This window comes from Bacteroides sp. An322 (genome assembly GCF_002161765.1).
GTDB classification, from domain to species: Bacteria; Bacteroidota; Bacteroidia; order Bacteroidales; family Bacteroidaceae; genus Phocaeicola; species Phocaeicola merdavium.
Genome location: NZ_NFIN01000028.1, coordinates 1 through 40,761 on the forward strand (window position 1 = coordinate 1; position 40,761 = coordinate 40,761).

33 protein-coding genes and 2 pseudogenes are annotated in these 40,761 nt (G+C 44.5%); 22 read left to right on the top strand and 13 right to left on the bottom strand.

What is annotated here, in order from left to right:
• Positions 1–342 precede the first annotated feature (342 nt).
• Entirely contained in the window at positions 343–444 is a 102-nt protein-coding gene (locus tag B5F91_RS15230; RefSeq protein WP_158099889.1) for a smalltalk protein, read from the top strand.
• 9 nt (positions 445–453) lie between these two features.
• Here the strand turns inward: B5F91_RS15230 and B5F91_RS12600 are convergent, their stop codons facing one another.
• The gene (locus B5F91_RS12600) at positions 454–1,038 is read right to left on the bottom strand and encodes a DUF6621 family protein (RefSeq protein ID WP_087429429.1); all 585 of its coding nucleotides are present in this window, start codon (positions 1,036–1,038) and stop codon (positions 454–456) included.
• 202 nt (positions 1,039–1,240) lie between these two features.
• Here B5F91_RS12600 and clpB point away from each other — a divergent pair, with 202 nt between their 5' ends.
• The 5 genes from clpB (at position 1,241) to B5F91_RS12625 (ending at position 9,026) form a co-directional block, all read left to right on the top strand.
• Positions 1,241–3,829: an ATP-dependent chaperone ClpB gene (gene clpB, locus B5F91_RS12605; protein WP_087429430.1), complete on the top strand. Its 2,589-nt coding sequence runs from the start codon at positions 1,241–1,243 to the stop codon at positions 3,827–3,829.
• Between the two features lie 367 nt (positions 3,830–4,196).
• A complete protein-coding gene (mltG, locus tag B5F91_RS12610) occupies positions 4,197–5,222 on the top strand; it encodes an endolytic transglycosylase MltG (RefSeq protein ID WP_087429431.1) in 1,026 nt (341 codons plus the stop codon).
• Between the two features lie 103 nt (positions 5,223–5,325).
• On the top strand, positions 5,326–7,338 hold the full coding sequence (locus tag B5F91_RS12615) for a transketolase (protein WP_087429432.1): 2,013 nt from the start codon (positions 5,326–5,328) through the stop codon (positions 7,336–7,338).
• Between the two features lies 1 nt (position 7,339).
• A complete protein-coding gene (gene rpiB, locus B5F91_RS12620) occupies positions 7,340–7,774 on the top strand; it encodes a ribose 5-phosphate isomerase B (RefSeq protein ID WP_087429433.1) in 435 nt (144 codons plus the stop codon).
• A gap of 202 nt (positions 7,775–7,976) precedes the next feature.
• Entirely contained in the window at positions 7,977–9,026 is a 1,050-nt protein-coding gene (locus tag B5F91_RS12625; RefSeq protein ID WP_087429434.1) for a DUF4468 domain-containing protein, read from the top strand.
• Positions 9,027–9,105: 79 nt separating this feature from the next.
• On the opposite strand, the gene B5F91_RS12630 is transcribed toward B5F91_RS12625, so the two are convergent.
• The 4 genes and pseudogenes from B5F91_RS12630 to B5F91_RS12645 form a co-directional block, all read right to left on the bottom strand.
• Complete coding sequence (locus B5F91_RS12630) at positions 9,106–10,722, bottom strand: ATP-binding cassette domain-containing protein (RefSeq protein ID WP_087429435.1); 1,617 nt, start codon at positions 10,720–10,722, stop codon at positions 9,106–9,108.
• A gap of 279 nt (positions 10,723–11,001) precedes the next feature.
• A pseudogene (locus B5F91_RS12635) lies at positions 11,002–11,319 on the bottom strand (AraC family transcriptional regulator); the annotation flags it as partial.
• Positions 11,320–11,397: 78 nt separating this feature from the next.
• Complete coding sequence (locus B5F91_RS12640; RefSeq protein WP_087429451.1) at positions 11,398–11,832, bottom strand: nucleoside deaminase; 435 nt, start codon at positions 11,830–11,832, stop codon at positions 11,398–11,400.
• An 8-nt stretch (positions 11,833–11,840) separates the two neighbouring features.
• Entirely contained in the window at positions 11,841–12,074 is a 234-nt protein-coding gene (locus B5F91_RS12645; protein ID WP_087429452.1) for a hypothetical protein, read from the bottom strand.
• A gap of 114 nt (positions 12,075–12,188) precedes the next feature.
• On the opposite strand from B5F91_RS12645, the gene B5F91_RS12650 reads away from it, so the two are divergent.
• The 15 genes and pseudogenes from B5F91_RS12650 to B5F91_RS12705 all read left to right on the top strand — a co-directional run bounded on the left by B5F91_RS12650 (position 12,189) and on the right by B5F91_RS12705 (position 32,341).
• Positions 12,189–12,554: a YraN family protein gene (locus tag B5F91_RS12650; RefSeq protein ID WP_087429453.1), complete on the top strand. Its 366-nt coding sequence runs from the start codon at positions 12,189–12,191 to the stop codon at positions 12,552–12,554.
• Between the two features lie 64 nt (positions 12,555–12,618).
• A complete protein-coding gene (locus B5F91_RS12655) occupies positions 12,619–13,356 on the top strand; it encodes a biotin--[acetyl-CoA-carboxylase] ligase (RefSeq protein WP_087429436.1) in 738 nt (245 codons plus the stop codon).
• Between the two features lie 21 nt (positions 13,357–13,377).
• Positions 13,378–14,697, top strand: coding sequence for an MATE family efflux transporter (locus B5F91_RS12660; RefSeq protein ID WP_087429437.1), 1,320 nt, complete (start codon positions 13,378–13,380; stop codon positions 14,695–14,697).
• 153 nt (positions 14,698–14,850) lie between these two features.
• Positions 14,851–15,090 carry an RNA polymerase sigma factor gene (locus tag B5F91_RS15455; RefSeq protein ID WP_239416435.1) on the top strand — a complete coding sequence of 80 codons (240 nt, stop codon included), beginning with the start codon at positions 14,851–14,853 and terminating at the stop codon, positions 15,088–15,090.
• A gap of 32 nt (positions 15,091–15,122) precedes the next feature.
• Positions 15,123–15,422 (top strand): sigma factor-like helix-turn-helix DNA-binding protein, encoded by a 300-nt coding sequence (locus B5F91_RS15460; protein WP_239416436.1) that lies wholly within the window; start codon positions 15,123–15,125, stop codon positions 15,420–15,422.
• Between the two features lies 1 nt (position 15,423).
• Positions 15,424–15,584: pseudogene (locus tag B5F91_RS15465) on the top strand (site-specific integrase); the annotation flags it as partial.
• Positions 15,585–15,620: 36 nt separating this feature from the next.
• Positions 15,621–17,081 carry an ATP-binding protein gene (locus B5F91_RS12670; RefSeq protein WP_087429438.1) on the top strand — a complete coding sequence of 487 codons (1,461 nt, stop codon included), beginning with the start codon at positions 15,621–15,623 and terminating at the stop codon, positions 17,079–17,081.
• 438 nt (positions 17,082–17,519) lie between these two features.
• Entirely contained in the window at positions 17,520–18,512 is a 993-nt protein-coding gene (locus B5F91_RS12675; RefSeq protein ID WP_087429439.1) for a FecR domain-containing protein, read from the top strand.
• Between the two features lie 253 nt (positions 18,513–18,765).
• Positions 18,766–22,131 (top strand): TonB-dependent receptor, encoded by a 3,366-nt coding sequence (locus B5F91_RS12680; protein ID WP_087429454.1) that lies wholly within the window; start codon positions 18,766–18,768, stop codon positions 22,129–22,131.
• Positions 22,132–22,144: 13 nt separating this feature from the next.
• Positions 22,145–23,692, top strand: a complete 1,548-nt coding sequence (locus B5F91_RS12685; RefSeq protein WP_255376673.1) for a RagB/SusD family nutrient uptake outer membrane protein — start codon at positions 22,145–22,147, stop codon at positions 23,690–23,692.
• Positions 23,668–23,910 (top strand): RagB/SusD family nutrient uptake outer membrane protein, encoded by a 243-nt coding sequence (locus B5F91_RS15525; protein ID WP_255376674.1) that lies wholly within the window; start codon positions 23,668–23,670, stop codon positions 23,908–23,910. The genes B5F91_RS12685 and B5F91_RS15525 overlap by 25 nt, the downstream gene beginning before the upstream one ends.
• A gap of 238 nt (positions 23,911–24,148) precedes the next feature.
• Positions 24,149–27,247, top strand: a complete 3,099-nt coding sequence (locus B5F91_RS12690; protein WP_239416437.1) for a glycoside hydrolase family 2 TIM barrel-domain containing protein — start codon at positions 24,149–24,151, stop codon at positions 27,245–27,247.
• A gap of 269 nt (positions 27,248–27,516) precedes the next feature.
• Positions 27,517–30,720 carry a carboxypeptidase regulatory-like domain-containing protein gene (locus tag B5F91_RS12695; protein WP_087429440.1) on the top strand — a complete coding sequence of 1,068 codons (3,204 nt, stop codon included), beginning with the start codon at positions 27,517–27,519 and terminating at the stop codon, positions 30,718–30,720.
• 132 nt (positions 30,721–30,852) lie between these two features.
• Positions 30,853–31,608 carry a glycerophosphodiester phosphodiesterase family protein gene (locus B5F91_RS12700; RefSeq protein WP_087429441.1) on the top strand — a complete coding sequence of 252 codons (756 nt, stop codon included), beginning with the start codon at positions 30,853–30,855 and terminating at the stop codon, positions 31,606–31,608.
• Positions 31,609–31,687: 79 nt separating this feature from the next.
• Entirely contained in the window at positions 31,688–32,341 is a 654-nt protein-coding gene (locus B5F91_RS12705; RefSeq protein ID WP_087429442.1) for a hypothetical protein, read from the top strand.
• A 229-nt stretch (positions 32,342–32,570) separates the two neighbouring features.
• On the opposite strand, the gene B5F91_RS12710 is transcribed toward B5F91_RS12705, so the two are convergent.
• Together B5F91_RS12710 and B5F91_RS12715 are read right to left on the bottom strand one after the other, a co-directional pair.
• Positions 32,571–33,083, bottom strand: a complete 513-nt coding sequence (locus tag B5F91_RS12710) for an RNA polymerase sigma factor (protein ID WP_087429443.1) — start codon at positions 33,081–33,083, stop codon at positions 32,571–32,573.
• A gap of 46 nt (positions 33,084–33,129) precedes the next feature.
• Complete coding sequence (locus B5F91_RS12715) at positions 33,130–33,321, bottom strand: hypothetical protein (RefSeq protein ID WP_087429444.1); 192 nt, start codon at positions 33,319–33,321, stop codon at positions 33,130–33,132.
• 560 nt (positions 33,322–33,881) lie between these two features.
• On the opposite strand from B5F91_RS12715, the gene pyrH reads away from it, so the two are divergent.
• Entirely contained in the window at positions 33,882–34,592 is a 711-nt protein-coding gene (pyrH, locus tag B5F91_RS12720; protein ID WP_087429445.1) for a UMP kinase, read from the top strand.
• 122 nt (positions 34,593–34,714) lie between these two features.
• Here pyrH and B5F91_RS12725 read toward each other — a convergent pair whose 3' ends face one another.
• The 6 genes from B5F91_RS12725 to B5F91_RS12750 form a co-directional block, all read right to left on the bottom strand.
• Positions 34,715–35,227: a histidine phosphatase family protein gene (locus tag B5F91_RS12725; protein ID WP_087429446.1), complete on the bottom strand. Its 513-nt coding sequence runs from the start codon at positions 35,225–35,227 to the stop codon at positions 34,715–34,717.
• A 101-nt stretch (positions 35,228–35,328) separates the two neighbouring features.
• On the bottom strand, positions 35,329–37,017 hold the full coding sequence (gene ettA / locus B5F91_RS12730; protein WP_087429447.1) for an energy-dependent translational throttle protein EttA: 1,689 nt from the start codon (positions 37,015–37,017) through the stop codon (positions 35,329–35,331).
• A gap of 14 nt (positions 37,018–37,031) precedes the next feature.
• A complete protein-coding gene (locus B5F91_RS12735) occupies positions 37,032–38,156 on the bottom strand; it encodes an MFS transporter (protein ID WP_087429448.1) in 1,125 nt (374 codons plus the stop codon).
• Between the two features lie 122 nt (positions 38,157–38,278).
• Positions 38,279–39,100: a 3-methyl-2-oxobutanoate hydroxymethyltransferase gene (panB, locus tag B5F91_RS12740; RefSeq protein ID WP_087429449.1), complete on the bottom strand. Its 822-nt coding sequence runs from the start codon at positions 39,098–39,100 to the stop codon at positions 38,279–38,281.
• Positions 39,101–39,270: 170 nt separating this feature from the next.
• Positions 39,271–39,921, bottom strand: coding sequence for an HAD family phosphatase (locus tag B5F91_RS12745; protein ID WP_087429450.1), 651 nt, complete (start codon positions 39,919–39,921; stop codon positions 39,271–39,273).
• A 670-nt stretch (positions 39,922–40,591) separates the two neighbouring features.
• The coding region (locus B5F91_RS12750; protein WP_144025122.1) for a transposase at positions 40,592–40,761 on the bottom strand (170 nt) is incomplete at its 5' end.

A 40,761-nucleotide genomic window follows, 5' to 3' on the forward strand; every position in this document is an offset into this window, starting at 1 on the left:
TTGTTAGATTTGTTAGATTTGTTAGATTTGTTGTTTTAGTGATTAGTTGATAATTGGTTGTTATAAGCTATTGATTATCAATGTCTATATGCAATTATCTTCCCAATCGCATGTTTATTAACAGATTTTCACGCCTTAGCGATACCCGATTTTTGGCGGACGGAGGAGAATGGCGTACCTTTGCAATATGGAAATTTTCAATTTACCAACCATTGTCATGCTGAACTAACACTGTAGGGGCAGGGTTCGCCTGCCCGGATACGCCCACAGATGCATACGCGGATGTATTCAGGGCGGGCAGACCCCGCCCCTACAGGTTTAACTACTAAACTTTACTGAACTATGGAAAACAAGAAGAAAAACATTTGGGGGATTATTATCCAAACGCTGATTACTATCTTGACCGCCATCGGGACTTCATTAGGAGTCACTTCGTGCTTGTAAGAAATTTTCCTACAATTCGTCAGCACGGATGCCTAACGCCTGAAGGACGGCGAAGCCTAACATCTCGAAAGCGTATTTCCCTTGGTAAACGGGAGGGTTCATGCCGAACACGGTCACGCCTTCTTTGCCCTCCCCTACCTTATTTATATAGGAAGCCAACCGCTCCCCGTATCCGTCTTCATCGGGGACGGCTATCACCCGCCGCACTTCCTTCGACTCGCCTAACAATTGGAACGACTCGAGGAACAAATCTTCGCGCGTGGCGAAACCCGAAGGCTGGAAAGCGTACAGGGAAAATTCGCCTAACTGGCTCTTGAAAGCCGTGGCGTGAAGCTCTTTCTCTAAATCGGAAGGGTCGCAAAACGAGAAACGCTTATCCGCCTCATCGTAGATGAAAATGACTTGAACCTTATTCTCGCCCAAAGGAACTCCGGCATCCAGCGCAAGGCATTCCAAAAGGACAGCCAAATGGGCTTTAGGCAATTCACGCTTGACAAGCGGGGCGAAATGTTCGGTCAAATCTGTTCCTACACGTTCCAAATAGGTTGCGTCGACCAGCATCACGACGGGTTCAAAAGGTATTTTCTTTTCCATATCAATCTATATCTATCTGTTTTCGGGATAAAGATACGAAAACTTTACTGACAATTTGTACATGCATCGGACATTCTTGCAGATTTATTTTCTAACCTACTGACATTTAGGCAGATATACATCCATTTTCTTGCGTGGCAAACTATTTGAAGAAGATTAGGCGTAATCACTTAACCAAGAAATTAAGAAAGGAGAATACGATATGAACTTTAACAACTTTACAATCAAATCGCAAGAGGCTGTGCAGGAAGCGGTCAATCTGGTACAGAGCCGCGGACAGCAAGCCATCGAGCCGGAACATTTGATGACGGGGGTGCTGAAGGTGGGCGAAAATGTAACCAACTTTATTTTCCAGAAACTCGGCGTCAACGGCCAGCAAATCGCTACGGTGCTCGACAGGCAGATAGCTTCCTTGCCCAAGGTATCGGGAGGGGAACCCTACCTGAGCCGTGAAGCGAACGAAGTGTTGCAGAAAGCCGTAGACTACTCGAAGGAAGTGGGTGACGAATACGTGTCGCTGGAAGCCATCCTCTTGGCGTTGCTCAACGTGAAGAGCACTGTCTCGACAATATTGAAAGACGCGGGCATGACCGACAAGGAATTGCGTGCCGCTATCAACGAATTGCGCCAGGGACAGAACGTCACTTCGCAATCGAGCGAAGACACCTACCAGTCGCTCGGCAAGTATGCTATCAACCTGATTGAGGCAGCCCGCAACGGCAAGCTCGACCCCGTAATCGGACGTGACGAGGAAATCCGCCGGGTGCTTCAGATATTGAGCCGGCGTACGAAGAACAACCCGATTCTGATCGGTGAGCCGGGTACGGGTAAGACCGCCATTGTAGAAGGATTGGCACAACGTATCTTGCGCGGCGATGTGCCCGAAAACCTGAAGAACAAGCAACTCTATTCCTTGGATATGGGTGCGCTGATAGCAGGAGCCAAGTACAAAGGCGAGTTCGAGGAACGTCTGAAATCGGTCATCAACGAGGTGAAGAAGTCGGAAGGCAACATCATCCTCTTCATCGATGAAATCCATACGTTGGTAGGCGCAGGCAAGGGCGAAGGCGCGATGGATGCAGCCAATATCCTGAAACCGGCATTGGCGCGGGGAGAGCTTCGGAGCATCGGCGCCACCACCCTCGACGAATACCAGAAGTATTTCGAGAAGGACAAGGCACTGGAACGCCGGTTCCAGACCGTCATGGTGGACGAACCGGACACGGCAAGCTCTATCTCCATTCTGCGTGGCCTGAAGGAGCGTTACGAGAACCATCACCAAGTGCGTATCAAAGACGAAGCCATCATCGCCGCCGTGGAATTGAGCAACCGGTACATCACCGACCGTTTCTTGCCCGATAAAGCCATCGACCTGATGGATGAAGCCGCGGCTAAGTTGAGAATGGAACGCGACTCGCTTCCCGAAGAACTGGACGAAATAGAACGCCGGTTGAAACAATTGGAAATCGAGCGTGAAGCCATCAAGCGGGAAAAAGACGAAGCCAAACTCGCCCAGCTAAACAAGGAGATAGCCGAACTGAAGGAACAGGAGACTTCGTACAAAGCCAAATGGCAGAGCGAAAAGGAACTGGTGAACAAGATTCAGCAGAACAAGAAGGAAATCGAGCAACTGAAGTTCGAAGCCGACCGAGCCGAACGCGAGGGCGACTATGGCAAGGTAGCCGAAATCCGATACGGGAAATTGCAGGCGTTGGAAAACGAAATCAAGAGCATCCAAGAAGACCTGAAGAGAAAGCAGGGCGATAATGCGATGATTAAGGAAGAAGTGACCGCCGAAGACATCGCCGATGTGGTATCGCGCTGGACGGGCATACCCGTAAGCAAGATGCTGCAAAGCGAGCGCGACAAGCTGCTTCACTTGGAAGACGAACTGCACAAGCGGGTGATCGGACAAGACGAAGCCATCGAAGCCGTAGCGGATGCCGTGCGCCGGAGCCGTGCGGGATTGCAAGACCCGAAACGCCCTATCGGTTCGTTCATCTTCCTCGGTACGACGGGTGTAGGTAAGACCGAGCTGGCGAAAGCTTTGGCGGAATACCTGTTTGATGATGAATCCTTGATGACGCGTATCGACATGAGCGAGTATCAGGAAAAGCATACCGTCTCCCGTCTGATTGGAGCGCCTCCGGGCTACGTAGGCTATGATGAAGGCGGACAATTGACCGAAGCCGTGCGGCGGAAACCGTATTCGGTGGTGCTCTTCGATGAAATCGAGAAGGCACACCCCGACGTGTTCAACATCCTGCTTCAGGTATTGGACGACGGACGGCTGACCGATAACAAGGGACGTACGGTGAACTTCAAGAACACCATCATCATCATGACCTCCAACTTGGGAAGCTCGTACATACAGAGCCAGTTTGAAAAGATTGACGAGCGGAACCATGACCAAATCGTAGAGGAAACCAAGAAGGAAGTGATGGAGATGCTGAAGAAGACCATCCGTCCGGAGTTCTTGAACCGTATCGATGAAATCATCATGTTCCAGCCGTTGGATAAAGACCAAATCAAGCAGATTGTGCGCTTGCAAATCAACGGCATCCAGAAGATGTTGGCGGATAACGGCGTAACGCTTCAGATGACCGATGAAGCCATCGAGTTCCTTGCCACGGCAGGATTCGACCCTGAGTTCGGCGCGCGTCCGGTAAAACGTGCTATCCAGCGTTACCTGCTCAATGACTTGTCGAAGAAACTCTTGGCTCAGGAAGTGGACCGCACGAAACCGATTGTGGTAGAACGCAGTGCCGACGGGCTGAAGTTCCGAAACTAAGCTAATCGCACAATAGCACACATAAATGTCATCCTGAACATCGTGAAGGATCTCGAAAGCACAAGCTGATGCACACGAGATTCTTCACTTCGTTCAGAATGACATTACTTTTTGAGACTAATGTCCGAACCGATAAAGACTACATCCTAAATAAAACAAATAAATCCCTGCTACGAGCACCATTCCGACTACCACCAGCCATGGTTTGGGTTTTCCTATAAAAATGCCTGTTTCCATATCTCCACTTTCTTTTTTGCAAAAATAAACACGGGATATATCAAATTCATTTCAAACAGATGACAATCCTGCACTTGCATAATGAAAAGAAATACACTATCTTTGTCCCAAACTTGGACTGAAACACAACATGAAAAAGAAAACCCTGCTTATCACTTTCGGCATCCTGCTCGTTCTTGCGGCATCGGGTGCAGTTATTGCATACACTTGCATCCTCAACCGCCCGCTTCAGATAGAAAACAACACCTTCATATACATAGACAACGATGACAATATAGACTCGGTATACTATAAGCTGGAAAAAGAACTGCAAGCTTCCAGCACAACCGGATTCCGCCTGCTTGCCTCATACAGCCATTATGCCGACCATATCCATACGGGAGCTTATCGTTTCGGTCCTCAAGAGCGAACTTGGCATATATTCAAACGCTTGCAAGCAGGAGTCCAAACGCCTGTAAAGCTTACGATACCCAGTGTACGGACTATCGGAAAACTATGCAAGACCGTATCCCGGCAAATTATGGCAGACTCAGCCGATATAGCCCGGCTATTGAACGACAGTACGTATTGTGCCACGTTAGGCTATAATGCCTATACACTTCCAGCATTGTTTATTCCCAACACATACGAAGTATATTGGAACATGGATGCCAACGGATTCATAACCCGTATGCAAAAAGAACATAAACGGTTTTGGAATGAAAAACGCATGAATCAAGCCAAAGCCATCGGACTTACCCCTACAGAAGTCAGCACATTGGCATCCATTGTGGAAGAAGAGACTGCCAACAACGCAGAAAAACCCGTTGTAGCAGGGCTTTATATCAACCGCCTGCACCGGAATATGTTGCTTCAAGCCGACCCGACCGTAAAATTCGGACTTCAAGCATTTGATTTACGCCGAATCCTCAACAAACATCTGGAAAGCGACAGTCCATACAACACCTATAAACATGCCGGACTTCCTCCCGGCCCCATCCGCATCCCCAGCATCCAGGGGCTGGAAAGCGTATTAAATTACACGCACCATGATTATTTGTACATGTGCGCAAAAGAAGATTTCTCAGGCACTCACAACTTTGCCCGCACCTTAAACCAACACCTTGCCAATGCCCGCCGCTATCAGCAAGCTTTAAACCAGAAAAATATCCGATAAAGACAAGATAAAAAAATTTTTAATATAAACGCATGAAAATTGCGTCTGAATATTTATTCTTCCAAGATTTTCTTTATCTTTGCAAAAACTAATATATCCAATAATGAAAAACAGTAAAGAACTTATGAACCGTGCAGCCGATAACATCCGTATCTTGGCTGCTTCAATGGTAGAAAAAGCAAAATCCGGACACCCGGGTGGTGCAATGGGTGGTGCAGACTTTGTAAATGTACTTTTCTCGGAATTTTTAGTTTATGACCCCGAAAATCCTCGTTGGGAAGGTAGAGACCGTTTCTTCCTTGATCCGGGACACATGTCGCCAATGCTGTATTCAATACTGTCATTGACCGGCAAATTTACAATGGATGAACTGCAACAATTCCGTCAATGGGGAAGCCCGACTCCGGGACACCCAGAAGTAGACGTAATGAGAGGCATCGAAAACACTTCGGGCCCGTTAGGTCAAGGACATACCTTTGCCGTAGGTGCCGCCATTGCCGCTAAATTCTTGAAAGCTCGCTTGGGCGATGTAATGAGCCAAACCATTTATGCATACATCTCAGACGGCGGTGTACAAGAAGAAATCTCACAAGGTGCCGGACGTATTGCCGGACACTTGGGACTGGACAACCTGATTATGTTCTACGATTCAAACGACATCCAATTGTCTACTGAATGTAAAGACGTAACCGATGAAGACGTTGCCAAGAAATACGAAGCTTGGGGCTGGAAAGTCATCACTATCAACGGAAACGATGCCGATGAAATCCGTGCCGCTCTGACCGAAGCAAAAGCTGTTACAGGCCAGCCGACTTTGATTATCGGTAAGACCATCATGGGTAAAGGCGCACGCAAGGCGGACAATAGCAGCTATGAGCACAACTGCGCTACACACGGTGCTCCTCTTGGCGGTGACGCATATACCAATACGATTAAGAATTTGGGAGGTGACCCTGAAAACCCGTTCCAAATCTTCCCGGATGTAGCAGAACTCTACGCAAAACGCCGCGAAGAATTGAAAGCTATCGTAAGCGAACGCTATGCGGCTAAAGCTGAATGGGCGAAAGCCAACCCCGAATTAGCGGCTAAAATGGAATGCTGGTTCTCTGGCAAGGCACCGCAAGTAAATTGGGAAGCTATCCAGCAAAAAGCAGGTTCGGCAACACGTGCCGCTTCGGCTACCGTACTCGGCGCATTGGCAGAACAAGTGGAAAACATGATTTGCGCATCTGCCGACTTGTCTAATTCAGACAAGACTGACGGATTCTTGAAAAAGACTCATGCATTCACGAAAGATGATTTCAGCGGTGCATTCTTCCAAGCTGGTGTAGCCGAATTGACCATGGCATGCTGCTGCATCGGTATGGCATTGCACGGTGGCGTTATCCCCGCATGCGGTACTTTCTTCGTATTCTCTGATTACATGAAACCAGCCGTACGTATGGCAGCCCTGATGGAAATGCCCGTGAAGTTCATTTGGACACATGACGCATTCCGCGTAGGCGAAGACGGCCCTACTCACGAACCGGTAGAACAAGAAGCACAAATCCGCTTGATGGAAAAACTGAAAAACCACAAGGGACACAACTCGATGTTGGTTCTCCGTCCGGCAGATTGCGAAGAGACCACTCAAGCATGGAAATTGGCAATGGAAAACACCACCACTCCTACCGCTTTGATTCTCTCTCGCCAGAACATCGCCAACCTGCCCGAAGGCAATGACTATACTCAAACCGCTAAAGGTGCTTACATCGTAGCCGGTTCAGACGAAAATCCGGATGTAATCCTCTTGGCATCAGGTTCGGAAGTATCTACTTTGGTAGCCGGTACAGAATTGTTACGTAAAGACGGAATCAAAGTACGCATCGTTTCTGTTCCGTCGGAAGGCTTGTTCCGTAGCCAAAGCAAAGAATATCAAGAAAGCGTGCTTCCTGCCGGAGTAAAGAAATTCGGTCTGACCGCCGGACTTCCTGTAAACTTGCTCGGATTGGTAGGAACAGAAGGAAAGATCTGGGGATTGGAGTCATTCGGTTTCTCTGCTCCATACAAAGTATTGGACGAAAAATTAGGCTTCACCGCAGAAAACGTGTACAACCAAGTAAAAGCCATGCTCTGATATGAAACCGATAGGATTGGCTTCCGACCATGCAGGCTTCGAATTGAAGCAATATGTAAAGCAATGGCTTGAAGCAAAAGGTTGGGAATACAAAGACTTCGGCACCTATACCGCCGAAAGTTGCGATTATGCGGACTTCGCTCATCCCTTGGCACTTGCCGTAGAAGCGGGCGAATGCTATCCGGGTATCGCTATCTGCGGAAGCGGAGAAGGCATCAGCATGACCCTGAACAAACACCAGGGCATACGCGCCGCACTTTGCTGGATTCCCGAAATTTCCCACTTGGCACGCCAACATAACGATGCCAATGTATTAGTCATGCCGGGACGCTTCATTGATAACGAAATGGCAGATAAAATCATGACTGAATTCTTCAATACAGAATTCGAAGGAGGACGTCACCAGAAACGCATTGATAAGATGCCGGTACGTTAATACTGGCAGATTTTCTATCCGAATATAAAGACACAAAGACACTGAGTTTATGGATTGCAAAATCCGTCTCGGTGTCTTTGTGTTTTTTGTACTTTTCAAGAATTCTGATAGGCTTTTTGTATTATTTAGGGCAGAAGTCAAACGTATTTTCCTTTTTCTTCCTATATTTGCTCTCCATAATAATCAATCAAATCATAACATCATGAAAAAACTATTGCTCATCCTTATGATATGTTTGCCCCTAACCGGCATGGCTAAGGATAAAAAAGACAATTCAGACCCGAAATATTTAGCGGGTGCCATTACGATGACCGACGGAAGAGTCACATTCAAAAAACAAATCAAAACGCCTGGACTATCCCAAACTGACATTTACAACCAGTTATTGGAATGGGCAAAAAAACGTTTTACACCTGAAGGAAAACTAAACAGTTTTGTTGCCTATACCGATGAAGAAAAAGGAGAAATAGCTGTATCTGCTGAAGAATATATCGTCTTTTCTTCTTCAGCCTTATCTCTAGACCGTACACGCATTTACTACCAGTTCCTGATTTATGCCCAAGACGGTCTATGCAATATCGAGATGACCCGAATCCGATATTGGTATGATGAAGCACGTGACGGAGGCGAAAAATATACTGCAGAAGAATGGATTACCGATGACATGGCACTGAATAGAAAACAGACCAAACTGGCTCCTATCTGCGGAAAATTCAGACGCGAAACCATAGACTTGAAAGATCAATTATTCCAACAAGTCGCTGACGCTTTAGGACAAAAATTATTGGATAATAATGCTTCCCCCACCCAACCAATAGCACAGGCAACTCCTCAAGCAACACCTATATCTGCAACGGGCGAATTGAAAGAGGTAAACATTGAACGGATTCCTTCGAACTTAAACGAACTAACAGCACAAGGACGTATCACTTTAACAGCTGAAAATGGAGAAACTATTGATATAAAGTCCGAGAGCTGGAATGGATTCGGTAAAATGTTCAATAAGGATGTTGCATATATCCTTATCGACCAAAGCCGTATAGCAGCTACAGCCCTCATGGAACAAAGCAATACTTACACGGTTTCATTCTATTTCAATCAAAATTCCCAACCGGCAATTGTCATTACTTGCAAAAAAGCAATGGCACAAAAAATGACTGCGGAAGAATTGAAATCATTGAATCAGAATGTAGATACATCCAAACAATATACCATGTATATTGGTGAAATTACCAAAACTGAAATACGATAATATATTGAGGGTGTGTCAAAATGAAAATTAATTTTCATTCGACACACCCACATTATTATATCTGCTTACTCATGTTCATTCAATCACCATACATCCGGGCACGCATTTCCTTGATATGGTCGGATGCGATATATTCATCGTATTCCATCATCTTGTCGATAATGCCGTTCGGAGTCAATTCGATAATGCGGTTAGCCACGGTTTCGATAAACTCATGGTCGTGTGAAGCGAAAAGGATATTTCCTTTATAAATCTTCAGGTTATTGTTGAATGCCTGAATCGATTCCAAATCCAAGTGATTGGTAGGCGTATCCAAAATCAGGCAATTCGCATTCCGAAGCTGCATACGGGCTATCATACAACGCATCTTCTCGCCTCCCGAAAGCACATTGACCTTCTTCAACACTTCTTCGCCCGAGAAAAGCATACGTCCCAAGAAGCTCTTCATATAGACTTCATTTCCTTCGCCGAATTGGCTCAGCCATTCCACCAAATTCAAGTCGCTCTCGAAGAAAGCGGTATTATCCAAAGGAAGATATGCGGTTGTAATCGTTACCCCCCAATTGTAATGCCCAGCCTGTGCTTTCCGATTACCATTGATAATCTCGAACAATGCCGTCATGGCACGCGGGTCACGGCTCAGGAAAACAATTTTATCTCCTTTCTCTACGGTAAAATTGACATCATTGAAAAGCAAAGTCCCGTCCTCGGTTTCAGCACGCAGACCCGATACTTCCAATATCTGATTGCCCGGCTCACGGTCCATGGTAAAGATTATGCCCGGATATTTGCGCGAAGAAGGCTTGATTTCGTCCACATTCAGTTTCTCCAACATCTTCTTGCGGCTTGTAGTCTGCTTGGATTTCGCTACATTGGCAGAGAATCGGCGGATAAACTCTTCCAGTTCCTTGCGCTTTTCTTCTGCCTTCGCCTTTTGGTTCTGTTGCTGGCGCAAAGCCAACTGGCTGGATTCGTACCAGAAACTATAATTACCTGCAAATAAATTCACTTTACCGAAATCTATATCGACCGTATGCGTACATACCGAATCAAGGAAGTGCCGGTCATGGCTTACCACCAATACCGTATGCTCGAAATCGGCAAGGTAATTTTCCAGCCATGTTACGGTATCCATATCCAGGTCGTTGGTAGGCTCGTCAAGCAACAAGTTATCCGGATTTCCAAATAACGCTTGTGCCAGCATGACCCGCACTTTTTCTTTTCCGCTCAAGTCACCCATCAGCATGTAATGCTTGTCCTCCTTGATACCCAATCCGCTCAACAGAATAGCCGCATCGCTTTCGGCGTTCCATCCTTCTAATTCGGCAAACTTTTCTTCTAATTCCGCCGCTTTCAGCCCGTCTTCATCGGTAAAATCGGCTTTCGCATACAAAGCCTCGCGTTGCTTCATGATGTCCCATAAGACCGTATGCCCCATCAAGACCGTATCAAGCACCGTATAGGCATCAAACTTGAAGTGGTCCTGGCTCAATACCGAAAGACGTTCGCCCGGACCTAAGGTCACACTTCCTTTTGTAGGTTCCATCTCCCCCGAAATCACTTTCAGGAAAGTAGACTTACCGGCACCGTTCGCACCGATAACACCGTAAATATTCCCATTGGTGAACTTCATGTTCACATCATTATACAACACTCTCTTACCAAATTGAACGGCAACATTTGAAACTGTTATCATCTTTTTACTATACCTATTATATATTATTTCAGGACAAAGATAATACAAAAAAGTGAGATACTGAGTAAATCACGGAAATATGATTGAAAGTTAATGATTTATGAGGTTTTGATGATTTTGGCAAGTGCCAACAAAAAATGTCTGAAAGCCAACTTGAACCTGAGTTACAATAAATGGACTTGATTCCACTCAAAACCAAGCCCACCCATTTGCATCATACTTTTCGGATTTTTACATGATGCTATTTATCGTTTTTGAAAAAACTTCGAACCACTAAACTTATAAATGTAAACAACGAAAATGATTATACTTACTTCGAAAACATTTACTAAAATAACCCGCATCCCTAAAACCGACAGCGTAAGCTATTTCAGAAATACTGAGCTCTGTTGTCTTTATCAATTGTTCAGCTTTATTCAGCCGGATTTCTTTTATAAAATCAACTGAAGCGACTCCCTACAGATTCTTCAATTTCTTAAAGAAGGATGAACGGCTTAATCCTACTGATTGCGCGATAGAATCTATATTGAAATCAGGATTATCAAGATTCTCCTCAATAATCATGCGGACCTTCTTCAAAAGTTCTACATCTTTCTTTTCAAATAGCTGGTTGCTTTCCTCATAAGAAATAACAGACTGGCTATCCAAAAAATCTCTCTGTGGTGAAACGTCCTATCATCGCCGTTTCCGAAAGAATTCTTTCATCAAATCGGCGCACTCGTCTTTCATGATGCCCGAAACCACTTCGGTCTTCGGATGCAATGCTGCGGGAGCATAACGCATATAACCGCGCTTCTCATCCTCGGCACCGAATACCAACTTACCTACCTGTGCCCACGCTATGGCACCGGCACACATCACACACGGCTCTACCGTCACATAGAGCGCACAATCATTCAGGTATTTGGCTCCTAATGCATTTGCCGCAGCCGTAATGGCTTGCATCTCGGCATGAGCCGTCACGTCGTTCAACGTTTCGGTTAAATTATGCGCACGGGCGATAATACGGTTTTGGCATACAATCACCGCACCTACCGGCACTTCTCCCCTTGCCGATGCTTTCTCTGCCTCAGCCAATGCCTGCTTCATATAAAATATATCGTCTGCCATCTTTTCCGTCACCTCCGCATATCGTGTTCCTTGAATAAAGTGGGATAATCCTCCTCCATTTTCTGATGAATAAACGTCAATACTGTCTCCCGAAACCAGCGTGCTTTATTGGTTATCTGATAATGTTTCAGATAACGGTCGATAATCTGTGCCTCTTCCTCGCTGAGCAGGCACACCATCCGTTGCTTCCGCGGAGAAGCCGAGGAAGGCACTTTCTTTCTCTTTTTTCCGTTGTTCGTCATCATGCGTACAAAATTAACGCATTTTCTTCATTTGCAAAACAGATGCGGATTAAATTTAAAAAAGCACAGAAAATACAATTAGATTGTGTACCTTTGCACACAAAAAAGAACAATATGGCAGAACATAACGAGCTTGGAAAAGAAGGCGAAGACGAAGCGGCACACTATCTTACCGAACGAGGCTATCACATCCGGCACCGGAACTGGAGGCGAAGACGGAACGAACTGGATATTGTGGCGGAAAAAGACAACCAACTGATTATTGTGGAAGTCAAGACACGGCGAAACGAAGCGTACGGACATCCCGAAGACGCCATTACCAACCGCAAGATACGCACATTGGTATCGCTCGCCGATTCGTATATCAAGAAATTCAAGCTCGACCTCCCGGTGCGTTTCGATGTCATTACGGTTGTAGGCAATGAACCTCCTTTCCGCATCGAACACATTGAAGAAGCTTTTCTGCCTCCTATCTGGTAAAAATCCAATTCACCGTAGAGGACACAGAGGAAACAATTTTTAATTCTCAATTTTCAATTTATATATGAACTATCCCGAACCTATCTTCTTACAAAAAACCACTTCCACCAATACATATCTTGCCGGTTTATGCGACCGCATGCCCCAACCGGAACTGACCTGCGTATATACTTCCTACCAAACATCCGGACGCGGACAACGGGGAAACAGTTGGGAATCGGAACCGGGTGCGAACCTGCTGTTCAGCTTTGTAGTCTATCCTTCCTTCTTGGAAGCCGGACGCCAATTCTTCCTTTCGCAAATCACTGCACTTGCCCTTACCAATGTGCTTTCGGATTACACCGAAGACATCTGCATCAAATGGCCCAACGATATTTATTGGAAAGACAAAAAACTATGCGGCACACTGATTGAGAATGACCTGACCGGCACCTCCATCAGCCGTTCCATATCGGGCACAGGCATCAACCTGAACCAAACACAATTTTTGAGCGATGCACCCAATCCGGTCTCGCTCACGCAAATCACCGGACAAACATACAATCCGACCGACATCCTGCACCAAGTGATGCAACGCATCAGCTGGTATTACCGCCTGTTGCAAGACGGACATACCACAGAAATAGCCGAACGCTACAAACGGATGTTGTACCGCAAAGAAGGACTCCACACTTACCGGGACTGTGAAGGAAGTTTCCTTGCCCGTTTCCGCGACATCGAACCTTCGGGCAGACTGGTGTTGGAAGACTCGAACGGACAATGCCGCAAATACCTGTTCAAGGAAGTTACTTTCGAACTTTAACCCTCTTATACCTTATTATATATGTCACCTACCAACCAACGCATTCTCCATATAGCCATTCCTTCCATCATTTCGAACATCACCGTTCCTTTATTGGGATTAGTGGATGTAACCATAGTCGGCCATCTTGGGTCGGCATCCTACATCGGTGCCATTGCCGTAGGAGGAATGCTATTCAATATGATTTACTGGATATTCGGCTTCTTACGTATGGGGACAAGCGGACTTACAGCGCAGGCATACGGTGCACAAGACTTGCCCGAAGTGACCCGCACGCTGCTCCGCTCGTTAGGTATCGGCATCGCATTGTCACTTGCTTTGTTAGTGTTGCAATATCCCATCCGCACCATAGCCTTCCACTTGATTGACGCCAGTCCCGAAGTGCGCAATCTCGCCTCGCTTTATTTCCACATCTGTATTTGGGGCGCCCCTGCCACATTGGGATTATACGGCTTTACAGGCTGGTTCATCGGTATGCAGAACTCACGTTTCCCGATGTACATCGCCCTTACGCAAAACGTGGTGAACATCATCGCCAGCCTGTTCTTCGTGTTTGCCTGCGACATGAAAGTAGCGGGCGTGGCATTGGGCACCCTCATCGCCCAATATGCAGGACTCTTCATGGCATACGCACTTTGGCTCCGTTTCTATCGTCCCTTGCGGAAATACATCGAATGGAAACACGTCTTCACACACGAGGCTATGTCACGTTTCTTTCAAGTGAACCGCGATATTTTCCTACGTACACTTTGCTTGGTGGCGGTCACCGTATTCTTCACTTCCACAGGAGCGGCGTATGGCGATGTAACCCTTGCCGTCAACACTTTGCTAATGCAACTTTTCACCCTGTTCTCTTACATCATGGACGGATTTGCATACGCCGGAGAAGCTTTAACGGGAAAATGCATCGGTGCACGAAACTCAAACGAACTCCGCCTCACCGTCCGCCACCTTTTCGGTTGGGGCATTACTCTTGCGTTTGCCTTCACTCTCTTGTACGGCATCGGCGGAAAAGGTTTCCTCGGACTCTTAACCAACGAACGGACGGTCATCGAAGCCTCATCCGCCTATTTCTATTGGGTGCTTGCCATCCCGTTGGCAGGATTCTCCGCCTTTTTGCTCGATGGCATCTGTATCGGAGCTACCGCCACGGGCATCATGTTGAAAGGCATGTTCACGGCATCCGCTGGCTTTTTCCTCATCTATTATGGGCTAAACGGCTCGCTAGGCAACCATGCCCTATGGCTCGCATTCATTTCTTACCTCGCTTTGAGGGGCATAATGCAGGCATGGCTGGTCAAACGAAAGAAATCGGAACTTTTTAATGAAATAAAAAAATAAATCATTACCATTATTCATGATAAACAAGAGAAAATTATTTTTTTCTTTACCTCCCCGCCTCAGCAAGTTTTTCGTATCTTCATACAACAAGTTTTCATTTTAAATCGTATCTTTGCCCAACGCATTTAACCTAATATTGTATCGGAAAACACTATGGACGAAAAAGACTTAATACAAAAACTTAAATCCGGTTCGGCTGCTGCTTATAAAGAGCTTTATGAGCAATGGGTTTCCCGACTATATGGGTTCGTCTTCCGCTATATTAAGTCGGAAGACGCTACCGATGACATCGTACAGGAGACTTTCCTACGTATTTGGATTAACCGTAGCAGACTAAATCCTGAAAGTTCGTTTAAATCATATTTATTCACCATTTCTTGGCATCTCTTTTAAAGGAATTGCGCAGACAATTGAACAACCCTTCCATGGGAGAATACATTGAGTACCAAAACGATTTGTCTGTATCAGAAGAATACATTGAGAGTAACATTGATTTCGAGCATTTCCGCATCGCTCTCATACAAGCTAAACAAAAACTTTCTCCACGGCAACGGGAGATTTTCGAACTAAATAAAGAACAAGATATCCCCGTAGCAGATATCGCTACACGTCTTTCCATCAATGAACAAGTGGTGCGCAACCAACTTTCAGCAGCACTTAAAACTATCCGCACTGAATTGCAAAACCATGCTTTCTTACTGAGCATTTTCTTACTTAACTTATAAAATAAACACATAACGAAGTGGCAGAAAAGGTAAAGCGTAGCAAATAAACTGAAAAAAGAAAATCCGAGAGGAAGTGAACCGCCATTATCAGGAACTAATGCAAACGGACGGGTATGTCACCGCTGCAAAACCCAAAGACGCCTACCTTATATCGGTGTCAAGTAAACCGACTATTATTTGTTGAAAACAACAGATAATATGACCAATCTCAAGCAAGCATTACCACATGCAAATTCTTCTATTTTCACATGCAATTTCCAAACTTTAAATTTATGTTCAAGCGAACATAGCAAGTTGTGTTTTGGGCATCCGAAATATTTCCGGAGCTCAAATGTAACTGATAATACAAGGCAGGAGGTGGCAAATGCTATCCGTAAGATTGAACCGGCAATAGATGTGGAAGTGGAATATGTAGAGTTACCCGATAAACCGGATAATTATGTTATTGCCATTTACTTCGATTCCAATAATTTCAAGAATGGACCGTATTCGTTTGATGGTAGAGCTTTCTATAAAGTGGAAAGTACGACTGCGTTGATGCCAAGACAGATGTATGAGGAACGTCTGAGAATCAGCAATCCTCAGCGATTTAGTTGGGAAAATACGCCCAATTCCGAAATAACCGTTGATGATATTGATACAGAACTCTTATACCAAACACTGCATAACGGAATAGGATCAAGGCGTATTCATGCTTCGGCAATGACATTGCAAGACCCAATGAAGATTATGCTTAAACTCGGAGTTGCAAGAAAGGATGGTATGATATTGAATGCTGCAAATGTATTGTTCGGTAAAGAGCCTTCTTTATTACACCCTCAGTGTAAAATCCGTTTAGCTCGCTTTGAAGGAACGGACAAAAGAGTATTTCGTGACCAGACGGTTTGTGAAGGAAATTTGTTTGAACAGTATGATGCTGTTATGGATTTCTGTTTGAAGCATTTGAACCTATCTGGCAGAATGGATAGTAAATTCAGACAAGATACACTAACTGTGCCTTATGAAGCTATAAAGGAAGCTACAATCAACATGTTATGCCATCGTTCTTGGAATGCTGAAAATACGACTCCAAGTCTGGCTATTTACGACGACCGCATTGTATTCCAGAATCCTGGATCATTTCCTCTGGGTATGACATGGCAGGACTTTGTGAATGAGCATATTGGTTCTTTACCAGCCAACCCCACTATAGCAAATGTATTCTATCGGCGTGGCACGATGGAGGCTTGGGGACGAGGTATAGGTCTTATTATGGAAAGCTGTAGAGAGCAGGTACTTCCAACACCGGAGATAAAAGTTGTTCCACCGTTTGTGAACCTTACAATATGGTTTAAGCACTCATTGACTTGGGGTGTGAAAACATCTATACCCCAAGTGGAAGATTCTTACACTCCAAGTCACACCCCAAGTGATGATGATTTCACCTCAAGTCATAACGAAATACATAATCAGTCGAATATCATTACACCCCAAGATAAGGTGTTTGAATTTTGTAAATCACCGAAGAGTATCGTTGAAATAGCCGCAATGCTTGGAGTGAATGACAGAAGATGGGTACGAAAGAAATATATTGCTCCATTTATCGGCACAAAACTTCAAATGACCATTCCTGATAAACCCAATAGCCAAAATCAGAAATATGTCAGTATTGAAAAGTGATATGGAATATGGAAAGTAGCCAATCTCTTTGTTCTATCAAGGATATTGGCTACTTTTCCACAAGAGCTATTTGACAGCAAAGCATAGCAAAACGCTGAAAATTGTACGGTTTTTAAGTCGTTACCACTACTTTTTAAATAGTCATCTAAAAGTCTATTCATCAAACGGTTACGTAACTATTCAGATGACATAATTGCATCTTAGTAAGCATTCGATAAACTACAAGTTTTGAACCTTTATATACAACAATAGCGACTGTCACTATGAACCTAATAGTTGCAGTCGCTATTGTTTTGTTGGACCTATATGTTGCATATGGTATTAGTTGTAAGCATTCGAATAAATGCTTACTCTATTTCTGTTTTTATAACATATAAATTATCATGTTATAAATCTTCTTTTTGCGGATATTACTGGTAAATCAACGATAATTCAAAGATGAACACACATAATAACAACTTAGAAAACCTGTTACGGAAATACCACTTCGGACAATTATCGAAAGAAGAATTCGAAAAATTGAAGGAAGAGGTAAATCATTCGGATGATGAGAATTTAAAAAACCTTCTTCAAAAACACTGGGAATCGTACGAAGAAGATTATCCGTTGCAAAAAGCAAAAAAAGCTACGTTGTATCATGCCATCGAACAGAAAATGCATATCCCGATGTTTGTCCGAATACGCACACATTGGTCACAAATTGCTGCGGGATTGTTGTTACTACTCAGTGTTGGTATGTCTGTTTTGTTCTACTCTCAACGGCAGGAATTACAGCAACTTACTTCACGTAATGTTGTCATTCGTTCTAGCGAATCTCCTTCTTCCGTAACCTTACCCGATGGCACTAAGGTAAGACTAAACACACGTTCTTCACTTACCTATCAACAAGATTTCGGACGTGAAGACAGACGGGTGGAACTTTCAGGCGAAGGTTACTTCGATGTGAAACGCGATGAAACAAAACAATTTGTAGTGCAAACAGACTTTATTGATATTACGGTATTAGGCACCTCGTTTAACGTATATGCTTACGAAGACAAAGACTTTTTAGAAATGGCATTAGTGGAAGGAAGTGTATGCGTAAATACCATACAGCCACCTTACAAAACTCTGCACGCCCGCCCAAACGAAAAAATTACCTATAACAAACATACTGGTGAATTAACATTAGAAACCACTTCTAATCGCACGGAAACAGCATGGACAAAACCCGAATTGGCGTTCAGACATACACCACTGCATGAAGTATTCCGTACATTAGAGCGTAAATTCAACGTTACTGTCAGCATATCTGACACAACTCTCTTTAGCGATACATACACAGGCACATTCAAAAAATCGACACTAGAAGACATACTAAACGTACTGAAACAACATTACGGATTTAATTATACTAGCACCAATGATACGATACATATCGATATGAAATAAATATAATTTAGAGCATTAACTTAATAAACGGAAACTTATGAAAACATGACGACCCATGAAAAAGCAAAAACCTCCGGACAATCGGTAAATCGCCCGGAGGAAGGAATCAGTCCACAAACTATGTTGCAGCATAGTTTACATTTACGAACCAATTATCCACAATATCATGAAAAAGAAAACAAATCAAAGCTTTTCAGATGACAAAGGTAGCGAAAAACATGGTATATCCCGCTATCTTGCGCTATCTTTATGTATGTTAACTTTTATTGGAGCATCTGCTCAAACGGGCAAAGTAACCCTAAAAATAGAAAATGCACCAGTAAAAGAGTTATTCAACGCAATAGAGAAACAAAGTTCCTATCGTTTCTCTTATCGGGATGCAGACCTCAAAGGCAAACAGAATGTAACAGTTTCTTCGCAAGACGAAAACTTGAAAGACGTATTAACACGCGAGCTTGCCAAACAAGGCTTATCCTATCGTGTACAGGACAACCTTATCATTATTTTGCCTGTATCACAACAAAAATCCACAACCAGCAAGACAAACAAAATAACAGGAATAGTAAAAGACACTAATGGCGAACCAATTATCGGAGCCAACATCACCGTAAAAGGTCAATCAATAGGTACAATCACAGATATAGACGGGCAATTCACACTAGATGCCCCCGAAGACGCCGTGTTGCAAATATCTTATATTGGATACGTAGCACAAGACATCCATACAAAAGGAAAGAAAGAATTCAATGTGATGTTGGAAGAAGATTCCGAAATGTTAGATGAAGTCGTAGTGGTAGGTTACGGTAGTATGCGAAAAAGAGACCTGACAGGTGCGGTAAGTTCTATCGACAGTAAAAAGTTCGAGAAAGACGCTCCACGTAGCGTAGAAGACTTGTTGAGAACAGGTGTCCCTGGACTGAATATTGGCTTGTCGAATACAGCAAAGGGTGATGTTGATTTGAATAGTTCGGTGCAGATACGTGGTCAACGCTCGCTAAAAGCAGGCAACGGACCGCTAGCTGTATTGGACGGAATCATCTTTCTAGGCGAACTTTCAGAAATCAATCCGTCGGATATCGACCGTATCGATGTATTGAAAGATGCTGCATCTGCTGCTATTTACGGTGCTAAATCAGCCAATGGTGTCATCCTTATTACTACCAAAAAAGGACAAACAGGCAAACCTGTAGTTCGATTTGATGCAAGCATAGGTTTTGCTACCATGGGCGCAAATCGGGAAGTGTACGACCCTGAAGGATACTTGCAATATCGTTCAGACTATTTTAACAGTTCGAATAACTTCCAAACTCCTGCCAAATTTGTGCGTCCGACAACCGAAAATCTGAAAAAATACGGTATGAGTATAGAAGAATGGAGAGCCATGGATAACCTGCAAGGAAGTGACGAAGACATCTGGTTACAACGTATCGACCTGACTGATACGGAACGCGAAAATTACTTCGCCGGAAAAACAAACGACTGGTATGATACATCTTTCCGTACCGGTATACGCCAAGATTATAACGCAAGTCTTTCAGGTTCCAGCGAAAACTTCAGCTATTATTGGTCGCTCGGCTACATGAACAGTACCGGTGTAATTGAAGGAAATGAATACGAATCTTTACGTTCAAACTTGAAATTGGACGCAAAGGTCACTGACTTCTTGGAAATGGGATTGAACATCAACTTCCAAAACCGTTCAGACGGAGACTTTACAGTATCATGGCGCGAACAGATTATCCGAAACACCCCGTATGCTTTGGCTTACGATGAAACCGGAAGTCCAATCCGTCACCCAATGGGAGAATCTGGCATGAATCCCGGATGGAATGACGCATTCGACCGCCAATATAAATCCCTTGATAAAGGTTCAACGGTATTTAATGGAACAATCTACGCCAAGATAAAACTTCCATTCAATATTAGTTACCAAATGAATTTCTCACCCCGTTCACGTTGGTATCATGACCGTTATCATGAATCGTCACAGAATCCTAATTATACCCATAACGGCGAAGTCATACGTGAACAGACCCAATATTTTAGTTGGCAATTGGATAATATGATTAAATGGGATTATACATTTGCCGACAAACATACGGTCAACGTAACTTTGCTGCAAAATGCAGAAAAGCAATTATCATGGCAAGACCGTATGACGGAACTGAACTTATTGCCTACCGATGCATTAGGCTTCCATTACATTAACGGTGCGGACATGACACGCTCGAAAATGGAGACCAATGACGAACAAGTGACAGCAGATGCATTAATGGCACGTGTATTCTATTCGTATTCCAATCGTTATATGATTACGGCATCTATCCGACGCGACGGATATTCAGCATTCGGGAAATCCAATCCGCGGGCAACTTTCCCTGCCGTAGCCTTAGCTTGGAACTTTGCTGACGAAGAGTTCTTCAAATGGAAACCTATGAATTACGGTAAACTGAGATTGTCATGGGGTAAAAACGGTAACCGCGACATCGGTAAATACGAAGCACTTGCTAATATGACAACCGGACAAGGCAAATATCCTTATATTACCTCTAGTGGTTCTATCTTAGAACTGAGTCAGCTTTATGCCGACCGTATGGCAAACCATGGACTGAAATGGGAAACTACCACATCATGGAACGTAGGTCTTGACTTTGGCTTCTTCAACAACCGTATCAACGGTAGTATGGAATATTATTATATGCCAACCACCGACTTGATTATGAGCCAAAGCCTGCCTTCTGTATCGGGTTACACAAATGTTACCACCAACTTGGGTGAAGTTGTCAACAAAGGTTTTGAACTGTCTGTAAACACACTGAACATCAGCCGTAAGAATTTCGATTGGAGTTCTATATTCAGTTTTTCGTTGAACCGCAATGAAATCAAGCATCTCTATTATGAATACGAAGATGTATTGGATGCAGATGGACATGTAGTAGGCAGTAAAGAAAAAGACGACATCACCAACAACTGGTTCATCGGACAACCGGTAGGCGTGATATGGGATTATAATGTAATAGGAGTTTATCAGGAAAACGAACGCGAAGAGGCTGCTAAATATGGTCTGGTTCCGGGTGATGCAAAAATAAAAGATAATTACGATGTAGAGTCTCATAGATATACCAACGAAGACAAAGAATTCTTAGGACAAACAACACCAAAATTCAGATGGACGTTCCGCAATGACTTTACTTTATTCAAAGATTTAAGCCTGTCGGTAAGCATTTATTCTTATTGGGGACATAAAGGAACAACAACCGACTATATGAATAACTCGAAAGTGAACGGGTGGTCTGCTGACCGCACCAATGCTTACGTCACCGAATATTGGACACCTGAAAATCCGTCCAACACTTATTGCCGACTGAATTCGACTAATCCGCAGAACGTAACCCCACCGTTAGTTTTGGATAAGTCTTTCATTCGATTAGACAACATCTCATTGTCATGGAATGTGCCGCAAAAGTTCTTAAAGCCTCTTACGATTTCATCCTTAAGAGTCTACGGAAGCATCCGAAACGTGGCTTGCTGGACAAAAGAATGGGACTATTGGGATCCTGAAATCTCAGACGGTCCTTCACCTCGCACATTCACATTGGGAGTAAGTTTAACTTTATAAAAAACGAATTGTTATGAAACGTAATTACATACATTTTATTAAATATGCAATCTGCATAGGATTACCTCTTTTAAACTCATGTTCAGATGATTTTTTAGAGCCGAAAGCCTTATCTTTCTTCGAACCGACCAGTACCTTTACCACCCGTGAAGGTCTGCAGGCCGCCTTGACCAGTTGTGACAGGCAAGCTGTTTATGTATTTATGGGAGAAGGTGCCCCCATTTATACCGACCTCTCTTTCTCGGAAGTTGTGGTTAGTAGAAAAACGGATAAATCGACCCCAGCACAGAACATGGACATATCGCTAACGCCGACTTCAAATAACAATAACGTAGACTACAACAAGACCGGCTGGTTTTGGGACGATTGGTACAGAGCTATCCGCTTCGCCAATACAGTCATATCAAATATAGACAACGTAGAAGGACTAGACGCAGAAATACACGACCAAATGCTATCTGTAGCCTATTTCCATCGCGCTTGGCGTTATTATAATTTGATATTCCAATTTGGCGATGTCCCCTTCCTGACCAAAGAAGCCGTAGGACCTAAGTTCAACTATCACTCCACAAAAATGGATGTGATTATCGGCAAAATGATAACTGATTTGGAATATGCCGTAGAACATGCTCCTGTTACAGCCAATTATGGAAATATCACCCGAGGTGCTTGCCGCCACTTGTTGGTAAAATTCTATTTGGCAGCTGGAGAATTTGACAAAGCTATAGAACAAGCCAATATCCTGATAGACCAATCGGGATATGCATTGATGAAAGATAACTTCGGAACATTCATCAATCCGATGCCTAATATCCATCCCATCACACGAAATGTTATTTGGGATCTTCACCGTCCAGAAAATAAGGCGATTCCCGAAAATACAGAAGTCATTTGGGTAATGACACAAGATGATGATTTAGACAATAGCCGCTTAGCAGGACAAACCATGCGTACAGCTGTACCTTGGTGGTCTGCCACAAACAACCAAGCCATACTAACCCCCGATGGAGAAGTGGGAATGAGTTGCAGTTATGTATATACGCACGACAAATTAGATTTGCGTAAAACATACGGACGAGGAGTAGCCTTCTTTGGAGGGACATGGTATTCTACCCACTCTATATGGGACGATTCGAATGACCTGCGGCACAGTTCAGAATCCGGCAACTGGATGCGTATGGAAGACTTGGTCTACAACGAACCGTCTCTAGAAGGCAAAAGCCAATGGTATGGCAAACATCTGCAACTATACGATGATAAAGGCAATATTCTTTGTCCGGATACCATCGCCAACTGGTTCGACTGGCCACATTACAAACTATGGATTGAAGACAAACGCCAGGAATTGCAAAACAATTATAACGGAGGTGCAGCCAACTGGTATATTTTCCGCTTGGCAGAAACTTATTTATTGCGTGCGGAAGCTTATTTTTGGAAAGGAGACAAACAAAAAGCAGCAGATGACGTAAATGAAATAAGAAAAAGGGCACATTGTACTAAAATGTATAGCGCAAACGACATGACCATGGCACTATTATGGACGAAAGAGCCAGAGAACTGACCTATGAAGAACTTCGTCATGTAGAACTTGTACGAATTTCTTATATCTTTGCCGAAACAGGCCAAGCTGATGAATTCGGAAAAACCTATACGCACAATCGCCTATCGCAAGACAGCTATTGGTATGAACGGGTGAACAGATACAATAATTTCTATAATAAAGGTGTAGTTACCAACTATGGAAACGAATTTAAAATCAGCCCGTATCATATCTTCTGACCCATTCCTCAATCGGCTATCGACGCTAATCGCACAGGACGCATCAACCAAAACTACGGTTATAGCGGTTACGAATATAACGAACCGCCTTACTCGACCTTAGAAGAAGCTGTTTCCAACGAATAAGAATCCCTAAAAAATCGGCCCGAAAACACATAATACATAAACTACAAAAGAGCCTGGAATAGAAGTTCCTTTAAAATTCGTTCCAAGCTCTTTTCATTCAAACTGTAACAATATGATGAAATCTGCACTATTACTTTGTATAGGATTAGCAGCTACCTTACCATCCTATACACAAGAGAAAAAAACTTATTGGATTGACCCGGAGACAAACAGGGTAAACTGTGAGGAACCCCGAAGCGCATTCTTCGCATACGAAACGGCAGACTTAGCGCACACCGGAATGAAAGAAAAATCAGAACGTTACCTGTCATTGGAAGGTAAATGGAAATTCAACTTTGCAGCCAATCACAACGAAGCTCCTCAAAACTTCTACAAACTCAATTATGACGATTCCGTATGGGATGAATTCCCCGTCCCCGGACTGTTTGAACTAAACGGATACGGTGATGCTGTATATGTAAGTGATGGATACGCTTGGAAAAACCAATTCAAAAACAATCCCCCTTATATTGAAGAAAAAAACAATTATACCGGTTCGTACCGAAAACATATTACGATTCCTGCCAACTGGGAAGGCATGAAAATCCTGCTTCATGTAGGATCTGCCACTTCAAACCTGACTGTCTATGTGAATGGCAAATTCGTCGGGTATACCGAAGACAGCAAACTGCCGGGTGAATTTGACTTGACTCCTTATCTTATTCCAGGCAAAAACAATCTGATAGCCATGCAAGTAATGAGATGGTGCGACGGTTCATACTTGGAAGACCAAGACTTTTGGCGTTTCACAGGAATCGCTCGTGAAGTGTACTTATATGCACGCCCCCAATCGCACATAGAAGACATCCGCATCACTCAAGATTTGACAAATGAATACCAGGAGGGAGTGTTGAAAGTTAACCTGAACCTATCAGCATGCAAAGGGAAAAAAGCCAATCTCACGCTGACAGACAAAGCAGGAAATACAATTGCTGAAAAAAAACTGACCATAGGAAAAGACAATAAAGCAGAAACAACGTTCACCATTTCCAATCCGCTGAAATGGACAGCAGAGACGCCTAATCTTTACCGATTAAACATAAATCTAACCGATGAAACACAAATCATAGAGTCAATCAACCAATATGTAGGATTTCGAAAAGTGGAAATAAAAAACGCACAATTATTGGTCAACGGCAAGCCCGTCTTAATAAAAGGAGTGAACCGGCATGAAATGGATCCACTAAACGGATATATTATTACAAAAGAAAGGATGCTGCAAGACATCCAGATTATGAAAGAGTTGAACATCAACGCTGTACATACCAGCCATTATCCCAACGATCCATACTGGTATGAACTATGTGACAAATATGGACTGTACGTAGTAGCAGAAGCGAATGTCGAAAGCCACGGCATCGTGCTGCAAGGAGGAAATTTGGCAAAAAATCCCGCTTACACAAAAGCACACATCGAACGGAATAAAAACAACGTGATGACTTATAAGAATCATCCGTCAATCATCATTTGGAGTATAGGCAATGAAGCTGGAGAAGGAATTAGTACGGAGAAATCATACGAATTCGTAAAGACATACGACCCCACCCGCCCTTGCCAATATGAACCTGCACGCCAACAAGGGAAAACCGACATTTTCTGCCCGATGTATTACGACTATAAAGGATGTGAAGAATATGTGAAGAGCAACAATCCTCGTCCTTTGATACAATGTGAATATGCCCATGCCAACGGCAATTCGATGGGAGGATTCAAGGAGTATTGGGAACTGGTACGGAAATATCCTAATTATCAAGGAGGATTCATTTGGGATTTCGTTGACCAAGCACTTCGAATAAAGAATCATAAAGGAAAAGAAATCTATGCATACGGAGGCGATTTCGGACGTTATACTCCCAGTAGCCATAACAGCAACAGTGACGGTATCGTAAATCCCGACCGGAAACTGAATCCAGATGCCAATGAAGTACGTTACTTTTACCAAGACATTTGGGCATCGCCCGTAAACCTAAAACAAGGAGAAATCGAAGTCTTCAACGAATATTTCTTCCGGACATTAGACCATGTGGGATTGGTATGGACACTAAAACAAGAAGGAACAATCATTGCATCGGGATGGGAAGAACTGAACATACAACCTCAAGAAAGAAAATTCATACGATTGAAAGGATTCAAAATGCCGCAAGACAAGCACAAAGAATACGTGTTAAACCTCGACTTTGTGCTGAAACAAGCGGAACCTTTACTGGACGCAGGCTTCGCCATTGCCCAAGAACAATTCATCATAAACGAATACGAATATCCGAAAGCTGAAAATCTTATACAAAAAACCAACGTCATCTGTGACAGTTCTTTTGTTTATCTGAAAGTAAAAGCAGGCAACACATCAGTCACCTTCAACAAACATACCGGCTGGATTGATTATCTCGATATCGACGGAAAACCAATGCTTGAAGAAGGATATGCCATCCGTCCCGACTTTTGGAGAGCACCTACCGATAAAGATTACGGTGCCGGCTACCCGAAAACGTCACGCGTATGGCACAATCCAATTATGGAACTGCTACAATTCAAATATCAGGAAACCGAAAACGGAGCGAAAATTACAGCCGAATATAAGTTACCCGAAGCAGAAGCCAACCTGATAATGACTTATATCTTGACTTCGGAAGGAAAACTGATAATAGACGAAGCGATGACCGTCAATCCTGAAGCCAAACTCAAACCACAATTAAGACGTTTTGGCATGCAATTGATAATGCCAAAAGCTTTCTGCAACATCCGTTTTTACGGGAAAGGACCGGGTGAAAACTACATTGACCGGAACTCAGGTAACCGACTGGATGTATACACCCAACGAGTAGCTGAACAATATTGGGAATACATCCGTCCGCAGGAAAGCGGAAACAAGACAGAAATCCGTTATTGGGAAATGCAAGACGAAAACGGAAAAGGTTTACGTCTGTATGCCACGACACCCATGGAATGCAGTGCATTGAACTTCTTAGACAAAGACTTGGATGACGGCATAAACAAATTCGATTATCGCTCACATTCCGGAGAACTGATACCACGAGAGTTCTGTGTAGTTAAGATAGCCTTGCGGCAAGCTGGATTGGGCTGTGTCAATAGCTGGGGAGCCAAACCGTTGGAAAAATACCAAATGCCTTACGGAGACTACCGTTTTACATTCGTTATCCAGCCCTTATGTTAAATATAATATGTAACTTGAAGGAGTTAGAAATCGATGTCGCTATGGTACAGGTTTCTGACTCCTTTTAACAACTTCTATCTAACTGCTACTTGCAGATTTATATAACCGCACAGACATAAACACAAGCGAATGCATTGCCAAACAAAATACACTTCTATCCGTAACATCCCCGTAACACAAACTACACCGTTTCTTTATACATCGGTCACGGCGATGTAATATGCTTGCTTTACTTTTGTTGCATCAAATTAACAAACACTTAACTAAAAATGATGACAACAAAAACCAAGCAAGCGTTATTGCTTCTTTGTATCCTGCTCATCCTACCAGGATACTTGTTTGCCCAAGATGACCGTGCTGTTATCACGGGTATCGTGACCGATGAGACTAATTTAGGTGTTATCGGCGCCACTGTGCAAGTGAAAAACGAATCTACTGGTTTTACTACCGGATCTATTACGAACGAAAACGGAGAATACACCCTCAAACAGCTCCCGCTGGGCGGACCGTATTCTATCAAGGTTTCTTACATCGGCTATGGCGACCAGACCAAGAGCGGATATACCCTGAACCAAGGCGACCAAGTGCGTGTGGACTTCCAGATGAAAGAAGAATCCATCACGATAGAAGCCGTAGAAGTAGTTGCCAACTCCTTAAAGAATACCATTGCCACAACCGGCTCGGCTACTTCGGTGACCGAACAGGACTTGGAGAAGCTTCCGGTGAACGGACGTAACTTCACCTCATTAGTCGACCTCTCGCCGCTCAGCACCGGGTCGAGCCTTTCGGGCCAGCTGGCGTCTTCTACCAACTATACCATCGATGGCATGACGGCCAAGAACCCTACTTCGGGAGGAAGTACGACAAGCCGCAACGGAGTGCCTTACGCCATCTCAATGGAAGCCATTCGCGAATTCAAAGTGGTAACCAACCAATACGATGTAACCAACGGACGTGCCGGAGGAGGTACGGTGAGCACCGTAACCAAGTCGGGTACCAACACCTTGACAGGTAGTGCTTTTGTGTACGGACGTGCCAATTGGCTATCCAGCCCATACGACATCCGTGGAAACAAACGCGATAACGACTTCTCCACGTATCAGTTCGGAGCCTCATTGGGTGGCGCCATCGTAAAAGACCGCGCACATTTCTTCATCACGTGGGATCATCAAGCAGACTCTCGTCCACTCTACATCGCCGACATCCATAATGCAACTGATGAACAACGATACAGCCTGAGCACGGACACGCGCGACCGTTTCCTGCAAATCGCACGTGACAAATACGGTGTGGCAAACACACCACAATTCGGGGCATTCGACAAGAAACAAAGCACGGATGCTGTATTTGCCCGCGTAGACTGGCAAATCAATGCCACCAACCTCCTGACTTTCACTGATAACTTTGTGAACGACATGAACAATCAGGGATTGAGTGACAACACCAGCATCACAATGTATGAATCGTATGGAAACGTACATTCGTTAAACAACAGTGCTCTGGCCACCCTGCGTTCGGTAGTAGGTCCGAGAGGCACGAACGAACTGAAAGTGCAACACCTTTATACATTAGAGAAATCGATGCCGGGCGATGAACTGCCATCCGCCAACATTCCACGTGCAATCGTACAGAACGTAGCTTCTACCGTAAACGGCAAAACCGTACATACAGATATTCAGTTAGGCGGCCAGCGTTATTGTCCCGAAAACTTCTACAACCACGTGCTTCAATTGGTAGACAATTTCTACTACAACACAAAACGCATCAATTATACTTTCGGTGTAGATCTGATGTACACCCACATGAACTCACGCTACGGAAGCGAAACCAACGGACGCTTCTACTTCAACGGGATAGACGCATTCGAGAGCTTGACTCCTTCGCGTTATGTACGCGAACTCTATCTGACGGATAACGACCGGGTAATGCAAAACATCATGAATGCAGGCGTTTACGCTCAATTGCAAACCAAACCGTTCCCCGGATTCGAAATCATCGCCGGACTCCGCTTGGATAACGCCACCTATTTCAATAAAGGAACGTTCAACCAGACCGTTTACGATGAATTGGGATTGCGTACCGATAATGGGCTTTCTACATTCCAAGTGCAGCCCCGTTTGCAAATCACGTGGGATATTAACGACAAACACCGAGATATCATCCGCTTGGGCGGAGGTATCTTTGCCTCGGATATCAATAACTATGCGATGATCAACAACATGGTATTTGACGGGACACGTACCGCTTCTATAGATGTTGAGTTAGATCCTAGAGACAAGAACTATAATGAACTGCTAAACCTGCTCCGCCCCGATTTTCCTGCTTATCGTCAAGACCCTTCTAAAGCACCGGGAGCAGAACTGTTTAATAACCCTAACATCGAAAAGCTCTCTACCATCAACTTGAACGGGGCAGATTGTAAAGTGCCGGTTATCTATAAAGCGAATGTCTCGTACACCCACTTCTTCAACGACCGTCTGAAAGTGACCGTAGGAGGATATATGACCTTAGGACGTAATAACTACATGTATGTAGACCGCAATATGGTAGACGAGCCTTATTTCCGCCTTACCGCCGAAGGCAACCGTGGCGTTTACGTACCAGCTGAAAGCATTGATCCGACCGATGGAGAACTGCATTGGGCAAACGGACGTAAGACCAACAAGGTAGGTCGTGTGCTCGAAATGGTGAGCGAAGGAAAAGTCAACCAGTTTGCTTTCGTGGTAGAAGGAACCTGGAGATACTTCAAGGATGGTCAGCTTTCGGTAAGCTATACTTGGAACGATACGAAAGACAACACTTCGTATAACGGAAATGTAGCCAACTCGGCGACTCTCTCGCAAATGGTAGTGGATGACCCGCGTGACTTAAGCAAGATGACTTACTCGAATAACCAGTTCCGCCATAAAGTGGTGGTTTATGGTACGGCTCCTACCTTCTGGGGAATCAGCATCGGCGCACGCTTCTCGGGCATCGGCGGAACCAGATACTCGCTGGCTGTAGGCGGAAACCTGAACGGTGACTTTGTTAATTCCAATGATTTGGCTTATATTTACGACCCGAATGATCCCGCTACTCCTGAATACCTACGCGAAGGAATCAATGATATCCTGAACAATCCCGAAGTGGAACAGAGCACGAAAGATTACATCCGCAAGAGTTTCGGTAAAGTGGCAGAACGCAACGGTGGCGTAAACGGATTCTACGGTACACTTGACTTGCGTCTGGCTAAGAAATTCAACCTGTACAAGAAACATAGCCTGGAATTGTCGGTCGACATCTTCAACGTGGCAAACCTGTTGAACAAAGACTGGGGAGCAGGACATACCTTGGGCAAGCAGAACATCTACACCATCAAAAGCTTTGACCAAGACAAAAAACAATTCGTCTACAACGTGAATCCGAACACCGGCGTATCAAGTCTCAACGGAACTCCGTATCAGTTCCAAATCGGCTTGCGCTACGCGTTTTGATTTTTTAAAATTAACAAGGTACCAGTTGACAAGGTGACAAGGTTCTGAATACTCAAGACTATCTAAAGCCTCGTCAACTGAAACCTTGTCAACTGACACCTCGTCACCTAACAAAAAAACAATAAAACGAATATGAAAACAAGAAAATTTTTCCTCACTTGCGCCTGCGTACTTTTCGCATGGACAGCACAAGCACAAACACAAGTCATCGCACACCGCGGATTCTGGAAAGCAGAAGGCTCTGCACAAAATTCCATCACAGCACTGAAAAAAGCAGCCGAAGCCCAAGTGTACGGCTCTGAATTCGATGTACAACTGACCAAAGACGGTATAGTGGTAGTAAACCACGATGACACCATCGCCGGCATGACCATTGCCGAAACCGAATACGAAAAGCTGAAAGACCTGAAACTGAAAAACGGCGAAACCCTTCCTACTTTGGAAGACTATCTGAAAGTCGGAAAGCAATTGCCCGACATCCAGCTTATCCTTGAAATCAAGCCTCACAAGACCAAGGAACTGGAAGACCAAGCCGCTTCCGCTTGCGTGAAATTAGTAAAGGAATACGGGCTGGAGAAACAGGTGGAATATATTTCATTCAGCATGAACATTTGCGAACAGCTTGCCAAACTGACTCCGGGTTCGGAAATCGCTTACCTAAAAAGTGACATTGCCCCCAAAGAGGTCAAGGCAAAAGGGCTGACCGGCATCGACTATTATTATAAAGTGTTCGACAAACATCCTGAATGGGTGAAAGAAGCGCACGACCTGGGCATGAAAGTCAACGCATGGACGGTAAACCAAAACGAAGACATGCAGAAGCTGGTCAAGCTGGGCGTGGACTACATCACCACCGACCAACCACTGGAAGCGAAAGAACTTCTGTAACAGGATTATCACACATGGGAAATAGGGATGTAACACAACATCCCTATTTTTGTAGCATCAAACAAAAAGGAGGAAAGATATGAAAACGACATGGATTAAAAGTACGGTTTTAGGCTTAGCCTGCCTGGCTTTCACGGCAAACGCATCCGCAGAAGACAGTAACAAAGGAAACAATGCATCGAACGAGGCAAACACGGTAAAAGTACTAATCGTAGGATTGGAAGACAATGTCAGTTCGAACTACTTCCCTGCTCCGATGATTACTGAAGAAACAGGTATTCCGGAAGACAGCATCGGCGAAACATACAACCGCATCATCACTGACAATATCATCTCGGGAAACAAGAACAAGAACTATACCTTCGTTTCGTCGGAAGACCTTCCCGAAATAAACACGTTAGTAGACGAGGTGAAAGTAAACGGAGAGGATGAAGAGACATACGCCGACCTGAGCCAGGTAAACAAAGAGCAATACAACAAAGTGCTAAACGAAGCGGATGCCGACTACGTGCTCTTCCTCAACAAGCACTACCTGAAATGGCAAGACACCCCGCTACGCACCTTGTTCCACTTCGTCAGCTATTCGCTCTACGACCGCAACCAGCACGAAGTGACCAAAGGGAACAACTACTTCACTTGCATGAACCTGGAAAAGGAAGCCAAGCTAAGTAAAGCCAGCCGCAAAAGTTCATCGAAAATCGCATCTGAAATCATCAAAAGCATCGATAAATAAGCACTGACTAATAAATAAAAACGGATTCTCTCTTTCGGACGTCGCCGCATGCCAGAAATGCCGCGGCGTTTTTTTCGCACCTACCGATTTATTTCCTATGCTTACTTAAAAACGTATCAATCCGGAAGAATGGACGTAATGGTACGGGATGTAATATAACTGTGTAGACAGTACGATTACTAATCGTCATCAAGAAGCAGTTATATGCCTACGCATAAGCAGATAGACCCTATTCCGGATTCATCCTGTCATCTAACCATTTCTTCAAGAGTTTCTTTCCTAAGAAAATACGGCTTTTAATGGTATTAATGGAAACATCGGCTTTATCCGCAATTTCCCGATACTTGAAACCGCTCAGATACATCAAGATGGGCAAACGATAAATCTCAGGCAACCCGTTTATCAGCCTTTTCAAATCCATGCTGTCATACTGGTCTTCTACCATCCACTCTTCGCACTCCTCCGCCCTACTCGACAAATCAATATCCGCAGGCAACTCACTCTTCATCGGCCGCTTGCTTTTCGCCCGATAATCATTAATGAAAATATGGCGCATGATGGTATATACCCACCCATTGAAATTCATGTCGTTGTGATACAATTCCCTATTGACCAATGCTTTCAACATGGTTTCCTGCACAAGGTCATCCGTTTCTTCCTCACTTCCCGTCAGCCGGTAAGCCAAAAAACGAAGCACATCACGTATGGAAAGCAATTTCTGTTCAAATTCAAATGTATCCATATTCTAATCCTACTGAAATATTGTCACTTAATCCGACATTATATTACTATTTACCCTTACTTTCCTGAAATAGTGTCATCAATATTTCAAGTTCTTTCTCCATTTGTTCTAATTTAGACAAAATCAAATCCCATGAGCTTTGATGCAAATACGACTTCATCCGGTCTATTTCTTCCAGCATATCAGAAATATTCTGCCGGAAATCAGCATCCAAATGAAACTTATCCTCAGCATTCATTGCCGTAAACTTTAAATAAAAGGAGAAACAATGGCACATAATTTGCAGAAGAACCTGCGATAAAAAGAACAATGTACAAACGGACACAAAAACGAATCCATTCGAAGAGAAGGGTTATACCCTATCGGTTTTAAAGGTTTCATAAAATAAGTGGCACAACCCCGCCCCGGAAGTTGTTTTAAGTCTAATTTATAAGATTAAGCGTGGGGAACTTTGGTATTATTTGTTCAGAAGTATCCCCATACTCGACAACTCAATAATACACAAAGCCCCACGCTATATATTGTATATATATAAGAAATGCCATCCGTCTCAATGGCAAATACAGATACAATAGGCGGAGCGCATCGTATTACCTCGGGTTGTCTTTGTGAAATTGGGGATTTCCTGAACTCGGATAATGTCAAAACGCTTAATAAGAACCTTCCTTCACTTTAGAAAGGTGACGCAAATATAAGAAAATTCACTTCATCCCCTATCATTCCGCCCGTTATTTTTTATTATCTATCGATTTATTTTTACCTTTGCCCAGAAAACATGCAACTAAAAGATTCAGAAATATGGCAAAGTTTAAACGCATTCTGTTAAAATTAAGCGGCGAAAGCCTGATGGGAGAAAAGAAATACGGTATCGACGAAAAACGGTTGGGAGAATATGCCCAGCAAATTAAGGAGATACACGACATGGGCGTGCAAATCGGCATCGTCATCGGAGGAGGAAATATCTTCCGCGGACTGAGCGGTGCAGGAAAAGGATTCGACCGGGTGAAAGGAGACCAAATGGGTATGCTCGCTACGGTCATCAATAGCTTGGGATTAAGCTCGGCACTGGTTGCTAATGGCGTGAAAGCCCGTGTGCTCACGGCTATCCGCATGGAACCAATCGGCGAATTTTATACGAAATGGAAAGCCATCGAGGCAATGGAAAACGGCGAAGTGGTCATCATGTCTGCTGGTACAGGCAATCCTTTCTTCACCACCGATACCGGTTCCTCTTTGCGAGGCATCGAAATCGAGGCTGATGTGATGCTGAAAGGCACACGCGTAGACGGCATCTATACCGCCGACCCGGAGAAAGACCCGACCGCTACCAAGTTCGACGACATCACTTACGATGAAGTATTGGCACGGGGACTGAAGGTGATGGACCTGACCGCCACCTGCATGTGCAAGGAAAACAACCTGCCCATCATCGTATTCGACATGGACACGGTAGGCAACCTGAAAAAAGTAATTGCAGGCGAAAATATCGGTACACTTGTGCATAATTAAGTTTGTGAGTTTTATATTTATAAACACAGAGACACAAAGGCACAGAGCTCTTTATCTTCCTGATATACAAAATATTTTCTCCGTGACTTTGTGTCTCTGTGTTCATATTTTCTTTCCGCTTATTACAGCCTCAGCACTTCCACCGATGCGTTCTTCATCAACGGGATTTCTTTCAAACGGCTCAACGGAATGCCTTTTGCCTGAGCTATGATATTACGGTTTATCTGACCATGAGCCACTACCAATACCGACTTATCCGCATAATGCGCACGAAGGTACTCGATACACCGCCCTGCCCGTGCATATAACATTTCGGGAGTCTCTGCATCAATCGGTAAACGGGAACGGTCTACACTATGGATGAATAGCCCGGTCCAACTTCCCCAATCTATCTCACGGAACAAGGCGTTCTTTTCCCACGGCAAGTCCCGATTGCCTACCGCAAGCCGCACCGTATCAACCACCCGTTGCAAATCGCTGCTTACGATAGCATCTAATGCTATATCTTTCAGGCTTTCACCCAATACCACCGCTTGCCGCTTTCCTTCTTCCGTAAGATGTCCGGGCAAATGTCCCTGGAATATCCGGCTCAAGTTCTCTTCTGTCTGCCCATGGCGGGCAAGAAAAACGTTCATTAGTTAATAGTTAATAATTAATAGTTAATAGTTGATAGCTAATAGCGAATATAACTCTTTGTTATTCACTATTAACTATCAACTATTAATTATTCACTAAATCAGTCTTCCATCAGCTTGCGGTAACGCACGCGCTTCGGCTCTACGTTGCCCATCCGCTTCATCTTGTTCTCTTCGTATTCGGTGTACGAACCCTCGAAGAAGAATACTTCGCTATTTCCTTCGAACGCAAGGATGTGGGTACAAATACGGTCGAGGAACCAACGGTCGTGGCTGATGACTACGGCACATCCGGCGAAATCTTCCAAACCTTCTTCCAAGGCACGCAGGGTGTTCACGTCAATATCATTGGTCGGCTCGTCCAGTAACAATACGTTTCCTTCTTCTTTCAATGCCATAGCTAAATGCAGGCGGTTGCGCTCACCTCCCGAAAGCTTTCCGCACAATTTTTCCTGGTCGGAGCCTGAGAAATTGAAACGGCTCAAGTAAGCACGGGCATTCACGTCACGATTCCCCATTCGGAGCAATTCGTTTCCTCCGCTCACCACCTGATAAACCGTCTTATTAGGGTCAATGTCCTTATGCTGCTGGTCTACGTAGGCTATCTTTACGGTTTCTCCTACCTCAAAGTCACCTTTATCGGGTTGCTCTATGCCCATAATCAGGCGGAACAAGGTAGTCTTTCCGGCACCGTTCGGACCGATTACGCCCACAATGCCGTTAGGCGGAAGCATGAAGTTGAGGTCATCGAAGAGCAATTTATCACCGTATGCCTTTGCCACGTGCTTGGCTTCGATGACCTTATTGCCGAGGCGCGGACCGTTCGGGATGAAGATTTCCAACTTTTCTTCCTTCTCCTTGACATCCTCATTCAATAACTTATCATACGAGTTCAAACGAGCCTTTCCTTTCGCCTGACGAGCTTTTGGCGCCATACGCACCCATTCCAACTCGCGCTCTAAAGTCTTGCGGCGTTTGCTTGCCACCTTCTCTTCCATCTCCATTCGCTTAGTCTTCTGCTCCAGCCAGCTCGAATAGTTTCCTTTCCAAGGAATGCCTTCACCACGGTCCAATTCAAGAATCCATCCGGCTACATGGTCGAGGAAATAACGGTCGTGGGTTACGGCGATTACCGTACCTTCGTATTGTTGCAAGTGCTGCTCCAGCCAATCAATGCTTTCGGCATCCAAATGGTTAGTAGGCTCGTCCAGCAACAAGATGTCAGGCTTCTGAAGCAACAAACGGCACAAAGCCACACGGCGGCGTTCGCCTCCCGACAAATGCTTTACCGGCTGGTCTTCGGGCGGACAACGCAAAGCGTCCATCGCACGCTCTAATTTGCTGTCCAAGTTCCATGCGTCCGTAGCGTCTATAATGTCTTGCAGTTCTGCCTGACGAGCGAACAATGCATCCATTTTTTCCGGGTCTTCATAGTATTCGGGCAATCCGAACTTCTGATTGATTTCCTCGTATTCCGCCAATGCGTCTACCGTGGCTTGCACGCCCTCCATTACGACTTCTTTCACCGTCTTGGTATCGTCCAAATAAGGTTCCTGCGCCAAGTAACCAACCGAATAGCCCGGCGAGAACACCACTTCGCCCTGATAGCTCTTGTCCAGCCCGGCGATGATTTTCAGCAACGTAGATTTACCGGCACCATTCAAACCGATGATACCGATTTTCGCTCCATAAAAAAAGGATAGGTAGATGTCTTTCAATACCTGTTTGTTGTTTTGGAAGGATTTGCTCACTCCCACCATCGAAAAGATAATCTTTTTATCGTCTGCCATATTCTTTTATGTTTTTAATGTTTCTGATAATGTCTCTTGAAATAACGATTGGTAAATGCCAGATACAGCAAAAGCCCTGCCACGGTTATCAGTGATTCGGTCAAGAACAAATCCCCGCCTTGCGCCTGCAAATATACGCCTAACAGTATGCCGCATGCCAATGCCAGCTCCCACGACAAGCGGTAGGTATGATACCCCGTCCCCCGCTCGCAATGCAACGGAAGCGAAATCATCAGCTGAAGGAACTGACCGATGGAAAAGCCGGTACCTAAACCAATCAAAGCACCGCTTACCCAAAAAGGATAAACACCCACACGGCTATGCAAGACCGCCAATCCGGCAATCAGCAATACCTGCCCGATACCGACCTGAATCCGCCCGTCCACAGAACGCTTCACAATCTCTCTCACCAATAAATAGAGCAGAAAACCAAGCCCCATGCAAAGATAAAAATAAATATCGGAAACCGAAACGAAAATCATGCCTATCACCAACGGCACCGCCATCATATTAACGCCCGGAGGAATGGCACGGAAAAGCAGGAAACGGTCGAACGAGCACAAGGGCAAATCCAACGGGGCACGGAAACAAACCTTCACGCTTCCGATAAGCGCGATAGCCGGAACCAACAACGCAGCCGAATAACTGAACAAAAACTCAAAGCCGCGATGCGGCACACTCGTCAAACCGATAAGGATACCCACTAACATCCCCACAATGCCCGACCAGGTAAAAGCCCGGTTCGCCCTGTCCCGCTGATGACTGGAAGCCACGTCGATAGCCAACGTACTGCCCGTAGACATCAAAGCAATCCCGAACGCTCCTCCCTGCAAGATACGCAAAACAAGGATTTGCCAACTTGACGAAACGCCCGTATAAGCAACCGTCGCCAATCCCAATACAATCATACTCCACACGCACACCCGTTTCCGGCTGAACGTATCGACCAAATAACTGTTGAAAACTCCCGGGACGAACAGGGACAAGCCAAACACCACCGCCATACATGCCGCCTCCACTCCGGTATATCCCCAAACATCCGTCATCCACCGATGCAGGACAGGAAACTGCATGTAAACGGCTGCATGAAAAAACACATTTGCCGCTGCAAGCGAGGTAAAGTTTCTATTCCACAGCATACACCATTCTATAATATAACTAAGCTTAGAAACGCAGATTAACGCGGATTTTCACAGATAATAATTTAATCATTCATTCAATCTGCGTTAATCTGCGAAAATCTGCGTTTCTTCATAATACATCAATATTGTTCCGACTCATTCGGAAAATCACCCGACTTCACATCGGTCACATACTGCCCGATAGCATCGGTCATCACCGCATTCAGGTCGGCATAACGGCGCAAGAACTTCGGACTGAACCCTTTGGTCATACCTAACATATCCGCTACAACCAATACCTGCCCATCAGTAGCCCCTCCGGCACCGATGCCGATAACCGGAATGCGCAACGATTCGGTCACTTGTTTTGCCAATGCAGCCGGAATCTTTTCCAATACCAAGGCAAAGCATCCGGCTTCTTCTAATAGCTTCGCATCGCGCAACAACTTGTCGGCTTCCGCATCGCCCTTCGCACGCACGCCATACGTACCATATTTATTAATCGACTGAGGCATCAAGCCTAAATGTCCCATTACCGGAACGCCTGCCCCGATAATCTTGCCGATAACTTCTATCACCTCTTCTCCGCCTTCCAGTTTCAAGGCGTCAGCCCCCGTCTCCTTCATCATCCGCATCGCATTGCGCACACCGTCGAACGGGTCTGCCTGATAAGATCCGAAAGGCATATCCACCACCACCAAGGCACGATTCACGCCCCGCACCACCGACCGTGCATGATAAATCATCTGGTCTACGGTAATCGGCAACGTAGTGGCATTGCCAGCCATCACATTCGAAGCCGAGTCGCCTACCAAGATAACATCCATTCCGGCTTCGTCCACAATGCGGGCAGTAGTAAAGTCGTATGAAGTCAGCATCGAGATTTTCTCGCCTTTTTCCTTCATTTCCATCAAACGGTGAGTCGTCACTTTCCGTGCGTCACTAACAAGATATCCAGCCATAATCTTTTTCCTTTCTTTATTTAATCTATATCATCAAACGCAGAGACGCAAAAACGCAAAGTTTTTATTTAGAGAAAGCAAAAAGCACAGAGAATAACATCAGGCTCCGCGATTCTGCGTCTCTGCGTTTAATTCAAATACACGCGGCAAAAGTAAGGCTTTTTAACGAATTAAGCAAGCAGGCTTTTCATCTTTTCATATCCGAACGAAGTAAAGTCGGGGATAACCAGCTTGCATTTGTCCCGGATAGCCTCCGCCGGATTGGTCGTGCTTAACCCTACAACCGTCATACCTGCCGCATTGCCTGCTTCCAATCCGTGAAACGAGTCTTCGAATACCACGCAGTTTTCGGGCACCGTATCAAACACTTCCGCACCTAACAAGAAACAATCGGGAGCAGGTTTCGAGCGGGTAAACATCTCTGCCGTAAGAATGCGGTCTACCAACTCTTTCAGTTCAGGATGCACGGCATACACGCTCTGCATCTTCTGCTCGTTCGAGCTGGTCACGATGGCTATCTTCACCCCCTGCGTATGCAATTCACGCATAAAACCAACCACGCCCGGCACATACTCATACTTCATCTGCGCCTCAAACCGGTTTAAAGCCTCCGTGATTTCCTCCTGTTCCTTCTCCATTCCGGCAAAATAGCGGTCGTAAATCTGGCGCAAAGTCTGCCCTTTGATCATCTTGCCGAACTCCTCGTATTCCGGATGGTATTTCTTTCCCACCCCGTTCCAAAAAATGCTATACTGCGATTCGGTATCCATCACCACCCCGTCGAAATCGAAAAGAGCGGCTATCGTCTTAGTTTGGTCCATAAGTCATAAAGTTTTGTTTGCGCCGCAAAGATACGACTTTTAAATTGAAAGTTCTTTAGTTGATACTTCATAGTTTTCTCTCATTTGTCATCCACCACCATTTTCAATTTTCAATTTCCATATTGCAAAGGTACACCATTCTCCTCCGTCCGCCAAAAATCGAGCATCACTATGGTGTGAAAATCTGTTAACAAAGCGGATATTTCGGGATAAATCGTATTCGGCTATTGATTATCAGCTTCTTATATTAGTTGAAAATAAAAAATACCCATGCAGCACCGTAAACTTTCATTTCAATTCTCAATTTCCCATTTTCAATTTCCACCTAACTGTTAACTTTCCCAGTGCCGGTGTCTATGCCATCAGTGTAGGTGTCTACCTCATCAGGAAAACACCTGACCAGTTATTCAGTTTTAACCGCCGAATGTGTCTACTGATTTTAGGAAAAGACACTGACTAACAAAAAAGTTAATTGTTAGTTGTTAGATTTGTTAGACTGTTTGTTTACATACGCATATATATGCCTAAAATATGCCATACAATTGCCTGCGTGAAAACAAATAGTTGCACCGCGCGGGGCAGCCAACAAGAAGTACCCTCACCTTCTAAGCCTCTTATGCCCCGTCCGTCGAATTACTTTTTTAAAACATTTTTAGAAGCTGTTTTGATTTCATTCGATAAATTTGTTAAGCATGATTTGGATGAATGCAAGTTGTACCATAGCTTCCGCAGTTTCAGCAAGGAATTCGTAATCGATGGTCAGCCTTCTGAAGTTTTCCAGCCATGAGAAAGAGCGTTCCACAATCCAACGTTTGGGCAGTACCTGAAATTTGGACGGAC

Coding starts and splice junctions, on each gene's coding strand:
- B5F91_RS12675 (WP_087429439.1), top strand. CDS start 17,520: ATGAACACACATAATAACAACTTAGAAAACCTGTTACGGAAATACCAC.
- B5F91_RS12695 (WP_087429440.1), top strand. CDS start 27,517: ATGATGACAACAAAAACCAAGCAAGCGTTATTGCTTCTTTGTATCCTG.
- B5F91_RS15525 (WP_255376674.1), top strand. CDS start 23,668: ATGGACGAAAGAGCCAGAGAACTGACCTATGAAGAACTTCGTCATGTA.
- ettA (WP_087429447.1), bottom strand. CDS start 37,017: ATGGCAGACGATAAAAAGATTATCTTTTCGATGGTGGGAGTGAGCAAA.
- B5F91_RS12710 (WP_087429443.1), bottom strand. CDS start 33,083: ATGGATACATTTGAATTTGAACAGAAATTGCTTTCCATACGTGATGTG.
- rpiB (WP_087429433.1), top strand. CDS start 7,340: ATGAAACCGATAGGATTGGCTTCCGACCATGCAGGCTTCGAATTGAAG.
- B5F91_RS12630 (WP_087429435.1), bottom strand. CDS start 10,722: ATGATAACAGTTTCAAATGTTGCCGTTCAATTTGGTAAGAGAGTGTTG.
- B5F91_RS15455 (WP_239416435.1), top strand. CDS start 14,851: ATGGACGAAAAAGACTTAATACAAAAACTTAAATCCGGTTCGGCTGCT.
- clpB (WP_087429430.1), top strand. CDS start 1,241: ATGAACTTTAACAACTTTACAATCAAATCGCAAGAGGCTGTGCAGGAA.
- panB (WP_087429449.1), bottom strand. CDS start 39,100: ATGGCTGGATATCTTGTTAGTGACGCACGGAAAGTGACGACTCACCGT.
- B5F91_RS12685 (WP_255376673.1), top strand. CDS start 22,145: ATGAAACGTAATTACATACATTTTATTAAATATGCAATCTGCATAGGA.
- B5F91_RS12680 (WP_087429454.1), top strand. CDS start 18,766: ATGTTAACTTTTATTGGAGCATCTGCTCAAACGGGCAAAGTAACCCTA.
- B5F91_RS12705 (WP_087429442.1), top strand. CDS start 31,688: ATGAAAACGACATGGATTAAAAGTACGGTTTTAGGCTTAGCCTGCCTG.
- B5F91_RS12745 (WP_087429450.1), bottom strand. CDS start 39,921: ATGGACCAAACTAAGACGATAGCCGCTCTTTTCGATTTCGACGGGGTG.
- mltG (WP_087429431.1), top strand. CDS start 4,197: ATGAAAAAGAAAACCCTGCTTATCACTTTCGGCATCCTGCTCGTTCTT.
- pyrH (WP_087429445.1), top strand. CDS start 33,882: ATGGCAAAGTTTAAACGCATTCTGTTAAAATTAAGCGGCGAAAGCCTG.
- B5F91_RS15460 (WP_239416436.1), top strand. CDS start 15,123: ATGGGAGAATACATTGAGTACCAAAACGATTTGTCTGTATCAGAAGAA.
- B5F91_RS12690 (WP_239416437.1), top strand. CDS start 24,149: ATGATGAAATCTGCACTATTACTTTGTATAGGATTAGCAGCTACCTTA.
- B5F91_RS12715 (WP_087429444.1), bottom strand. CDS start 33,321: ATGAATGCTGAGGATAAGTTTCATTTGGATGCTGATTTCCGGCAGAAT.
- B5F91_RS12650 (WP_087429453.1), top strand. CDS start 12,189: ATGGCAGAACATAACGAGCTTGGAAAAGAAGGCGAAGACGAAGCGGCA.
- B5F91_RS12615 (WP_087429432.1), top strand. CDS start 5,326: ATGAAAAACAGTAAAGAACTTATGAACCGTGCAGCCGATAACATCCGT.
- B5F91_RS15230 (WP_158099889.1), top strand. CDS start 343: ATGGAAAACAAGAAGAAAAACATTTGGGGGATTATTATCCAAACGCTG.
- B5F91_RS12645 (WP_087429452.1), bottom strand. CDS start 12,074: ATGACGAACAACGGAAAAAAGAGAAAGAAAGTGCCTTCCTCGGCTTCT.
- B5F91_RS12700 (WP_087429441.1), top strand. CDS start 30,853: ATGAAAACAAGAAAATTTTTCCTCACTTGCGCCTGCGTACTTTTCGCA.
- B5F91_RS12670 (WP_087429438.1), top strand. CDS start 15,621: ATGACCAATCTCAAGCAAGCATTACCACATGCAAATTCTTCTATTTTC.
- B5F91_RS12655 (WP_087429436.1), top strand. CDS start 12,619: ATGAACTATCCCGAACCTATCTTCTTACAAAAAACCACTTCCACCAAT.
- B5F91_RS12640 (WP_087429451.1), bottom strand. CDS start 11,832: ATGGCAGACGATATATTTTATATGAAGCAGGCATTGGCTGAGGCAGAG.
- B5F91_RS12600 (WP_087429429.1), bottom strand. CDS start 1,038: ATGGAAAAGAAAATACCTTTTGAACCCGTCGTGATGCTGGTCGACGCA.
- B5F91_RS12735 (WP_087429448.1), bottom strand. CDS start 38,156: ATGCTGTGGAATAGAAACTTTACCTCGCTTGCAGCGGCAAATGTGTTT.
- B5F91_RS12725 (WP_087429446.1), bottom strand. CDS start 35,227: ATGAACGTTTTTCTTGCCCGCCATGGGCAGACAGAAGAGAACTTGAGC.
- B5F91_RS12660 (WP_087429437.1), top strand. CDS start 13,378: ATGTCACCTACCAACCAACGCATTCTCCATATAGCCATTCCTTCCATC.
- B5F91_RS12625 (WP_087429434.1), top strand. CDS start 7,977: ATGAAAAAACTATTGCTCATCCTTATGATATGTTTGCCCCTAACCGGC.